Annotated in this window: 37 protein-coding genes and 6 pseudogenes (1 of these 43 running past the window's edge); 14 read left to right on the top strand and 29 right to left on the bottom strand. The window is 60.3% G+C overall.

What is annotated here, in order from left to right; all coding sequences use genetic code 11:
• Window positions 1–1,184 precede the first annotated feature (1,184 nt).
• Both LB553_RS24450 and LB553_RS24445 read left to right on the top strand, forming a co-directional pair.
• Entirely contained in the window at window positions 1,185–1,940 is a 756-nt protein-coding gene (locus LB553_RS24450; RefSeq protein ID WP_224516927.1) for a DUF4142 domain-containing protein, read from the top strand.
• Between the two features lie 25 nt (window positions 1,941–1,965).
• Window positions 1,966–2,571, top strand: coding sequence for a general stress protein (locus LB553_RS24445; RefSeq protein WP_224516911.1), 606 nt, complete (start codon window positions 1,966–1,968; stop codon window positions 2,569–2,571).
• A 136-nt stretch (window positions 2,572–2,707) separates the two neighbouring features.
• Here the strand turns inward: LB553_RS24445 and LB553_RS24440 are convergent, their stop codons facing one another.
• Window positions 2,708–3,583, bottom strand: a complete 876-nt coding sequence (locus LB553_RS24440) for a plasmid partitioning protein RepB C-terminal domain-containing protein (RefSeq protein WP_224516909.1) — start codon at window positions 3,581–3,583, stop codon at window positions 2,708–2,710.
• Window positions 3,580–5,142 carry a recombinase family protein gene (locus LB553_RS24435; RefSeq protein WP_224516907.1) on the bottom strand — a complete coding sequence of 521 codons (1,563 nt, stop codon included), beginning with the start codon at window positions 5,140–5,142 and terminating at the stop codon, window positions 3,580–3,582. Before LB553_RS24435 ends, LB553_RS24440 begins: the two co-directional genes overlap by 4 nt.
• Window positions 5,143–5,207: 65 nt before the next feature.
• Here LB553_RS24435 and LB553_RS24430 point away from each other — a divergent pair.
• From LB553_RS24430 to LB553_RS24410, 5 genes and pseudogenes are all read left to right on the top strand, one after another.
• A pseudogene (locus LB553_RS24430) lies at window positions 5,208–5,459 on the top strand (type II toxin-antitoxin system HicB family antitoxin); the annotation flags it as partial.
• 195 nt (window positions 5,460–5,654) lie between these two features.
• A complete protein-coding gene (locus tag LB553_RS24425) occupies window positions 5,655–5,972 on the top strand; it encodes a YMGG-like glycine zipper-containing protein (protein WP_224516903.1) in 318 nt (105 codons plus the stop codon).
• A 633-nt stretch (window positions 5,973–6,605) separates the two neighbouring features.
• Complete coding sequence (locus LB553_RS24420) at window positions 6,606–7,220, top strand: class I SAM-dependent methyltransferase (protein WP_224516901.1); 615 nt, start codon at window positions 6,606–6,608, stop codon at window positions 7,218–7,220.
• 205 nt (window positions 7,221–7,425) lie between these two features.
• Window positions 7,426–7,680, top strand: coding sequence for a hypothetical protein (locus LB553_RS24415; RefSeq protein ID WP_224516899.1), 255 nt, complete (start codon window positions 7,426–7,428; stop codon window positions 7,678–7,680).
• 558 nt (window positions 7,681–8,238) lie between these two features.
• Window positions 8,239–8,595, top strand: a complete 357-nt coding sequence (locus tag LB553_RS24410) for a DUF6894 family protein (protein ID WP_224516897.1) — start codon at window positions 8,239–8,241, stop codon at window positions 8,593–8,595.
• 437 nt (window positions 8,596–9,032) lie between these two features.
• On the opposite strand, the gene LB553_RS24405 is transcribed toward LB553_RS24410, so the two are convergent.
• From LB553_RS24405 to LB553_RS30725, 6 genes and pseudogenes are all read right to left on the bottom strand, one after another.
• Complete coding sequence (locus tag LB553_RS24405; protein ID WP_224516895.1) at window positions 9,033–9,284, bottom strand: hypothetical protein; 252 nt, start codon at window positions 9,282–9,284, stop codon at window positions 9,033–9,035.
• A 639-nt stretch (window positions 9,285–9,923) separates the two neighbouring features.
• On the bottom strand, window positions 9,924–10,139 hold the full coding sequence (locus LB553_RS24400; protein WP_224516893.1) for a hypothetical protein: 216 nt from the start codon (window positions 10,137–10,139) through the stop codon (window positions 9,924–9,926).
• A 625-nt stretch (window positions 10,140–10,764) separates the two neighbouring features.
• Entirely contained in the window at window positions 10,765–10,980 is a 216-nt protein-coding gene (locus LB553_RS24395; protein ID WP_224516891.1) for a hypothetical protein, read from the bottom strand.
• A gap of 91 nt (window positions 10,981–11,071) precedes the next feature.
• Complete coding sequence (locus LB553_RS30605) at window positions 11,072–11,197, bottom strand: hypothetical protein (protein ID WP_263484210.1); 126 nt, start codon at window positions 11,195–11,197, stop codon at window positions 11,072–11,074.
• A 262-nt stretch (window positions 11,198–11,459) separates the two neighbouring features.
• Window positions 11,460–11,552: pseudogene (locus tag LB553_RS30730) on the bottom strand (hypothetical protein); the annotation flags it as partial.
• A 109-nt stretch (window positions 11,553–11,661) separates the two neighbouring features.
• Window positions 11,662–11,721: pseudogene (locus LB553_RS30725) on the bottom strand (hypothetical protein); the annotation flags it as partial.
• Window positions 11,722–11,921: 200 nt separating this feature from the next.
• Here LB553_RS30725 and LB553_RS24385 point away from each other — a divergent pair.
• The gene (locus LB553_RS24385) at window positions 11,922–12,365 is read left to right on the top strand and encodes a hypothetical protein (RefSeq protein WP_224516889.1); all 444 of its coding nucleotides are present in this window, start codon (window positions 11,922–11,924) and stop codon (window positions 12,363–12,365) included.
• A gap of 14 nt (window positions 12,366–12,379) precedes the next feature.
• On the opposite strand, the gene LB553_RS30845 is transcribed toward LB553_RS24385, so the two are convergent.
• On the bottom strand, window positions 12,380–12,532 hold the full coding sequence (locus LB553_RS30845) for an excalibur calcium-binding domain-containing protein (protein WP_224516926.1): 153 nt from the start codon (window positions 12,530–12,532) through the stop codon (window positions 12,380–12,382).
• An 886-nt stretch (window positions 12,533–13,418) separates the two neighbouring features.
• Between LB553_RS30845 and LB553_RS30840 the strand changes: the two genes are divergently transcribed.
• The gene (locus tag LB553_RS30840; protein WP_412033376.1) at window positions 13,419–13,553 is read left to right on the top strand and encodes a hypothetical protein; all 135 of its coding nucleotides are present in this window, start codon (window positions 13,419–13,421) and stop codon (window positions 13,551–13,553) included.
• 687 nt (window positions 13,554–14,240) lie between these two features.
• On the opposite strand, the gene LB553_RS24370 is transcribed toward LB553_RS30840, so the two are convergent.
• Complete coding sequence (locus LB553_RS24370; RefSeq protein WP_224516885.1) at window positions 14,241–14,612, bottom strand: hypothetical protein; 372 nt, start codon at window positions 14,610–14,612, stop codon at window positions 14,241–14,243.
• Window positions 14,613–14,783: 171 nt separating this feature from the next.
• Here LB553_RS24370 and LB553_RS30835 point away from each other — a divergent pair.
• A pseudogene (locus LB553_RS30835) lies at window positions 14,784–15,249 on the top strand (DnaJ domain-containing protein); the annotation flags it as partial.
• A gap of 462 nt (window positions 15,250–15,711) precedes the next feature.
• Window positions 15,712–16,125 (top strand): response regulator, encoded by a 414-nt coding sequence (locus LB553_RS24365; RefSeq protein ID WP_224516884.1) that lies wholly within the window; start codon window positions 15,712–15,714, stop codon window positions 16,123–16,125.
• 17 nt (window positions 16,126–16,142) lie between these two features.
• On the opposite strand, the gene LB553_RS24360 is transcribed toward LB553_RS24365, so the two are convergent.
• From LB553_RS24360 to LB553_RS24350, 3 genes are all read right to left on the bottom strand, one after another.
• Window positions 16,143–19,301 (bottom strand): CheR family methyltransferase, encoded by a 3,159-nt coding sequence (locus LB553_RS24360; RefSeq protein ID WP_224516882.1) that lies wholly within the window; start codon window positions 19,299–19,301, stop codon window positions 16,143–16,145.
• Between the two features lie 386 nt (window positions 19,302–19,687).
• Window positions 19,688–20,911, bottom strand: coding sequence for a Fic family protein (locus tag LB553_RS24355; protein WP_318011525.1), 1,224 nt, complete (start codon window positions 20,909–20,911; stop codon window positions 19,688–19,690).
• 145 nt (window positions 20,912–21,056) lie between these two features.
• Entirely contained in the window at window positions 21,057–21,359 is a 303-nt protein-coding gene (locus tag LB553_RS24350) for a hypothetical protein (protein WP_224516880.1), read from the bottom strand.
• A 201-nt stretch (window positions 21,360–21,560) separates the two neighbouring features.
• Here LB553_RS24350 and LB553_RS24345 point away from each other — a divergent pair, with 201 nt between their 5' ends.
• Both LB553_RS24345 and LB553_RS24340 read left to right on the top strand, forming a co-directional pair.
• Window positions 21,561–21,728 (top strand): hypothetical protein, encoded by a 168-nt coding sequence (locus tag LB553_RS24345; protein WP_224516879.1) that lies wholly within the window; start codon window positions 21,561–21,563, stop codon window positions 21,726–21,728.
• A gap of 637 nt (window positions 21,729–22,365) precedes the next feature.
• Window positions 22,366–22,539, top strand: a complete 174-nt coding sequence (locus LB553_RS24340) for a hypothetical protein (RefSeq protein ID WP_224516877.1) — start codon at window positions 22,366–22,368, stop codon at window positions 22,537–22,539.
• A 357-nt stretch (window positions 22,540–22,896) separates the two neighbouring features.
• On the opposite strand, the gene LB553_RS24335 is transcribed toward LB553_RS24340, so the two are convergent.
• From LB553_RS24335 to LB553_RS24290, 10 genes and pseudogenes are all read right to left on the bottom strand, one after another.
• Complete coding sequence (locus LB553_RS24335) at window positions 22,897–23,199, bottom strand: hypothetical protein (protein ID WP_224516875.1); 303 nt, start codon at window positions 23,197–23,199, stop codon at window positions 22,897–22,899.
• Between the two features lie 805 nt (window positions 23,200–24,004).
• Complete coding sequence (locus LB553_RS24330) at window positions 24,005–24,301, bottom strand: hypothetical protein (RefSeq protein ID WP_224516872.1); 297 nt, start codon at window positions 24,299–24,301, stop codon at window positions 24,005–24,007.
• Between the two features lie 2,536 nt (window positions 24,302–26,837).
• Window positions 26,838–26,939: pseudogene (locus tag LB553_RS24325) on the bottom strand (DUF2274 domain-containing protein); the annotation flags it as partial.
• A 139-nt stretch (window positions 26,940–27,078) separates the two neighbouring features.
• Window positions 27,079–27,417, bottom strand: coding sequence for a slr1659 superfamily regulator (locus tag LB553_RS24320; RefSeq protein WP_224516870.1), 339 nt, complete (start codon window positions 27,415–27,417; stop codon window positions 27,079–27,081).
• Between the two features lie 17 nt (window positions 27,418–27,434).
• Window positions 27,435–27,995, bottom strand: a complete 561-nt coding sequence (locus LB553_RS24315) for a slr1658 superfamily regulator (RefSeq protein WP_224516868.1) — start codon at window positions 27,993–27,995, stop codon at window positions 27,435–27,437.
• 2 nt (window positions 27,996–27,997) lie between these two features.
• Window positions 27,998–30,364 (bottom strand): SpoIIE family protein phosphatase, encoded by a 2,367-nt coding sequence (locus tag LB553_RS24310; RefSeq protein ID WP_224516866.1) that lies wholly within the window; start codon window positions 30,362–30,364, stop codon window positions 27,998–28,000.
• Window positions 30,361–31,539, bottom strand: a complete 1,179-nt coding sequence (locus LB553_RS24305) for a class I SAM-dependent methyltransferase (RefSeq protein WP_224516864.1) — start codon at window positions 31,537–31,539, stop codon at window positions 30,361–30,363. The genes LB553_RS24310 and LB553_RS24305 overlap by 4 nt, the downstream gene beginning before the upstream one ends.
• 2 nt (window positions 31,540–31,541) lie before the next feature.
• Entirely contained in the window at window positions 31,542–32,057 is a 516-nt protein-coding gene (locus LB553_RS24300) for a ubiquinone biosynthesis methyltransferase UbiE (RefSeq protein ID WP_224516861.1), read from the bottom strand.
• A gap of 170 nt (window positions 32,058–32,227) precedes the next feature.
• A pseudogene (locus LB553_RS24295) lies at window positions 32,228–33,876 on the bottom strand (putative bifunctional diguanylate cyclase/phosphodiesterase).
• A 265-nt stretch (window positions 33,877–34,141) separates the two neighbouring features.
• Window positions 34,142–34,624, bottom strand: a complete 483-nt coding sequence (locus LB553_RS24290) for a hypothetical protein (protein WP_224716339.1) — start codon at window positions 34,622–34,624, stop codon at window positions 34,142–34,144.
• Between LB553_RS24290 and LB553_RS24285 the strand changes: the two genes are divergently transcribed.
• Window positions 34,606–35,100 (top strand): Hpt domain-containing protein, encoded by a 495-nt coding sequence (locus LB553_RS24285; RefSeq protein WP_224516858.1) that lies wholly within the window; start codon window positions 34,606–34,608, stop codon window positions 35,098–35,100. The two genes, LB553_RS24290 and LB553_RS24285, sit on opposite strands and share 19 nt — an antisense overlap.
• A 31-nt stretch (window positions 35,101–35,131) precedes the next feature.
• Here the strand turns inward: LB553_RS24285 and LB553_RS24280 are convergent, their stop codons facing one another.
• From LB553_RS24280 to LB553_RS24255, 6 genes are all read right to left on the bottom strand, one after another.
• Window positions 35,132–36,559 carry a glycosyltransferase family 2 protein gene (locus tag LB553_RS24280; protein ID WP_224516855.1) on the bottom strand — a complete coding sequence of 476 codons (1,428 nt, stop codon included), beginning with the start codon at window positions 36,557–36,559 and terminating at the stop codon, window positions 35,132–35,134.
• Entirely contained in the window at window positions 36,556–37,593 is a 1,038-nt protein-coding gene (locus tag LB553_RS24275) for a HEAT repeat domain-containing protein (protein WP_224516854.1), read from the bottom strand. Before LB553_RS24275 ends, LB553_RS24280 begins: the two co-directional genes overlap by 4 nt.
• A 2-nt stretch (window positions 37,594–37,595) precedes the next feature.
• Window positions 37,596–39,335, bottom strand: coding sequence for a YaiO family outer membrane beta-barrel protein (locus LB553_RS24270; protein ID WP_224516852.1), 1,740 nt, complete (start codon window positions 39,333–39,335; stop codon window positions 37,596–37,598).
• Entirely contained in the window at window positions 39,335–39,727 is a 393-nt protein-coding gene (locus tag LB553_RS24265) for a response regulator transcription factor (RefSeq protein WP_224516850.1), read from the bottom strand. The genes LB553_RS24270 and LB553_RS24265 overlap by 1 nt, the downstream gene beginning before the upstream one ends.
• 236 nt (window positions 39,728–39,963) lie before the next feature.
• A complete protein-coding gene (locus tag LB553_RS24260; RefSeq protein ID WP_224516848.1) occupies window positions 39,964–40,344 on the bottom strand; it encodes a response regulator in 381 nt (126 codons plus the stop codon).
• Between the two features lie 5 nt (window positions 40,345–40,349).
• On the bottom strand, window positions 40,350–41,971 hold the 3' portion of the coding sequence (locus LB553_RS24255) for an ATP-binding protein (protein WP_224516846.1). 820 nt of this gene lie beyond the right edge of the window; 1,622 of the gene's 2,442 nt are visible here — the last part of the coding sequence; the start codon falls outside the window, past its right edge; its stop codon occupies window positions 40,350–40,352.

Genomic DNA, 41,971 nt, shown 5'->3' with positions numbered 1-41,971 from the left:
CCCATCCGAGCAACCCTCGTCTTTTAATCGCACGAAAGGGCGGGCCACCGATCTCCGCCTCGGAACATGACGTCTAGCCCAATATGAGCAACCGGTAACCGTCCACAATAAGACAATGGCTTCCGGCGTTACACGGCGCCAAGCCGCGCTAACTTGCTCGCTCTTACGCTTCGCGCGACTTCTCGGCGCGGTGATACGCCCTTTGGCGCGCCGCAGTTATTGCGCGGCATCCTTTCGATCTGCAACGAGACGAGCTCTGGTTCGAGTGTGCCGTCGACAGTGGCGAATTGGTTGGAATCGTACCGGGCAAATCGCACTTCGCCTGCAGACCATTTCGCTATCACTCCCCGCGGCTTTACGGAAAGTCGCCAGCATCCTGGATTGCTTCCGCGACCTTCGAAGTGCTGTTCACATCCATGCCGGCGTAGGTCGCTGTCGCACTGAAGTTCGTCGCGGTAGCCCTCAGGACCGCCTTGCGTGCTTACGGCGCCACCACCTCGCCGGTTCGCGTTTCCCATGCCGTGATTTGGGCCTCGTAGCTAAATTCTTCCATCAGATCCGCCGCGCCAAAGGCGGGCGCAAGGCATGTAAAAACCAAGCATACAGCTGTCGCGAATCTTGCTCTTGTCATCAGAGTGTCAGGTCGCCGTAGAGAACGCGGCGCACATGACCGACGAAAGTCGCCGATTTGATTTGCGATTTCTATTACGAGATCACCTAGCTTCGGTGCGTGCTTAGCCGCCCCGCAGCACGCGCCAGATATCGGACCAATAGGCCGCGATCAGGGAAGCCAGAGCCGCAGCCGGCAATCGGATCGCCAGCAATCGCGAGCAGTTGCACCGGATCAGCAAGAGCCTGTCGGTTAGCGGCGATAGGATGATGCAGAGCGCGACCGCCCAAGGATGTGCAACTCCATACCGACAGCCGGAGGTGGCTTCATAACAAGCTGTAGCTGATCCACCTCCAAAGCGAAGCGCGCGTGGGCAGCTGAGATTTGGAGCAGCTTCCTCAGACGCGCGGCAGACGGGGCCCGCCCGCGACGAACCTGCCCCGTCCACACAGCCGGTCCGAATGTCGTCGCCGGTGAAAGAGGCGCTCTCGCCACCAACCCGAAATCGTGTGGCGGCCGGAACAAAGGGGTCTGGCGCTTGTTGAGTGACACCCATTCAGCAAGGAACCTATCGATGAAACACCGCCTTCTAATGACAGCGCTGTCCACCTGCGCGGTCCTGACATTTGCCGTGCCTTCCTATGCTGCCGATAAAGCTCAGGACTTCGTCGATAAGGCCGCCGCCGGAGGCATGTTCGAGGTCGAGTCGAGCAAGATCGCACAAGGCAAGGCTCAGGATCAGGCAGTCAAAGACTTCGCGCAGAAGATGATCGACGATCACGGCGCGGCAAACGCCAAGCTGGAGACGATCGCCGGCGAGCAGAAACTGAAGGTGCCTGCCCAGACGGACGCCGCGCACAAGAGCGAACTCGACACCCTGAACACCGGCAAGGACGCACTCGACAAGTCTTACGTGCAGATGCAGCGCGACGCACATGCTGACGCTGTGAAGCTGTTCGAAGGCTACGCCAAGGACGGCGACAATGCTCAGCTCAAGACATTCGCGCAGCAGACGTTGCCGACGCTCAAGATGCATCAGGAAATGATCGAAAAGATCGCATCCGGCACCAGCGACAAGTCTTCCACGACGAGCTCGACGACGCCCGCGGTCTCCACGAGCGACACCAATAATCCGGCCGCGCCCGTGCCTGGCGCCAACAGCTTCACCGAAGCGCAGGCGAAATCGCGGATTCAGGATGCCGGCTTCTCCAATGTCAGCGCGCTGACGAAGGACGACCAAGGCATCTGGCGCGGCACCGCCCAGAAAGACGGAAAGCAGGTGACCGTAGCGCTCGATTTCCAAGGCAACGTGGTTGCCGGCGCTCAATAACCGAACTCAGAAAGGGAGTGAAACAATGACCACTGTCACCGGACTTTTCGATGACTATCAGGACGCCTCCGACGCCGTGAGCGAATTGGAAGCCATTGGCGTACCGCGAGACGACATCAGCATCGTGGCCAACAATTCCGACAATTGGTATCGACAGGACGAGACTTCAGAAACCGGCGAAGATGCCGCCGCTGGTGCCGGCCTGGGAGCGCTGGTCGGCGGCGCGGGCGGCCTGCTCACGGGGCTCGGGATCATGGCGATCCCCGGTGTCGGGCCCGTTGTGGCCGCAGGCTGGCTCGCTGCTACGGCTGTCGGCGCGGTTGGCGGCGCTGTGGTGGGCGGAGCCGCAGGCGGCATAGTAGGGGCGCTGACTGAATCTGGCGTTTCGGAACGTGATGCACATGTCTACGCCGAGGGCGTGCGCCGCGGAGGCAGTCTGGTGACTGCCAGAGTGGATGATCGGCTTGCCGGCGAGGCTGAACGGATCCTGCGAGGAGAGCGTTCCGTCAATATCGACGAGAGGCGTAGCGCTTACGAGGCCGGCGGCTGGACAGGGTTCGACGCCACCGCAGAGCCCTATGATGCCATCGAAGCGGAACGCGATCGCGTTCGCCGAACGACACCGCTGTAATCAATGAGGCCCCGTGGAACTCTCCACGGGGCCTTTGTGTAACCCGGCTGTAGCAATCTCATGCAACGTCACGCAGGCCCAGCGGCTAATTGCGCCGCTTCACCCAATGGGCGGCAATTTGCTCTAATGCGACCTCTCAAAAGACAAGGTGCTTACGCTTTCGTTCGGGCTTTTTCGGCTGGCGCGCCAGAATTCCCCGACCCATTGGAATATCCAGGATCGTTTGCAGCTTTGCGAGCTGCTCCGGAAAATTCTGCGCAAGGTATCTAACCACCCGCGCGTTCTCCATCAGCCGATCGAGATAGGACCTTGCCGCCGTTAGCTCAAGCGCCCAGATGCCGCCAAAGCTGGCGCAGTACAGGAATTCATCATTCAGCGCGTCAAACTCGATTTCCATGGCAGCTAGCTGCTCGGCTGTAACGCCAACAAACTTCCTTCTTGGCCTGGACGAATCCGCCAACTGCGAAGCCGGCGTTAGTGTGCTGAGAAGCTGCGCATAGTGGAAGTTCGCCCGTTTCAGAGCGATCATCAACTTTGCCGCCTTGAGCTGCCTTTCGGGCACCATCTTGCGCAATGATGCGAAGACCTGGGGCGGCACATACCAATCCTGCAGGAGATCGAGGACCTCAGGAGAAATTCCGCAGATCGCTGACTTCGCTTCAACAGGTGGACTCGGGGTCGGCGCAGGTTGCTGGCCAATGACCCGTTCAGCCAATGGCTTTGGCAGGACCGCGAGGCCTTCGGCCGATAGCAGGCGACGGAACGGATCCTGCTGCAACGGAACTCGCAACGCTCCAGCCATTATCTCCAGCCGATGCCGAGGGACTCTCGCCTCGACCATCATGCTGCGCGTTCTTTCGCATTCAGCCGTATAGGTCCTGCGCAGCCAGGTACCGGTGAACACCCGGCCGGGCTCGTGCATTTTCTCCAACAGTGCGGCGTGCCTGGTGCGGCTGTTTTGCAGAACGCGGTAGGCGGCTTGCTGGCTCAAAGTGACGCGCCGTACCGTCATGAGGCGCTCCCCACGAATGTCCGGCCAGCTAGTGCAACAAGCGGGTTCAACGATGGGAAAAGAAACGCGTCGAGCTTCATGCCATTGTTGACATGGAAATTCCCCTTGATCCCGGCGACTTCATGCGTTGGGACGATCAGGTAATCACGAATGGCCAAATCGCCCGGATGCATTCGGATCAGAACGAAGATATCCGCCGTGGCCTCTCTCGCGGCCTTTGAAGACCAGCGCGGATAGGCGCTGTGAGAAACGCGACAACGGGCTATCGCGATCGCCACGGTGAACTCGTCATTGATCCGGATGAGCTCCCTTCCTGGGTCACAGGAGGCTTGCCCGCCTACCTCTTTGATCGCGACCAACAGGTCTTCTATCACGCGACAGCGGATAGCTTCGAGGCGCTTGCCGATTTCCATGAAATGACACTTTCTGGGCGGCCGGCAGCCGACCAGTCTATATGCGGCAAGCAGGCCTCCGAAACGCGATCTATAGCGCCAGCTCGATGGGCATCCGGGCGCTGCGTTGATGATCGCATCAGAAAGCTTCCCATGGCATTTGTAGAGACTTTGCAGGGCCGCCAGCATCTCGTCATCGCTCATGCGCGGGTACAGCAATTCAATTTTTCGCTGCGCCTTCTCAAACTGTTTGCGGTTTACGATCGGTTCAAAAACGTTTTCGGCCCTGACCCATTGGTCCGGGGGGTTCCACACCATCTTGCTTTTGAGTTTCATGCAGCGGCGATTCCAAACGTTGTTGCCGATATATTTCTCGTTGGTAAGGACACGGCGAACCCCTTCGCGCTTCCATGGCCGGCCGAAGTCATTCACAATTTCCCGGGCATTCAGGTATCTTGCGATCTCAGCTTCATTTTTCCGCGACCCGACAAACAGGCGAAAGATCAGCTGCACTGTCGCTATCTCCTCCGGCGGCCCGGGGACGATGATCACGCGGTCAGATTGAAGGTTCTTGTGCTCGTTGCGGCCGAGCAGCAGCTTCGGGTGTCCAAACTGGTCGACCATCAGACGCCTTAGTCCGAGCCCCTGCATGCCGCCGACGTGGAACCCCATCCCGGCCACCCTCAGCTGGCCCATGAAGACCTTCTGCGACAGCATCCGGCTATACTCTGCCGCCATGCTGCGCTTTATGGCCTTGAGTATGTCCGATCCTACGGTGCCGTCGTTGCCGAATTGCTCGGCGCAAAATTCGATCCGAACGCCGGCCATCTGACATCGATATTCATAGGAGGCGCTTTCATCGATGTTTTGGAATCGGCCCCATCGGCTCACGTCGTAGACGACGACCGTCTCGAAATCGGCGAGCCCGTGTTCAACGTCGAACAGCAGCTTCTTGAGGCCGGGCCGGCTTTCCATATGCAGTCCGCTTCGGCCGGGGTCTTCGTATGTGGCAACGATGTCGTACCCCATGACCTCGGCATAACCGCGGATTGCATCCCTCTGGTTGTCGAGTGAGTAGGTCTGCTGGTCGGTGGACATTCGGAGGTATTGCGCGGCACGAACGCCCCTCCTCCGAAGGGGGTCGCCTGCCGCCGCAAACTTGTCCATGGCCTTGCACCGTCGTGCCGGCACTTTAAATTAGCGGTCGATGGCCGCACGGCAAGAGGACTCGAATGCAGCAATATATCGGGCTGATTCATAAAGAAGAGGCGAGCGACTACGGCGTGTCCTTCCCCGACTTTCCCGGCGTCGTCACGGCTGGCGCAACGTTTGAAGAAGCGCGTCACCTTGCCGAGGAGGCCCTCGCCTTGCATGTCGAGGGTCTGATCGAAGACGGCGAGGCCGTTCCAAAACCCAACCCGATCGAGCAGATCATGGCATGCCTGGATCATCGCGGACTTGCTGCAATCATGGTGCCGTTGAAGGTCGGTTGAACACGGCAGCTGTCACTGTCCCCGGAGACGATCTTTCCCGTTTGGCAACCAAGGCGCTCAACCGCCGGGAAACCTTGATTCATTTCGTGAGCAGGCTCCGCCGCCGTTCCGCCGCAATGCAGCCCCACTCGGGAATTTGTTCGCCCCATCCTGTCAGTCCCCAGGGGCTTCAGAGGAGTTCGTAAGATGTTTATCAAGAAGGCCATTCTCGCGGTGGTGATGACGGCGGCGCTCGCCGGCTGCGAGACGCAAACCGAAGGCCAGCAGCGGGCCACCACCGGTGCATTGCTCGGAGGCGCCGGCGGCGCGCTGGTTGGCCAGGCAATCGGCGGCAACACGAAAAGCACGGTGATCGGCGCGGCGAGCGGCGCACTGCTCGGCGCCGTGGTCGGCTCGGCCACCACGCCTCAGCGCCGCGGCGATCAGCTCTGCCGCTATCAGGACCGCTATGGCCGCATCTACACCGCGCCCTGCGACGACCGCTACTACAACGGCAATTACTGATCGAAGTCTGATTGGCTGGAGACCGGCGCCTTGAGCGCCGGCTCCTTGCCTAAAACAGCAATGACAAGGAATGCATAAAGCGCGCTTGCTCGTGGCGGTCCACACGCCAGCAGGAAGGAACATTTCGATATTCATGAAGTTTGGCGAACCCTGTTGGGGAGCCAAATCCATGCACAGTCGAAAATCCGTGAAAGCGGCGCTGGTCAATCAGATCGACGCTGTTCAGCTCACAATCTCGCGGCTGCAGGCGGAGCTAGTCACCGGCTGCAAATCGAACAGAAACTCTCGGCGTTGTGGCTATGAACTCAACGCTCAGAAAGCACGCCTAGTTCGGCTGCAGGCGGTTCTAGCAAACTATCCCTCAGGACCGATTTCGGGAGACGGGCAGCCGCAGGCTGGGAGCGATAGCACGCACACTTGGTCGAGCGGGCGCTCGCATCCCCGATCGGAACCTCAGCGTTGCGTATAGAGCGTCTCAGGCCGCCGGAGACGCTCCTTTAAGCAAGCCCCGCCAGTTGATGGTCGACATGCGATCGAGACCGGCGCATTTAGCGCCGGCTCCTTCTCGTTGTCATTCTTTTGCACGGTTTCTACGGTACGGAGATTTTGCGGGCGGGCAGGAGGAGGTCGAGAATGACAAGCCTTGCCGGCGCACTGAAAAATCGCGGCAAACATGCGATCAAGCGGCTGCTTCGCTACGATGACCGCAACTGGCTGCGGATCCGCCAGATCGAAGCTTTCACAACGTTCCTCGAAGCAGCCAACCGCAAGTCGCGCGACGTGATCGAGATCTCGCCGGGCTGGAACCGCTATTGGCGCGCGCTCTGCCCCAACTATCGCTCGGTCGATTTCCCAGATTTCGACATCTGCAAGGACTGCACCGAGGAGCAATATTCGATCGTCATCGCCGACCAGGTGCTGGAGCATGTGCAGCGCCCGGTGGCGGCTGCCGCCAACATCCACGCCATGACGAAGCCCGGCGGCTGGGCGATGGTGGCCACCCCTTTCCTGTTCCGCGTGCATGCTCGCCCGCACGACTACAATCGTTGGACGCCCCCGGGCCTTAAGCAGCTCATGGTCGAGGGCGGCTTTGCCGAGGACGACGTGCAGGCCTTCGGCTGGGGCAACAAGGCCTGCGCCAGGGCGCATATCGGTGGCCCGGTGCGGGCGTATGGGGTGTGGCGGGACTTGAGCAACGACGAGGAATACCCGCTTATGGTATGGGCTTTCGCGAAGAAGCACGGTTAATCCCTGCTCCGAGCAGGACTTTCGAACGGCCGATCCGAGCCAAGACGGGACCTGTCCAACTGAGAAAGGAGTCCGCCCGTGCCGTGCGCAGCAGAACGCGTTCGGCTTCTTCTTTGAACTCGCTCCCAGAGAGAAGTTTTCGACCTGCCTTCGGCGGAACCGACCAGCGAAATTGCCGTTCTCTCATGCCGATCAGGAGCGCTCAATGTTCAACCCATGGGTCGATCTCTCTCTTTCCATTCTGGAGGCGCAGCAAGTGATCTGGCTTCGAAGTATGCGAATTGCCAGCGGCGGCAAAGCGGCTGAACGCGAAGCTAACTTGATGATCAGTGAAAAAATCGAGGCTGCCGGCCGCGCAACTGTGATGCTCGCTATGGGCGCATCAGCAGACAAGCTCGCAAGTTACTACGGCGGGAAGATTAGGGCGAACAGAAAGCGGCTTTCACGGTCGTCTGCGTGACCTAGCAGCTTGCGATCCGCCACCACGCAGTTGATTTGCCATCTGACGCGCGGCTTGTTCAGCCAAAGCGGCGTAGGTTTTCGCGCGACGGGGCTTCCATGGTCTCCATGAGGTCAAACTCATTCACCATCCCGCTCTGGAAGAGATAGACCAGTTTGGCGGCGACGTTCTGCGCATCGTCCGAGTCCAGTCGATGCCCCTCCTGCTTTTATAGGTGGTGCAGAATGCGCGTGAGCATTTCGAGGTCGGCCGATTCGAGGATTTGGGTGTGCATCTCAGCGCCTCACGATTGGACGAGAGTGCTATTCGCTCTCCCATCGTCCGTGCGCCATGACAAACCGGACGACGCACGGTCTTTAGGCGTTCCAGGAGTGGTTCGCATTCACATTTGAGGTTGTTCGCAAGCAGCGGCCTTCTAGAGCGCGCGCGGGAACGTTTATTTGGGTGAGAAGTTGGGCTGGGAGACCTGGAGAACATCTCAGAGTGTCCGTGTATGCCGTTGTTCTTTTTCGATATTTACGATGGAAGCGAGTTGATGAGAGACGACTCGGGTGTTGAATGTTCCTCCTTGGCAGAGGTGAGCAGCAGGCGGTCGACGTATTGCCGGACATCGCCCGTGAGGAACTGCCCAATGGCACTGCGCGGACGTTGTTTGTAAAGGTGCGCGACGATGCCGGGCGCTACATCTTCAGAGCATCCCTCAAGCTCGCCTCGGCCTGGATGGTCGAAGATGTGGGCGGCGAGCGCCAGCCCGGTGAGGACCGCTGGGAGGCAGCACTCTCCCGCACCAAAACCCAACTTGGTGAGCTACGCCGAGAGTTTTCAGAGGACGGGTTTGCGTTGGAAATGGACGGGCTCGACAGTCTCTTTTCGGTGGCTGAGGGCGAAGTCGAACGGCTTCGCCGCAACAAGTAAATATGCGCTCCGCGCTATGTGCAGCGCGCAGGGCTCCCTGAACGATCCAGCGCCTAATGAGGGAAAGCTCTAGGTCCTGCTGGTACTTCCCTCGCATTTTTTATGAGTTGGTTGATTTGTTTCCGAAGGGACATCCCCTCCAATTGCCGTATCTCGTACCCTTCGCTCTTAAGCTTTGTACGCACATCTCCGAAACTTGCGTATTCCCCGGACCTGGCCAGGTCAAATGCGCGCTCAATGGTCGTTTTTCTGTGATCCATAGGGCCACGCATATAGGCTCGAGGACGCCCGCGACAACGGTTTTTGGGCGCCAAATTTGAGGCCCAATCCTAGCCCCACGTCTTGTGCAGACGAAGTGGAAATTCTTGCAGCGTCAAATCCGACCTCTATGTCCAGCATCAGCGCAAACCGGCCGTAGCTAACGCTAAATCCAGGGTTCAGGAAGCTATCGCCATTTCCATTTCAAGCGCTGGAACGATCCCGTTGGCGTAGAGGATGACAGCATCCTCGAACTCGCCGCTTGCAGGATCGCCAGTGCGGCTGAATGCGACGACGCCGGCCGAACATCCCGCCAGTTTTTCTGCCAGTCGCAAGGCATGCTCGACATCCTGTACTTCCACCGCCTCTCCGGCGGTGATCGCTCCCTTGGGCGTAAAATTGAAACTCTGAACAACGAAATACGTCAGCAACACCGCCTCCTTTGCCGCGACAGTGTGACTCACCCAGCGATTATATATTTAACAGACCCAAGGCGAATTAGTCCTTGGCTTCAGGTATGGGTTGAACCTGATTAAGCAAGGTTGATAAGGCGGTAATGACCTGAGCCATCACGAACGGCTTGGTTATCATGATGCTGTTCGGAACGCCTTCGGACGGCCAGCGGACTGCGCTGTCCCCGCTTACATAGATCACCGGGAGAACAGGGGTCACGTCGCGGACGTGGCGGGCGATATCCCATCCGTTTTGCCTTCACCAAGCCGAATGTCCGTAAGCAATACTCTGATCTTTTCGGAGCCGGCGTCAAAGGTCGCCAACGCCTCCGTTGCATTGCTGGCCGACACAACGTCAACCCCGCCTCCGCAGCGCCGTCTCTAGGTCCAGCAGTATCAAGGGCTCGTCTTCAACGACGAGAACCGACATGTCGCCCAAGGGGAGACCCCACGTGCCGGCCGCTAACGCGAACCCGCCCCCAACCAGCGGATGAACTCTGCATCCTTCCCGGTGATTTCCTTCACCGCCTTCAAGATCACCCATGGCGCGGTAGCGGGCGCATTGCGTCGATATCAGGGGACTAACGATACTCTTATCTGCATGAGTGTTGTTGCTCGTCAGTGCGCGGTTGTTGGTGGGGCGATCTTCAGCAGGCGACGCTTGGCCGCCTTCGCGCGCGCTTGCCCGTTTCGGATGCGGCAGCACAGCGCAATGCTCACAGCGATACCATGGTTACCGTCGAGCATAGCCGTCGCTTGCTTCAGCGACTGGTCAGCGCGCTTTGCGTGCTGCCGGGCAGCCGCCATTTCGAGAACTACAAGTTCGACCGTCATCCCGTTTCCTCCGTCAAAAACCAATCGGCGCCAGGGCGTTTTGTTCCTGCGACGGTCGGGCGCAGCCGTGGTCACAGCAGCCCCACCGGGGGAAGGTGTTTGGCTGCAGCCCTTGGGCACCGACACCGCTCCGGGCAAAAAATGGTCGCAAAACCACATTGATCGTTTGGATCGCTCAGTGTGGTCATGGCTCGCGGCAACTAATTCTGCGCTCGAGAGCCATGCGGGTTCCGCTCCATCGTTGCATAGGGGCAACCTGCCCCGTGTCGGAGCACGCCGGCTGATGGTGGCGGTATTTGGTCCGATCATCGCCCGCCGACTGGGCGATCGCCTGGTCCAGTGCGCGCAAGCTGCGATATATCCGCACTGGCAGAGGGCTGCGACCTTCGGCGACGGTCGTACGATCGGATCGGGACAGGCGCATTCGCGAGCTCCGAATGGACCATAGCAGGTAGGATAATGGGACCTCAGTCCTCATTGCAGCACGAGCGATTATCGAACAACTTTTACTTACCGCCGAGTTCGAAACCACTTCCCCCCGGAATAGGTGTAGGCGGCTAGGCCCGGCTCGCATAATCCTGTGTCACCCTCGATCTGCGAGCCGGGCTTGCGCCGAAGCAGTTCATCATTTGACAAAATCCTTTGGCGGCTCCTCTGCAATGCTGAAGTCGTGGACGATGCCTTCGTATTCGTCGACAACGCGAACCCAGTGCTCTTGCAAGGCCTTGGTGGAGATCGCCTTTCCCGTCAGGGTCTCTGCGGCGCTGAGCGCATCAGGTGCTACAGATGTCGTTGCAACGATGCGTTCGCCATAGATCTCGTCGATTTGAAAGCGCGCCATCGAAAACCTCCTGAATCCAATGGCAACGCTCCCCGAAAGAGAAGGTTCAAGGTCCAACTAAGATCAGCGGAACCTAATATGCGGCTCCCACTTATGAAAAAATGAGCACACGCGGCGCCACTGCCAGACGGGCGGTGATCTCCGCCTTCTGCCTCTCCAGGTCTTCCATTCTCGCTTTCATCGAAGGTTGGTACAGGCCATCCGCGATCGCGGCCATGATGTTTGTCGCAAATGCCGCGGCGCCGGTGGTTGAGACAGGCATAGCGGTCGCGTGTGAACAGTCCGTAGCGCCCGCCGCTGCAGCCGCAGGTAAGCAACCCCGAAAGCAGGGAGACCGGCCGCTTCATTGTGTGCAGCCTCCTCGCCCGGGCCTTGCGCGTTGCGATCGCCACCGCCTCGAACTGGCTGGCAATGGATTTCTGCCTCTCCTTCACGGCCTGCCACAAATCGTCCTCGACGATCCTGAGATGCGGCACCTCGGCGCGGATCCATTTGGCTGGCGGATTGGCCCGCGACACGCGCTTGCCCGTCGCAGGATCCTTGACGTAGTGCAGGCGGTTCCAAATCAGCACGCCGGCGTAGAGCTCGTTGTTGATGACGCCGGTTCCCCGGATCACATGCCCGCACAATGGTGTCGCCCCAGTGTCGGCCGAGCGGACCAGGAATGTCCTCCTTGTTGAGGTCGACGGCGATTGCCTTCGGGCTCTTGCCGGCGGCGAATTCGCGGAAGATGCGGCGCACGATGGCCGCTTCCTCCGGCACGATCGCGCGGTCGCCGCGAACGGGCTCGCCTGCGGCATCCCAGTTTCTTCTCCACCCGGTAGCCGTAGCACAGCCCGCCCCCGACCTTGCCCTTCTCCACCCTACCCCGCAGGCCGCGATGGGTCTTAAGGGGCAAGGTCCTTGAGGAACAAGGCGTTCATCGTGCCCTTGAGGCCGACATGCAGCTCGCTGATCTCACCCTCGGCCAGGGTGACGATGGCAACGCCAGCGAATTTGAGATGCTTGAAGAGGGTGGCGACGCCGAGGCTAACAACTGCGACTGGTTTCTAAAGGACTACGTCTTGGATGCGGCATCTACTGCTATGTACTACGCCACCAAACAGCACTTGAAATTCGAGCGGGAAGGCCCTTTTCTCATCGGCTGGTCGCCCGCTTCCTCGCGCGGCAAGCCCGATAAGTTGGTTCTGGTCATAGATATGAGTGCATCAAACGACCAGGCTGCGATCGATCACGACTTCGATTTCTGGAAAGACCAGATCGTCCAGGATCCGGCTAGCTGGCGGTCCGGCTTTTCGCTTGAGGCCATTCGACAGAAAGTCAAAGACTTCGTCGACCACTACGGGGTTGACTTCGTTAAAGATGTCAAAATGGCCGGTCTGTAAGTGGACTGCGAAATTTAGCACAGCGTCTCGCAGACCTTACCGTCACCGTCCCGATCCAGCCTCTGGCCCCACGAACAGTTGTGCAGATACCATTGGGCTTCTTCGCACGACCCGATCTGCGCGCAGTATCGCCGCGGTTCACATGAATAGCCGCTTTGCGCGACCAGCTTGTGGCTGATAATGCCGAGCGGCTGGCTGGCCGGAGCCGCACCGTCGGCGTGCGACGCGCGCCGTGGTCACAGCAGCCCCACCGGGGGGAGGTGTTTCGCTGCAGCCCTTGGGCGCCGACACCGCTCCGGGCAAAAACGTTCGCAAAACCATTGGCTGTTTGAATGCTCAATGTGGTCATGGCTGGCGGCAACTAATTCTGCGCTCGAGAGCCATGCGGGTTCCGCCCCATCGTTGCATAGGGACAACCTGCCCCGTGTCAGAGCACGCCGGCTGATGGTGGCGATATTTGGTCCGATCATCGCCCGCCGACTGCGCGATCGCCTGGTCGAGCGCGCGCAAGCCGGGGATATATCCGCACTGGCAGACATGTTGGCTGCGACGTCACGCGACCTGTCGGCGGCGGTCGTACGATCGTATCGGGACACGCGCATTCGCGAGCTCGGCCTATCGCTTCAGCAGGCCATGCCATCAGCCACCGTGCACAAGGTCGCCAGCATTCATGCCGCGGCCGGCCGGAGCGCGCGGCGTCCGTTGCTTCATATATCGGATGGCAAGAGGGGCGGGGCGGAGGTCCCATAGACGCGGCGTTTCGCTCCGGAAGGTTTAGTCGCAAGCTGCGTCTGACGAAGAGCCCTTTCGCACCCCTGACAAGAGGTCTGCGTTGCTGATCTTTGGCCCAGTCATCCACGCCGGTGCTGTGGGCACGTCCTCGATCACGCCAATCTTGCGGGCCCAAGTCATAAAAGCCTTGTGTGCGGCCTCGACTGGTTTGCGACCGTCATGATATCGGCGGGGCGAGCGCTACTCGCCGTGGCTCAAAGCGACCTTGCGGCGGCGGCCTCAATTTCGGTGGCCACCCTTCGCAGGATGGAAGCGAGCCAAATGGAACCTGCCGCAGGCCTGACAAACAATGTCGCAGCGGTGTGCCAGACATTGGAGATCGCCGGCGTCGAGTTCATCCCCGAGAATGGCGGCGGCGCCGGGGTGAGGTTGAAGCAGACGCGGCGCGGCGGTTAACCACCTTCGCATATTCGATCGAACTAAATAGGATTGCCGGCCGTTTTGAGGCCATGGAAGATCGCCAACCTAGATTTCGCTGTCATCCCGAGCCGTCTGGCACATGGACTGTCTGGGACGACGTTACCGATGAGCCCGCGACCTTGGGAGGATGCAAACTCGTCGGCCGCACATGGGAGCGCGCCAAGACTGCCCGCGACTTGCTAAGGCGGATTTACAGCAATCGGCTCGACGCTCGATCAGTTCGACCACACGCACCGATCAGTTCAGTGGGTCGCGTCGATGATCCCATTTCGTCAATTCGGAAGCGACAAGATTTAGAATAGCGCCGGTTGCGTCAGGCTGCGGAAAGGTGGGCAGGATGGTGGCGGCTAGGGTGCTCCATTCTACCTGTAGCTGGTCAAATGCGGCGCGAGGGCCTGCTATAATTCTGTATGGCAGCCCGAATGGTGATTGTTCTGGCGCTTCTCTTCGCCTTCGCCTAAGGATTCGCGAAACTTGTGGAACGTTATGGCGGCGTGGGCGACAGACCCTTCCGTGTGAATCGTCAAACCCTGCTTGTTCAGACGCGAACGCCCTGCCTGCAAAGGGTGGCAAGATGCCGATCGAGGAGATCACGCCGAAGCCGAACAAGCATTGATCGATTCCGGCCAGCCCCTCCAGCGCGCGTTTCCCGCCGCCGCTGTCTTACACCGCCGAAGCGTCCGGCGCGCTCTGGCGCTTCCCTGTGGCCTGAATTTGGGCAAGCATCCGCTGCCGGGAGGAAACACGGCGCCGATCGAGGAATTCCTGGGCCTCACGCTCCCGCTCGAGCCTGTAGACATCGGGCAAAGGTTGCCAGTCGGCCGGCTTGTTCTTCATGCACCACTTCTCGCCGCGGAATGACCAGTGCTCGATCGCGACGAGCTCGCTGCCATCGAACCAGGCGGACGAGTTGAGCTTCAAGAAATCAGACGCCTGGCCGCCCACCAGATTTTGTCGATGTCGAGATCGCCGCGGCCGCGCTGCCAGGGCGTCCAACCCTTGCCGGGCCGCTCGATTTAAATTTTCGTCGCGCATGCAGCGAATGATGCATAAGTATCAGCTTATAGATAAGGCGGCCGATTGACCTATTCGGTGGAATACAGCGCCAGCCAACTTGCTTGTGCTGTGAATATGCATGTTTTAATAGCGGGGGTGGTGGCTTGGGGAAGCGCCACGATATCCGCATTTGTCGATTATTACGATCTGATGGAAATGAGCCCGAGGGCGACGCCAGAAACGATTGAGCGGATATTCCGCTACTACGCAAACGCTATCACCCAGACAACCAGGAGACTGGCGACGAGCGGCGTTTTAGCACCTGATCGAAGCGCACAACACGCTCAAAGATCCTGCCGCTCGCGCGCAGTATGATGTTCTACATAGGGAATATCTGACCCATAACCGTGAGATGGCTCAGGAATCCAGCGATCCCCTCGTTGTCGAGAAGGATGCGATCGTCCAGGCCAGAGTACTCCCACTGCTCTGCGAGAGGCGCCGGCAAGACGTCAACAATCCCGGCATCGGAGACCAACAGTTAGAACGCTTATCCAGTTGCCAACGCGAGCACCTCGAGTTCCACCTTGGGTATCTCAAGGCAAAAGGGTTCATCGCCAGGACTGAGAACGGGACATTTGCCATTACCATAAACGGCATTGATCGCGCCTATTCAGAGCGGCACGACAGCAGGCCTATCGCTACGAGATGCTGGAGAGCCTCGGGGCCAAGTAATCTGGTCACGGGCAAGGCGTCCAGCCCTTGCGCTGCTCTGGCGTCATCGCAAGATTCGTGAACTGCAGATATGGCCCATTTGAGTTCTCCTCGGCCTTGATTGGCCGAAGGAGAAACGGTGCGGGTCACCGCTCTGGGGCCGGCTCCAGACGGTCTCGTCTTAGCGGCGGTGTAGAGAAAGCGGACCTGGCTTATTGCCTAGCTCCAAGCTTGCGGGTTCTCAGGCGAAGGAGCCGGAACCGGGGTCCAACGTTCTCCGGCTGAAGCCATCGAACCTGCTGAATCATCTACCTCGAAAGCTATGTGCAGACCAAATTGGCCCTAGACTGCTGCCGGTCGGTTTTCGATGTCGCCAGCAGCAGTTCTCGGAAGCGACGGCTGGCCACAGGAAATTCGGAACTTTCTCGTGGCGAAGCGGTTAGTGTTCTTTGAGGACAACGGGGACGTGGGTTCAATTGAAAACCGAAAGCCACGAATCCTCGTGATCGAGGACGACGTCTTCATCGCAATGGATGTCGAGTACATGGTCGGCGAGTGCGGCTGCGTGCCTGTCGGGCCAGTCTCCAATGTCGAGGCAGGGCTGTTGGCGGTGCGGCAGAACGATCTCGACGGCGCGGTCCTCGACGTGAACCTCGGCGGTGAGCGCGTCTGGCCGGTCGCCGATCTGCTTCACGAGCATGGCGTTCCCTTCGTCCTCGCGACCGGTTATTCGATGGTGGAAGTGCCCGAGCGCTTCAAAGAGTGCCAGGTTCTGCACAAGCCGCTGACGGAGGGCGCTCTCTTTGCTGCACTCGACGCGCTCGGTCTCATGCGGCGATGAGACGGCCTCAGCGATTTTCATTGATCCATCAAGATGGCCTTCGCAGGCGCGACTATGACGCCGTGGTAGCCAGCCGGGGGAAACTCATGCTTGCAGGTGCCACGAAGTTCGTGCTGGGTGGACCGGGAGATAAAATTGAGGCCGAAACCCTTGCTCTCGGGCGGCGCAACGGGCGGGCCGCCGCTTTCCGCCCATTCCATGCTCAGTTCGTCGCCGTCGGTCGTGACCCGAGTCCAGTTCAACGAAACCCGTCCCGTCCCGGTGGACCACGCGCCGTACTTCGACGCGTTCGTGGCGAGCTCGTGCAGGATCAGCCCGAGCCCGACCACGACCTGCGGCTTCAGGTGGACCTCGGGTCCTTGGATGCTCAGCCCGTCGAGCCCCTCGCCGACGAAGGGGGACAAGATGGCGCCGACGAGGTCACGCAGCCTGGCGCCCTTCCAGTCGCCGCGCGAGAGGATGTCGTGCGACGCGGCCGTTGCGTGTAGCTGGCCCGTGAGCACCTTGAGTAGCTCGTCCTTCGTCTCTGTCTGTTTGGCCGCCTGACGGATCATGGACTGCACACTGGCCAAGTTGTTCTTCACCCGATGGTTCAGCTCGGACACCATGTCGGAAAGCCGCTCTTCAGACCGCTTGCGCTCGGTGATGTCGATGAATGTGAGAACGGCACCCTGAACCACGTCGTTCTCGTCGCGATAGGGCAGCATGCGCATGATCAGCGTCTGGGGCTCACCGCTTCGCGCCTCGACCTCCTTCTCGATCTGCTCCCCGCTGCGGATGACTTCGGCCACTTGCTGCTTCAGGGATCCTAAGTCGACGTGGCCGGCGAGTTCGTCCAGCGGTCGCCCCATGTCGTGGTCGCGCAGCCGGAAGAGCGGCTTGGCCGGTGGCGTGAAATTGCGGATGCGGAACTCGGCATCGAGAAAGAGCATCGCTATGCGGGTGTTGGAGAAAAGGTTCTTCAGGTCGCTGTTGGCGCGGCTCAGCTCCTCGACCCGCGTCGAAAGCTCATTGTTGACCGTGCGAAGCTCCTCGTTGATCGACTGCAGTTCCTCCTTCGAGGTTTCCAGTTCCTCGTTGGAGGACTGCAGTTCTTCGTTTACCGACGAGAGTTCCTCGTTCGAGGCGCGAAGTTCCTCGTTCGAGGTCTCCAACTCCTCCAGCGTGCTTTGCAGCCGTTCCTTCGTCGTCTGAAGCTCCAGCTCCAGCGCGCGTACGAGTTCCTCGTCGCCGCCTCGCTGCCTTGCCCGCTCGGTGTTCTCCGCCATCGCGGCGGCTCCTACCTGAAAGACGACGAGACAACGGCATTCGCTCGCGTCGGCCCCGGTCAGGGGCTCCACGATCAGGGTAAGGTAGCGGCGCTCTTCGTCATGGCCCACGATCAGATCGTCGCGCACGAGCCGCTCGCCCGTGGTCAGCACCTTCGCGACGGCCGCCTTGATGTCCACGGCCAGTTCGGTGCGCGCCATCGCGGCGAGATTTGCCTTCGGCCGGCCGCGCGGCAGTTCGAGGAAGGCCCCGGTGCCCGTCGAAGCATCGAGGATATCGAAGTCGCAATCGACGATGACATAGGCCGGCGTGTAGCGCTCAAGTAGTTTTTGCGCAGTACGGAATGCCGGATCGGTGACGTCAGGTTTCGTGGCGGCGTCCTGCCGTTGCATCTGCTGACGGTTCTTGCCGTCGCCGCCGGCGATAGGAAACTCGGGCAGCCGCGCGGTCTCGCCCAGCCGGCGGAAGATACGGTGCTTCCGGTCGAACTCACCGAAGAGCTTGTCGTGCCCCGCGTTCTCGGCGGGGCCGAGGAACAGGAAGCCACCGGGCCGGAGCGCGTAATGGAACACCGGCATCAGCCGCTTCTGCAGTCCCGGGTTCATGTAGATCAGCACATTCCGGCACGAGAGCAGGTCAATGCGCGAGAACGGTGGGTCGCGCAGCAGGTTGTGCTGGGCGAACAGGCACATCTCGCGCAGTTGCGGACGGATCGTGTAGCGGCCATCCTCCTTTTCGAAGAACCGCTCCAGCCGCTCCCCGTTGACATCGGCGGCGATGCTGTGCGGATAGCGGCCGATACGGGCGAAATGCAGGGCCGCCTCGTCGATATCGGTGCCGAAGATTTTCACCTCCGGCGGGCCCTCCATTCGCGCCCGGGCCTCCTGAAACAGGATCGCCAAGCTGTAGGCCTCCTCGCCAGTGGCGCAACCCGGAACCCAGACGCGCACCTCGTCGTCCTCGGTCTTTTCCTCCATCATCGGGCCGAGTACCTTCGCGGCCAGCGCCGCGAACCAGTCGGTATCGCGGAAGAATTGGGTGACGCCGATCAGCAGATCGCGGAACAGGCGCTCGGGCTCCCGCCGGTCGTCGCGCATCAGGTCGACATACGCGGACAGCGCGTCGATGCCCTGCATCTGCATTCGCCGGCGGATGCGCCGGTCGATCGTGCTCGACTTGTAGTCGGTGAAATCGTGACCGGTGGCGCGGCGAAGCACATCACAGATCTCGCGCCTCTCGCCATCTTCGACCTCCACATCGCGCGTGATGGGCTTCCGCCGTACGAGAAAGTCGGTGAAGAGCCCGGGCATGTCGGCGACGTCGGCCTCGCGGTCGACGAGGCCTGTGCGCGTGGCGCTCAGCAGCATGCTGTCGTATTCGGCCGTGTGAAGCGTCTGGGTCAGCGTCAGCCCGCCCGCCCCCTTGACCGCCTTGAGGCCGAGAGTCCCGTCAGTGCCCGCCCCTGACAGAAGCGCGCAGCCGCTATGCTCCCCCTGATCCTCAGCGAGCGAGACAAGGAAGGCGTCGATGCTGGTGCGCCGCGCGAGCGGGTCGCCGTCCTGCGCGGGGCGCAGCACGCCCCCACGGATCGTCATCACTTGCCCCGGCGCGATCAGATAGATCTTGTTAGCCTCGACGCGCGTGTCGTGCGTAACCTCCTCCACTGGTAACTCTGCCTTGCGCGCAAGAATGCTCGCGAGTTCGCTCGGCCGATCCGGCGCCATGTGCTGGATGAGCACCCAGACGATGCCGCTGTCCGCCGGTATGTTGCTGACAAGCTTCTGCAGAGCGGCCACGCCTCCGGCCGATGACCCGATGCCCACGATGGGCGGCGTGTTGTTCGTCGCTTTCGCTTCAGCGTTATCGTCGGCAGGTCTATCGCCGTCGTTGGGGGGTGGCCCTGCCATGTTCTTGGCGTCCTTGGTGGCGTCGTTTCCACCCTATAGAAGTTTCCGTTCGGCCGCGACCCCCCCGGCCCCACAGCGGCTGTCGGCCAGCACCTCGCGCGCGGCCGGGGTTTCCGCAGCGAGGTTCTCTCCGGGACCGGGAAACAGGCGCCCCGCGGGCGGGCTGGGCAAAGGACGATGTGACGTGGAGGCGGGGCTCACGAACGGCAGGTTTCGGAAATGCTAAACGTTTAGCGACCCACATGAAGGCGGGAAGCGGACATCCTCTGATCAGGGTGGCGCAAACGTCCGCTTCTGGCGCATCGAAGTAATTGATGGTTGCCGCAATGCAAGCTGCAAAGTTACGCAATGTGAGCTCCAATGTCGCCAGTCCTGATCCGTTCGTGTCATTTGCGATCAGGCAAATCCGTCCCTATCCGCAGACGCTCCATATAGGCTCGGTAGGCAAAGCTGCGGTCACGCTTCTTACCGGTCGTTTCGACGAGAATGCCAGCTTCAGCCAGCGCTTCGATCGCGCGGGTTGCCGTTGGCTTACTGGCATCAATCATCTTCATGGCGGACACGACCGTCACGATCGGATGTCGGGGAAGTTGCTCGAATAGCCTTAATGCCGAGACGGAAGCGGAGTCTGCACTCAACAGCCGGGCTCGGTCCGTGCTGACAAGATTGAACAACTCGCGCGCCGAGGCGACTGCTTCATCGGCAATCGTAGCAACCCCATCCAGAAAGAAGTCTGTCCAGCCCTCCCAATCCCCTTCCAGCCGCACACGGTTGAGCCGCCGATAATATTCCTCGCGGTGAAGCTTGAAGAATAGGCTGAGATAGAGAAGCGGAGCTTTCAGCAGTTTCCAATGCTCCAGCAGAAGCGCAATCAACAATCGTCCGATGCGACCGTTGCCGTCGAGATATGGATGGATCGTTTCGAATTGCACATGCAACAGCCCCGCACGCACCAGCGCCGGCAATTTGTCATCGACGTGAATGTATTTCTCAAGCTCGCTGAGCAACCGAGGAAGTTGGTCCGGCACCGGCGGCACATAGGTCCCGTTCCCCGGCCGACTTCCTCCGATCCAATTTTGGCTGCGGCGAACCTCCCCTGGCTGCTTGTTCGAGCCCCGCACGCCATGCATCAGCCGCTTGTGAGCCTCGTTCAGTAGCCGCATCGAAAGTGGAAGGCCACGCTTCGCTGCCAGTTGGCCACGCGCATAGGCCAGAGCGTCGAGATAGTTCGTGACCTCCTCGATGTCCGCATTGGCTGCAGGATGTTCCTCGGCCTCGAAGGCGAGGAGGTCGACCAGCGATGCCTGGGTGCCTTCGATCTGTGAGGAAATCACCGCTTCCTTGCGAACGAAGGCATAGATGAACCAATCGAGTGAGGGCACCATCTCGCCTGCGAGATCGAGCCGAACGAGCGCCTGCTCGGCTTCGCCAAGACGATGTTCGAGCTTGTCGTCGATGACCAGCGCCGGTCGCGCGGGCGGCAGGTCGAAGGGAACAAAGGCATCGACCTTCTCCCCGCCGACAATTACGCTTTCATATCGACCCGTCTTACGCGTTGGCATCACGTAACCTACATGAAGAAACGATCCGACCGCGCAAGGCACGGCCATGTTCCTTGCCTAATCCGCTAGATACAATCTCTTTACTAACAATGACCGTTAGTCAAGAAATCGTTCTTAGCGAGAGCCGCTGGAAACGGCTTCGTCCACAGGACGTTGCCTGGCAAATTTTGGCGACTCAAACCGGAAGAATCGGCTATTGGCCGCCCCGCGTCTCTCCCAATGCTGCTATGAGTGCCTGAAATTTCGGTATGAAACTGCTTTCCCATAAGATATCCGATTTCCGTCGGCTCGGCGCCGGCGGCTTCGGCACGCCGTCAAATGAGAGCCGCTCGACCGTAGCGACAATCGCTACCGACAATGCCTCAGCTTCGTCGAGCAGCGATGGCCCATAGCGCCCGTTCACCTGCTCTTCGCTCATCAGCACGCCGGGTGGGCAATGCTCCTCGATCGTCGCCCGGATCAGGCGCAGCGCAGCGCGGCACTCGGTGATGTCCATCGTCTCCATGATGAACAAACATTCACTTTAGCTAAAATGTTCCCTGCAAGTCCGGAACCGTTTTGAAATCGGCGAGTTTGCACGGTTGAGCGGCTCATTCGTCCCTCCGGGCCGCTCGCCCTTAAGTCCCTCCAAGTAGCCCGCCGCTTTGGTCGATTAGCGGCGGGCTTTCTGTTCCTATTTCTTGCGCTTCGGCGCCGCGTGACTGGTGACGAGCCGCACGGCACTGCGCTTGACCGTGATGCCGAGATCCTTGCCGCCGACTGTCACAGTGTCATCATCGACGCGCAGGACTTCGCCGGTAAGCTCGATCTTCTGCCGCTGCTGATGTTCGGCGATGTGTCTACGATCGAATGCGGCTGGTGTTAGGAAGGGATCAGCACGCTAACCCGGTCCTCTGTGACGCGCTTGCGGATCGTTGCTGTGATCGCAACCATGTCGCCGACTTGATGCTGTCCTTCGTCATAGGGATGAGTCTGGCGCTGCAACCGGCCTCGTCAAGCGACTGCTAATGTTCGCCGATAGCCCGTCGCTGGTGTGCCCCCACACCTAGCGACGGGCTAAGGGTGGCCGGCGCCTCTGGGGAGATTGCCTGAGCGTGCGCCGGCCTGGCGAACCGTGGTCCGCCGCACATGCAGCTTAGCTAAAACATCTGCGGTCGACATGGTGTGATCGCGTAAGGCAAGCGCGCCGGGGGCTCTTATTCGCACCTCGGATGGGGCGACCTCTTTGGAGATCGCCATCGGCAAAGAATTCCCGTTTCTTGAAAACCCTGCATGCACTCGGGTTTGATCCTCTATTGCAGTGAGTGGCGAGCCGCCGGCCGGGAGGACCGGAACCTCTAGTTCACATGCGTTGAACAGCGTAAGGGCTTGGCGCGGTAGCGGCCCGTCAGCTCCGCGTTGGGGCGCGTTGGGTTGAACCGGCGGGCCTAGCCGACTCAGTAGGGGGGCGAGTCGGCTGAAGCAGAGGCTAACGCAGCGCCCCTGCATGGATATAACTTTTGATGGTTTCCCCGGTTTCATCGATAGCAGAAGGCGCCAAGGACGAGACGACGTTTGACATGCCGCAGTACCTCAACGGCAAGGTGGCTCAAGGGCATATCTCAGGGCCTGAGGCTATGACGGCGATCAACGCTTTTACTCCGCCGGCCCTGCCGGCAGATAACAGCACGGCCTAGAAAGACAGCCCGCTTCGGCGGGCTTTTTGCAGGCTGACGCCCAAGGAAGCCAAAGCTGCCATCCGCGCTGTTGAGGCTGGTGCGGCTAGGCGCCCGGAAGAATCGGGCCAAGCAAGATTTCCCTACCCTAGCCGCATTTATCGGCTGGACGCGTTAGTTGCACCCGCTGTCAGCAAACCAAATGATGACATGACCGGGGTGAAGGCAGTTACCGCCCGAAGTAACGCGATGGAAACTCATGGGGCTGGGTGCCCCTCGGGGGTAACTGGAATGGCGGCTGCGGCTCTGGCCTCGCTGATCACGGCTATTGGTCTGATATCTGGCGCGTGCTGCGGGGCGGCTACGCACGCACCGAACCTAGGTGATCTCGTAATAGAAATCGCAAATCAAATCGGCGACTTTCGCCGCTTCGAAGTCGGTCATGTGCGCCGCGTTCACTACGGCGACCTTCTCCAAATCATCCTGATCGGTCGCCAAAATGTCCAGCAACTTTGCAAATTTGATCTTGAGTTCGGGGTCGCCGTTGAATTCGTCAATCGTAACATTCAGGATGTTTGCGCTCGCTTCAATCAGCCTCGCCTGAATGCTGTCTGCGGAGGCTGCTAGCTCGCGGATTGCACCGAAGAAGTGTTCACGAGCATTGGTATATTTGCCGTCCATTTTTGGGTACCTTTGTTGGTGAAAAGCGCGCCCTGGACGCGGGGAGCGAACCGCGACGTACGCTTTGCCCGGAGCCCGAGTCAACCAAACTCGGCCATCCGTGGCACCGTCGATATCCAGGACATGAAGCGAGAGATCGACGAAGTGCGCCGTAGGCAGCCCGTGCCGCAACATATGTTAGAGCGTCGCCTCGTGTCATGTGGCATGTGATCAAGTTCTCGGTCCTGGCGGGTCCGAGACCAACCACCTTCGCCCGCTGGCTCCGGCCGGCGGGCTTTTTGCATCATCGGTTTGCTGTGCTCGCTATCAGATGCTTGTGCTTCTCGAAGAGGTGCAGCTTCTCGGGTATCCAAGCCGCAGCGCCGCGTTGCACAACGGACATTTGAATGAGGATATGGTCTTAACGATGTGCCTTTTCGAACGATCGGGCGTTCGCACCGTGGGCACTCAAAAGTGATGTATCCGTCGTTAAGCTGTTGAGGAATCGGCAATCCGGCACCTTTGGCGATGGATGCCCACCATCATCGCAGGCAATGGTGGGCATCCATAAACTGGCGACGAAGGCACTATGCTCGCCAGCACTCCCCAGTGGCCGTCTCCAGAAAAGGTTGCGTACTGAAGGACTTATGAGTTGACGGATACGACGTTCGTCTCACGCGCATTGCAACTGACGGGCCGGATATAGCTATCGGAGGAACAAACCGTGGCTTTCCGCTGTTCCCGAAGTAGCCTGCCGCGCTCGTTGCCAGTTTGCGCACACTAAGCTACTCCAATCACTGCCCGTCGGCTTCGGTCGGCGGCCTTTTTATCGTTTTGAGAGTGCCGTCTTGATCTCGTCCAGCGACTCGATGCCGTTCTCAAACAGCGTCATGATCTGCGCCGCCAGCATCTCCCGTTCGGGACTGGCCAGCGGCAGATCGGCTCCAAGCTCTTTGAGCGCGGCTGCAAGTATCGCAAGCTGTTCCGGGGTGGCAGAACCGTTGTGTCGCATCTTCATCGCCCTGAGCCCCTCGTTAACCGTTCGCCGCATCGGTTCTTCTAGCCAGGAACAATTGGCATTGACATCTGTTAAATGCGGCATGGACCATGCGGATTCATCCATTCCTGTGACAATTTTGCGCGCTGTGATCAGGTACAGGTGGCCCTCAATCGGCGAGCATGCAAGCCCTCAGGGCGTCGTGAGGCAAACGGCACCAGAGGCCTAACGCACCGCGCTGTTATCGCTGTATCGAGCCAGAACAGCCTGAAGCGCTTCGAGCGCTTCATCCGGCACCTCGCCATCCGGCACCACGAAGAATTCGTGCTCTGCCGGCCTACGTAGTCGGGCACGACTTGGAACGGGTAGGCGGGCAGAGCTGCCGAAGATCCTCGGTCAGATCTTCAACAAGCTTGGGCGTGACCGCGCACATCCGCGGTGGCACAACAACCATTCCTGTAGCTGGCTTAGACGTCATCGCACTGATCGCTTCGAAAACGACTGCGACCGACGCATATGTGGATTCGGGTCCGCACATCAAAACATCGGCCGCCAGTTTTGGGCGGGGACGCGTCTCAAACGACGCACGGAGAAATTAGATGCGTTGGGGCCAGCTTCAATTAGGATGCCTCGACATGGTGAACAGGCGGCTATTATCCACGGGTCTATTTGACCGCGTAGCTATATACCGCGCGGTTGCTTTCCTCGGTGACGCGCACCCATAGCCGTTCATCTCTGCGCGCCTGAACCTCTTTCTTGGTTCCGATCGTCGCTGCTTCCCACGGCGTGTTGGCTATAAGCGCGACCGGCTGTCCGCGGTTACGGCCGTGGTCGTCCTCTCGATCGTCAACGGCTCGGCGGTCCGCTAGAGGCTGTCACTGAAACCCGCTGTGGTTTTTCCACAGCGGGTTTTTGTGCCTGCACTCTTGCCGATCAGTCGGTGCAGAGGAATATATTCCGATGGTGCGGCGACCCCGGTCACGAGGATCGCCAACGTCGAACAAATACCCGTTCGTTGAAGATACGCTTGGCAAGAAGTTGGCGGCCGGCACCGGCCTGTCGGTCTATTGCCTCACATGCAGGCGGACTGCGCTGCTCGACGTCGCCGAACTGGTCAAACGGCTTGGCCCGGATCACTCCTGCATGCACTGGGGCTTGATCAAAGAGATCTACTGCCACGATGCCGAGCCGCCGGCCGGGAGGACCGGAACGTCCAGTTCACTAATCACGCTCTAACGCCGGAGCAGCGCAAGAGCTGGACGCCTTCCGAATAGAGCGGCCCGACAGTTCCGCGTTGGGGTTTGCGTTGGGTTGAACCGCCGGGCCTAGCCGACTCGGTGCGGTGAGTCGGCAAACAGGAAGCTAAATTAGCATTCATGAATTTATACAAGTTTCTATGCCTTTCCACCTGTTTCGCTAAAACTCGCCGGGCGAGGCCCCCAACTACAGCCTCAAGCCCGACGAGCTGCCGGGGACCAAACCGGCAATCTCTGCTGTGCAAGGCCGATGCCAGCGTTCCCGTCCTACAACGGTAGAGCCTTCCAAGCCGCGACTTAGCGAACTGATAATAGTAAAGCAGCCGCGGCCAGTGCGGCCATCATCCAGCGCCGATCGCGACGATGTAGGTTGGGATGGGATGATCCAAATCCTTCAAGGTGCGCCCCGCAGAGGTGGTGAAATAGCCGAGGGCTTGCGCCCCCGGCGGTGGGCGAGCAAGCTGTTGCCAGCCAGCGATCCTTTCTGGCGATTGCCCCTGTCGGTCTTTATAGCCTGTTTAATTGACATGGACGCAGCGGCGGTCGCATCCCAGCACTCGACAAAACCGCTTGCGCGCTGGTCCTCGATCCGTTCGCTTGCCACCGCTTCCGAGGCCATCGTGTACGCCAATCCGCTCAGACATGTTGCCCTGATGTTCTCTTTGGCGGACAGACCGCGCTTAAAGGGAAGATCGGGACCAACCTCACATAAACCGTACAGAAAATCTCCTTTCGCCACCGACCAGGACCGGCGGCCGACTGCATGTCTCGGTCAGAGACGGCGATGGCGAGGATGTCTCGATAGGCGGCACCGCTGCAGCGCCACGGCGCTACGTCGAGACATACTGGCGCGAGTCCGCCCTGCGGTCCGAACTGACAGACGCTGGCTGGATGGTCAGCGAGATACGTCGATGTATGGGTAGGCCCGACGATTGGTGGCTGAGCGTCCGGGCGCGCCGTGCATGACGTCCGTTCAGCTCGGGCTGGATCGAGGCGGTGCATCACATCGCAAGTGACGGGAGATCGAACTTCCGGTTAGGCGTCGAGAACTGAAATTCAGCCTGACATACGACCTGGTCGGGCTGGCGCCTGTGTCGAAAGCCGTAGCATATTTCCATGGTAGACGGAAATAGTCGCCCTTCGTTTCCGTTACGTCACCCTTGAGCCCGCTTGGCACAGACACGGCACAGATATGTTCGAATGTTTTTGCTCTGTTCACGTTCATTTGGGGCCGATTTCTCAATGAAATCAGAGAACGCACCGGCATTGACATTGCAGGGCTCAATCCTTGCTGCCCGTCGAGATCCTCAAGCAGTTCTCTCGTCAGATCAATTAACCTTGGATGGCCTCCCGAGGCGCACTCTCGATCCCATCGCATTCGACAGGTCGGGCATAGGAAGCTCGGTTTAAGCCTCCTCCTTCTTTGCCTTCGCAAAGCCGCGGTCCGTTGCGATGAATCGTTCAAGCATCGGCGCGATCAAGCGCGATGGATCGGCAGATGGCCGCCCGGCCACATTCCCGACCGTGCATGCTCTGCTACCTCCAACGCGCCGGATCCTGTCACGAGGTTGTCTGCGACGACGTGGTCTCCGAACTCCGGGCAAAGGCGTGGAGGTTAAGAGTCGGGAGCGGCTTTACCGGATGGTGTCAGTTCATCAAAAGCACCAGAGCGGGATGCAGCTTCTTCAGGTTCGGCAGCGATTTCGATTGCCAGGGTATATCGGGCGTTCCACGCACGACGAGTCGAACGTCGGGGTGCTTGCGCACCTCGATCGTAAATTTAGCCAGCAGGTTGATGCCGGACGAGTTGAGAAAGTGCAGGTCCTTTAGATTGAGTGTAATGGAAGAAGGATTTGAGGCGAGAACACTTTTGGCTAAGGCCATAATCGGTGAGCCGGCCTCGGAACTAGCAAGCCGCATTACGCCGTCGAAAAAAATATCGCTTCCTTCGATCCACACGCGGTAGTCGTCCGTCTTGATTTCCATTGTCTGTTTCGTTTCATCTAGTTATCAGTTTGCGATATCGGAATGGAGGCATACGTCTCCAGGCAAATGCGGTCGCTTTCGTCGGCAGAGCTGAATATCCAGGCAAGGCGTGCGCCGTAGTCGCTCATCAACGTCAGCAATCCGAGCCCGGAGCCTCCCACGTCGGGGTTTGCGGCATTCGATTCAATTCGCTGTATCAGCAGGTCTGCGGGGTCGCCAACCGTGATGTCCGCCAGGAGGCTTTGGAACTGAGCCGCGTTTTCACCGTCGACGTCGTTCGACACTTTGAGCTTGAACGAATCTGAATCCATCGAAGCCTCAATCACGATTTCTCCCGGTGCGCGAAATTTCACGGCATTTTCGGTGAGCTCGTTGACCAGATATCCGATGCTGTGGCGCACCTCCATGTAGTCATTGCGGGACGACTGAAAGCGCGACGCGAAAAGTTCGGCGATGAAATCCGATGTCGTGGCGCAATGACGCCAACTCAAGTCGAGAGGTCCGTCGAACAGCCGCAGGCGACTGACACTCTCTTTCATCCCGATTGCAATGTCAGGGGTACCGAACAGCGTTGTCATTCCTATGTGTGCCTTATGATCACGAGGGTGATGTCGTCGTGGATCTTCTGGATCCCGATATGGGTCATCAGATCCTCAATGATCCCGCTTTTGATTTCCTCTGCGCTCCTGCCGTAACGTTTTTGCGCGCTCTTGCAGAGGCGCTCGAACCCAAACAGTCTGCGGTTCTCGTCTTCCGCCTCGGTTACACCGTCGGTGTGCAATACGATTACGTCGCCGCTCCCGAACTGGATGTCATGCGTCGCAATGAACTGCGAGATATCGTTCTCCAGACCAACCGGGAGGCCCAGATCAATCGTATCGATACGCTCGAGTTCCCCACCCGCCCGGACGACGAGCACGTCCTCATGCTGGCCGGATAGCGTTACGCGCTCATCCTCGAAGTCAAGGAAGGCCAACGAGAGATGCTTGCCGGTGTTCGTCCGCTCGATATTCTTATAGATCGCTCTATTCAGCCGATCCAAAAACCGATGTGGATTCTGTTCATCGGTCTCCTGCAGCGCGCGCGCGACGGATTGGACCATCAGCATCAGCACACCGCTTTCGAGACCATGGCCGGTCACATCGCCAATGCCGATCTTGACCCGTGACCCGTTCTGCAGGACATCGTAATAGTCGCCGCCAACCTCGTCGGCCGGGCGCATATAGGCCGCGATCTCCAGCCCAGGAATCGCTTCGAGTTCCAATGGTTTTGGCAGGACCATCATCTGGATCTGCCTGGCAACCGCGAGCTCCGCGCCGAGCCGGACGTTCTCGTCCCGCAGCTTCTCGTTAAGTGCGGATATCTCCTGATTTGCGTCGCCGAGTTCTCTGGTTCGTTCATCGACGAGTTGCTCGAGGTTTTCCGTGTGAAAGCTGATCTGCTCAGCCATCCGATTGAAGGCGATCCCGGCCGCCCCAACCTCGTCGCGCGTTGGTATGCTCACGCGCACTGAGTAATCTTTGGACTGGAGCCGCTGGGCGGCACTGGCAAGTGCTCTCAGGCCAGCGGTAATCCGCTTGGAGATTCCGAGCACGGCCGCAAAAACAATCAGAAGCGATACGATGATCGCGGCGATCTGAAAGAGCAGGATACGATTGGTTGCGCGAGAAATACTCTTCTGCGCGGCAAATAGGGATGCGTAGATCTCCCGTTCGGGAACGACGATGCCGACTGACATCGTTTCGGCCCTGATCGGTCCCGAACTCCACAAATTGATCGGCTTCAATCTCTTGAGGACAACAATGTAGGGTACGCGTTCGCCATTGTTGTCGAGCATGATGTGCTGAATGACGCCATCATTGTTCCGGTCGAGTGGCAGCGACGCGATGGCCGACTGCGTGCTTGCCCTTAGGGTTCTCTCGAGGCCGGTGACCCCCTGTTTGCCCGCATCATTCGATTTAGTCAGACCGATGATCCTCTCGCCGGACGGATTGATCGCCGCCACGTTCCCGGTTGACATCGTGAGGAAGCCAAAACCGGTTTCAGCGATCTTCACACGCTCGACGACTTCCGCGAGTTGATCGAGAGTGATGTCTGCACCCGCTATTCCGGCGATACCGGTGCGGTCGCGCGTCCATAAGGGGTTGAAAAAGCTGACGATCAGCTTTCCAGTGATAGCGTCGGTGTAGGGCGCCGTCTGAGTGATGTCCTCGGGGGCCGGACGTGACGCTGGGTCTCTCGCCCATTGCTGCCACGACCCGTAGATCCCCGGAAAGAAAAACTCCCAGAACTCAGACTTGTTGTGACCGGGATAAAGCCGGTCGAAGGTCTGTGCCTGGTCCGTATACGGTACCGTCCTGAAGATCGGGCGTTCTTTTGGACCGATATAGTACATTTGAAGTTTAGGCGATCCGCTGGCCATCAGAGCCGGCGCGACGAGGTCGATCACGGTACTGTCTTCTATTTCTTGCTGTACGCTCGGCAGTGGCATGTGGTCGGCGCCCAGCAGGTAGCCCCAGACGCTTACCACGGAAGGCGAACCCGTCAGATTCTGCGCCCAATCACCCTTTGCATCGTAGACGACCTGCACGGAGCCGGGCGCTGCCTGCGCGAGCGTTGCCCCGACCTGTTGCCGCTTTCTCGGCTCGTCGATTTGGGCCTGCATCACGCCGGCGAGCGCGTTGACGTCGCCATGAACCCGATCGAGCAACAGGTTGACGCTCAGCGCCGTCGATTCGGCATAGGAACGAATGTATTCCTGGCTTGCGGTAGTCAGGCCTTCGCCGACTTCCGATGTCGCATCACGCGACAGCTTTTGAACATTCCAAAGCGCCAGACCACCGCTCATCAGGAGGTCGAACAACACCGCGCCGCCGACGACCAGTACGAATTTCGCTCGAAAGGAACGCAGGCCAAAGCGCGGTGCATGCTCATTGTCGGCTTTCATTGCGGTCTTCGCCCCGAGGCAACCCAGATCGGCCAACCGGCGTAACCCTTGGGGTGGAGCGCCGCAAAAATGTGGTCCTGGAAGCCCTGTCGGAATCGCGCAACGAATTCCGGGTCGTCACCGCGTCTGGCCGCCATCTCGCCCGCATAGACATTTGCCCAGGCTGCAATGACATCCGCGAAGTCCTGCGGATCGCCGTCCAGATTTGTGACCATGAAGCTCTCGATTCGTATATCTTCGAACCCTGCTTCGACCAGGTAGCGCCGGCTCTTGGGCCCAAGCTCGACGTCCATCTCGAAATGCCCGAACAACTTCGCCACCTCGTTGTAGGTCCAATTAATGCTTTCGGCGCGCGGCTCGCCAAGGCAATGCGAATTCTTCTCGTTGGTGATGTAGACCCGCCCGCCTGGTTTGCATATGCGATATAATTCCTTGAGGATAAGTTCTGGCCGATTGAAGATTTGAAGGGAATGTCGGCAGGTGACCAAGTCAAACTGCGCTTCATCGAGCAGCATTTCGGACGCGTCGCCATAGGTATATTCGATGCCGCGGATATCGAACTCCCGCATCACGCGTCGAGCATAATCGAGGCTTGACATGGAGTGGTCGAGGGCCACGAGCCGCGATGGCTGGAACTCCTTCTGCACAAGCACGGCGAAATCGCCGATCCCGCAACAGATGTCGGCCATAACGATTCCGGGCCGCATGCCGTGTCGCTGCAAGATAGTGCGCTCGTGGCGCCAAGTCATCTTTGTCTGCGTGCGCAGGATTGGAACGAACCCGCCTTCTTCAAGGAAGCCTTGCCCCGGATAGAATTCGCTGTCGTACTCCTTGACCTCTATGTTCGGTTCGATCCTGCTCAAGCGACCGAATTTTCTTGACGTCCATCCAACGACGCTCGAAGTGACGACGACGAATTTGAGATCGGGTCGAGCGCGGCAGGCGTCAATGATGATCCTCGAAAGGGCGTGAAATGCGGCGTTGTTCATCTGCGTCAGGCGCCTGATATTGATGTAGAGAACACCGCGCACGCCGCCGATCGCATCACGAAGCAAGGCTATGCTGGGTCCAAGCTCATCAATCGCCTGGGGCCGGACTACTCCCGATATGGAAAATTCCTGATTGTTCGCGTCATAGCGCGCCTTGAAACGGGGAAGAAGGTCGTAAGGGCTCAACTCTATTGGCCCTCAAGTGGAAGATCTACGACAAGCTTGATCGCATCGTTGCCGGCTTCTTCTACTCTGATCGTCGCGTTGTAGTCGATGGCCAGTTCCAGGAGCACGATTTCTCGGCTGGGCGCGAGATCCCCCGAAACCGAGTTAAGGTATCTCTCCTTGGCGTCGGATCCTATGACTTGCGCTGCGGCTTCCTCGTAGAACTGGCGCTCCTCCGGCACGCAAGGAAATGTCAGCTCAATCCTATCCGTCGCGCCATGGCGAGACACTCGGCATTCCAGTTCGCCGTCGCCATGACGCGTACGAAAGGCGACTTCCAGCAATTCGTTAAAGGCGGAAGAAAAGAGGTTTGAGTATCGGACCGAATCCGACCTGTTTTGGCTGATCATGCGGGCCATGTAAGTCGAGACATAGTCGCAGTGCCTCCACGCTGAGATAAAAGCCTTCATTTCTATGTCGATCTGGATCATCGGCTCAAAAGTCGGCTCGCCAGCCACGTCGTGATGTGCAGCTCCCATCGGCATCCTCCCTTCTTCCATGCAGGTTGCGCCCTAGTGGGCGATGGCCCAGGGGACGAAGTTTCACTGCGCCCTTGATGAGTCAGTCTCGCACTGACTCGAAGGATTGCCCGGTATCGGCCTCGATCCTTTCCACAAACCGACTTCACGGTAACAAAGGGTGCAAGGCGTTAGCGCGGCCGATTTGATTCCTCCATCGCTCGCGCCACGTTCGGCGGTGACCGCTTGATGAAGTCCCTGGTTGGCTCGGCTCCGAGCGGCAGTCCCAGGAAATTGCCTTGCAGGCAATCGCAATTCTCCTTGATCAGCCACCTTGCCTGCCCTGAGGTCTCTACTCCCTCGGCGGTGACGCTTATTCCTAGGCCTGCGCCAGATTTATGATCGATCGCACAATCGTCTGGCCTTTCAGATCGGTCTCCAGATCGGCGATGAAGTACTGATCTATTTTCAAGGTGTCGAAAGGGAAGTTTTTAAGGTAGCTCAGCGACGAATAGTAGGTTCCAAAATCGTCGAGCGAAATTCGTATGCCCAAGACGTTGAGTGTATTTAAGGTGTCGATATTGTCGATCGTCTTCTCAAGAAGAACCGTTTCGGTTATCTCCAGTTCGAGCCGGTCGGCGCGGATTCCAACCCCGTCAATGATCTGAGCGACTGTGTCCGTGAGCGAACCGCTAAGGAACTGAGCCGGCGACAGGTTAACCGCGACCGTTAGAGAGGGAGGCCACGTCAATGCCTGGCGACAGGCTTCCTCGAGCACCCACCGTCCAATCGCGTCCATCAGGCCGTCGGCTTCGGCGATCGGTATGAACACGCCGGGCGGAATGATCCCGACCTCGGGGTGTCGCCACCGCACGAGCGCCTCGAACCCGACCACCGACGAGGGAGGCCGAATGAGCGGCTGATACTCCAGATAAAGCTCGCCCCGCTCCAGCGCGGTTCGAAGGCTGCGCCTCAGATTCTCGCGCTGTTCGAGCAAGAGCAGCATCGACCGGTTGAACGTTCGAGCGCAACCGCGTCCGTCCGTCTTGGCTGCGTAAAGAGCAATGTCAGCGGCCTTCATCAGTTGCTCGCCGTCGGTTCCGTGCTCCGGCCCGAAAGCAATTCCGATACTGGAGCCGACGAAGACGGGAATGCCGTTGATGACGAACGGCTCCTTGAACGCATCGACCAACGATCCGGCGAGGCGTTCGGCTTCCGCGGGTTGCTCTTTTCCCAATTGGATGACAGCGAACTCATCGCCTGCATACCGATACGCAGATTCGCCGTCCCGCAGCACGTCGCGTATTCGACCTGCCGCTAGTTGAAGAAGCGTGTCGCCCGCTCCATGGCCGAGCGTGTCATTGACCGATTTGAAATCGTCGAGGTCGATTTGCAGCAGGGCCGCTTTCGGCTTTTGTCCACCGATGGTAGCCAGTGCTTGATGGAGCCGGTCGCCGAATTGCCGGCGGTTCTGCAGGCCGGTCAGAACGTCGTGCGTCGCCTGGTGGAGCAGAGTTAAATGCTCCTGATCCTCCGTCGCGCTACGCCCGCCGGGCTCCTTCGATTCGATGATGCCGACACCGTTTGCTGTGCCGAAGACGAAAACGGACCGGGACGCCTCGCCTGACGATCGCGGCAATTCGATGGTTGCCGGCGAGCCGCCCTCAAACACCCGAAGAAAATCGTTGCGACACTTGGCATCCAGGAAGCTTGGGTAGATTTCCCAAATGGCGGCACCCAGCGTTACCGCGCCCCCGTACATGTCCTTGAGCTTGCTTGCGTAGTGCCTCAGGCGGAAGTCGCGGTCATAGAACGACACGAGATCGGAGGTGTTCGACAAGAGGTCACCAAGAAGCGCGTCGTCAGTACGTGGAGCGGAGGACGAAGGCCTCTCCCCCTCCTTGCCGGCGCCCGATGCCTTTGGATGCAAGTGCCACCTCCATAGGCGGTGCCAATATACGTCCCCGAGTCAACAAATAGCATAGCCGTCAAGCTTGGCAAACTTTCGACTTGCATTCTTAACAAGCGCCGTGTGGTGCAGTCGCGAGCCATGCTCCGGTGCGGTCGACGCCAGGTTATTCACGACGATGATCAATCATCGATCGTTAAAAGATCGGAAATTTTCGGATAGTCGGCCCAGCGCCGGCGTTCCCGGCGCTAGAGCGTCGTTGGCCGCCCGGGCGTGATGGCGCACCTAGCAGTCCGAAATTGGCTTTCTCGAATAGTTTGGCCTTCAGCCACGTTTTGGACGGCCCGCTCCGGTAGCGGCTATTGACACGTTTCGAAATCACGCCATTGAGCCCGGTTTTCTCCATGGCGCGAAAGATCGCCCTCGAAATGCTCGCTGTATTGGATCTTCCCGAGGCCAGGTCATCCAGTTGCCGCTGCGCACGCTTGCGCTGCAGCAAAGGTAACAGGCTTAGATTGCGATCGTCGAGATGAAGGATGTCGAACGCGACGAACACCAGCCGGCTCGGCTCGTTCCAGATCGCAACTTCCAATCGAGAGGAATCGAGCGAGCTCCGCTCGGCTGATACAATTACTTCGCCGTGGAGAATGGCGGCCCGGCATGGCAGGTCGACCGCCAAAGCTATGGGTCAATATTTTGTCGTCCAGTCGCGGCCTTGGCATCGTGCGCAAAACGTTCGATAAAGGCGGACATAACCCCCAGCGTGATCAGCGGGATGACTTGTCGTTGCAAGGCTGGACGGTCATAGCAACCCGCTTCAACCCAGGTTGCTTTCTGCTTGAATACTCCAACAGCCGTGGAGCACCGCCTATCCCTGACGATCCATTCGCCCCGTTGCGCGAGCGTTTCCTCGCCCGATGCGCCGATCAGCTTGCGGAACTGAAGGCCGCGCATCAGGCGCCTCCCCTCCCCGGCAACGAGCCGCTAATCCGCGTCGCCCATTCGCTGGCAGGCGCTGCCGGGACGTTCGGCTTCGCGGAAATCAGCAAGCAGGCGTCCATCCTGGAGATGCTGCTCGTCGAGCGGGCGGATGGCGGGAGCGTGCACGCGGCGCTTGCTGCGGTGATCGCGGAGATTGAGCGGACGCTGGAGTGACTTGGCCACGGCCTGAGGCCGCCCGCCGCGCCTACTTCTTCGCGCCGCCGAGGCCGGTCCTGGTCATCTCGCCCCAGCCCTGGTTGCCGCGTAAAAATTGCCAGCAGCCTTTCACGCGCCAGAAATTGTTGAGCTGGCGGTAGCCGAAATTCTCGATCACGGCTGCGGCCGTCAGCACGGCCAGGTTCCTGGCCCGGGGGAAACGCTGAAGCTCGGCCTCTTCGAGGATCAGCGAGGAGACGCTCACGCAGACGCCATAGATGAAGATCAGCGCGGTGAAGGCGAGAAGATATTCGGCCGACAGGATGCCGAGCAGCCAGAAGGCCGGCATCAGAACATAGCCCAGTACCTCGGCAACCGGTCCCAGCACGTCGACAACCAGGATGTGGCCGAAGCCGAGGAAGCCGACGCGGCCGTAGCGCGGGTTGAACAGCATCGAGCGGTAGCGGAAGAAGCATTCGAGCGCGCCGCGCTGCCAGCGCGAGCGCTGGCGGGCGAGCACGCTCAGCGTTTCCGGCGCCTCAGTCCAGCACACCGGTTCGGGAATGAACTGGATGCGGTATTTGCGCTTCCTGTCGCGCATATAGCGGTGCAGCTTGATGACTAGGTCGAGGTCCTCGCCCATCGAGCCCTTGGTGAAGCCCCCCACGGCCACGACTTCGGCGCGGCGGAACATGCCGAAGGCGCCGGACACCAGCATCAGCGTGTTGATGCTGCTCCAAGCCAGCCGCGCCATCAGGAAGGCCCTGAGATATTCGACCACCTGGAACAACGGCAGCAGACGGCTCGGGAGGCGGATCTCGCGCACCCTGCCCGCCTCGATCCTCGAGCCGTTGGCAATGCGGATCGTGCCGCCCACGGCGATGGTGCGCTCGGGGTCGTCGATGAAGGGCTGGGCGGCCCGCATCAGCGCGTCGGGCTCGAGGATGGAATCGCCGTCGATGACGCAAAAGAGCGGCGCGCGGCAGACATTGATGCCGGCGTTCTGGGCATCGGCCTTGCCGCCATTTTCCTTGTCGACCACGAACAGTCGTTCAGTCATTGGCGAGGAATAGACGCCGCGGATCGGCTGGTGCGCCAGCGCCTCCTCGTAGGGACGGTGAAACTTCACCAGCTTGAAAGCGTCGATGAGGCGCTGCAGCGTGTCGTCTTTCGAGCCGTCATTGATCACGACCACCTCGAAATTCGGATACTCGAGCGCCAGCATCGAATGGACGCTCTCGACCACGTTCAGCGCCTCGTTATAAGCGGGCACCAAGAGCGCGATCGGCGGCGCGACGTCGCCGTAGCGCTGCCACAGCAGCGCCGAGCGCGCCACCGGCGGGCGCTGGGACAGCGCGTAGCCGGCGACGACGAGCTGCAAGAGATAGATCGTCGTCTGCGCCAGCCCGGCCCCGATGATGAACCAGGACAGGATGGTGGCGGCAAGAACGACCTCTTGGCTCCAGTCGGCGATCATAGGGCCGGCCCCTCGGCAAGGATAAGCGAAGCGGTGCGCTGGCTGCGCGAAACCTCGGCGGAAGCGATCTCGCGCAGCAGCCGCTCTCCCGACAGGCCGAAAGAGCGCAGCGCGTTGGCGGCGGCATAGCGCACGGTCCAGATCTCGTCGTCCATCAGCGCGGACAGCGGCGCGGTAAGCTCGGGCAGACCGAGACGGCCCGCGGATTCGGCGGCAGCGGCGCGCACGTCCCAATCGTCGTTGGCCATGGCGCGCTTCAGGATGGCCGGCGCCTCGGCGTGACCCGTCAGACCCAGCGCCCGCAGCGCCGCGGCCACAACCTCGGGCGCGGCATCACCGGTCAGGCCCGCGAAGAAATCGGCGAAGCCGAAGCCGCCGGCGCGGGCCAGCGCGTCGATCGTGGCGGCCCTGACGAAGGGCGAGGCATCTACTCGCGATGCGTGGACGGCAAGCTCGTTGAAGCGCGAGCGCGGAAAGCGCCTGAATAGCTCGATCAGGCGCCGCGAGCGCTGCCCCGCCGCGCCGATAAAGTCGAGCGCGGTGCCGAGCAGGGGCAGGCTGCCCAGGTCGCAGAGTGCGATGGCCGCAGCGATCCTGACTTCGCGCGCGCGGTCCTGGGAAAGTGCCGAAAGCAAGCTTGCCGAGGCATCATCCGAACCCAGCGCCGCCAGCATCTCGGCCGCATGGATGCGTTCGGCGACGTTGCCTTTCCGCAGCTGCCTGGCGACACGGGCCGGCAGGCCGCATTCGTTGAAGGCGACAAGCACGTCGTCCCTCTCCTCGCCGCGCAGTAGCGAAATGAACTCAAAGCCGGCGTCGATCGCCACACCGGCCGGCACGCCAAGCACCGCCGCCTTCAAGGCCTCGCGATCGCGGTTTTCGGAGAAGGCGATCAGCGCGGTCAGAATCTGGCGCCGCTGGTCGGCTGTCGCCCGGCCCCGGCGCTCCTGCAGCACGCGGCGCGCGATCAGCAACAGCATGATCACCAGGCACAAGGCGCTGAGCAGTATCGACAGGTCCCAGATGTACCACATGGTCAGAACCGCGCCGTCAGGCCGAGGCCGAATATGTTGCGGTCGAATGTCGGGCGCTCTTCATGCGCGATGCTGGCGCGCAGCGTCAGCGGATCGCTGACGTCGAAGGAAACGCCACCGAAGACGGTGCGCGTCGGCACCAGCGCGCCGCCGTCGATCTCGGGGGCGTCGGCATAGCCGGCGAAGACGTTGAAACGCTCCGTTACCCCAAGGTCGGCGCGAAGCACATAGCCATCGGTGCGCGTGCCGGTATCGTCCTCGGCATGCACCCAGCGGGCCGATAGCCCCAGGCGGCCGTCGAGGACATAACCCTGGATCCAAGGCTGGATGCTGGTGACGCCGGTATCGGCGAAATCGTCGTAGCGGGCGTCGACATTGAGCGAGAGCGGGCCGAACGCCCTTGCCGGCGCCACGACTTGCCAGGACGCGCCGGCGCCGACCGAATAGCGCGCCAGAAAATCGGCATCCGGCGTCGCCGCGGCGAGCATATAAGCGGAGAAGGCCGGCGAGAAGGCCTGGTCGATGCGGCCCTCGAGTTGGACGTCGGTATGGCCGAAGCGGGTCGCCAGCCGGGTGCCGCCGGAAATCGTCGTGCGCGGCGACAGCCGATACGCGAGACCGGCCGAACTGTCGGTCCAGTCGCCCAGCCCATTGGTGAGATCGCTTACCTCGCTGCCGAGGTCGAGCCGCCATTTGCGCGGCGGCGGCACGGCCAGCCTCTGCTTGATACCGGCGGAGGCCGGCTGGAGGGCGAGCGCCTGACGATAGGCCTGCCGCGCCGCCTCGTCGTCGCCCTCGGCGCGGCGCACGTCGCCGATCCCGACCAGCGCCTCGGCACTCTGCGGCTCGAGCGTCAGCGCGCGCTGGAACGACTGTCCGGCCCTCGTGTAATCGGCCTCGAGCAGGGCGATCCTGCCGTCGAGGTCAAGCGCCTCGACATTGTCCGGCGCGGTCGCCAGCACGCCGTCAACCGCCAAGCGGCCGCGCGGCGTGTTACCTTGCCAGATCGCCAGGCGCACCTTGCCCAGCCTAGCATCGAGAAGGCAAGGTTTTATGGCCAGCGCGCGGTCGAAGAGACGGTCGGCTTCGTCGAAGCGTTGGCTGGAACCAACGACAAGGCCAAGCCCGACCAGGATGTCAGTGTCTTTCGGAGCCAGCTTGAGGGCGCGGCGATAGGCCTTTTCCGCTTCGGGCAGCTTTCCGGCTGTCCGGAGGCGCCTGCCCAACTCGATCAGGCCAGGGACAGGATCGGGCTGGCGAAGCTGTTTCGTCGCCTTCGCCGGAGCCGCGGCAGCCGGTTTCGGATTGCCGACCTGCTTCGCCTTGCGGATGTTTCCGACAAGGGCTGCGGCGTCGGCGTTGGCCGGATCGGCCTTGGCGACAGTTTCGGCCAGCGGCAGCGCGGCATCCAGATTACCGGAGCGGAACTCGACCTCGGCCATTCCCAACGAGGCATCCCGATAAGTCGGAGCGAGGGAAAGCACCTTGGAAAAGGCGTCCCGCGCCGCGAGAAGGTCGTTGCGGCCGAGCTCGGCGAAGCCTAGCTGAACCAGCGCATCGGCATTATCGGGCTTGAGCGCAAGCGCACGTTTAAGCAGGTCGGCTGCCTCATCAAAATTCTGCGCTTGCCTCGCCTTCACGGCCGAAGCGTAGAGCTCGTCGGCCGTTTGCGCCAACGCGGGGTCGGCGGCGATCGCCAGGGCCAAGCATGCGGCAAAGCTCAAGCGCCGGCCACGCCGCATCAGCGCTTCCCGCCCTTGCGCGCGATGAGACGCGCGAGCCGGGCCAAAAGCTCTTCGGGAATGAATGGCTTCACCAGATAGTCGTCAGCGCCCTTTTCCAGAGCCGAGACGATGTCCCTTTCGGCCTTGCGGGCGGTGAGCATGACGACCGGTATCTCCGACAGGGCTGGATGGCCCTTGAGGTTTGCCAGCACCTCGATGCCATCGGCCTTTGGCATCATCGCGTCGAGCACGATGATATCGGGGCCATCCTGTTCCGCCTTCGCCAGCGCCTCGGCCCCGTCCACCGCCTTGATGACCTCATATCCTTTTGCCCTCAGCCTGAATTCCATCAGTTCGAGCAATAAAGGGTCGTCATCGCAGATCAGAACTCTTGCCTTCGCTCCATTCACCAGGCCTGCTCCGGTTCCGTCGCCCCCCGGAGTGATCTACGCATGAACCGACATCCGCCAAAGCGGCCCATGCTGGAAATTCCGCCCGCACCGCGATCCTAACAAAGCCGATTCGCGAGGGTTTGATTTCGACACAATCTGTAGATGAATATTGGGCCATGGTATAGGACCGTAAATGGCAAAATGGAGCTTGGCGACAGGCGCCTTGCAGCCGCCTTCGCGACCGGGCGACTGGGCTAGCCGGGACGGCCCCAAAGCAGCGTCCTAACCTCGCCGGCCAGCGCCAGCGGATCGAAGGGCTTGGCTATGACGCCAACCGCTCCCATTGCCAGATAGTGTTCGACCTGATGCGTCTGGGTGCGTGCGGTGATAAACGCCACGGGTATCGATGCCGTCGGCGGTGAGGCGGCCAGGCGCTTCAGCGTCTCCGGTCCGTCCATTTCCGGCATCATCACATCAAGCAGGATCAGATCGGGCTGCCAATCGGCTGCGACCACCAGCGCCTCGGCGCCCGAAGAGCAGGACCGAACCTCGAACTGAGGGTCGAGCTCCAGCGACATCTCGGCAATTTCCCGGATATCATCCTCGTCATCTACATAGAGGATCCTTGCCGGCATAATCGTCACTCCTTGGCACGGGGGGTAGGTCCGGCGCCATCGGGCGATGAGACCAACATGCTTCTAACCAACCTGGCGACATCGATCTCCGATGCCTTGGTCTTGGTCATCATTGCCTGCACCCGGTCGCCGAGATTCTGATCCGGCTCCGCCGCCGAAAACACGATGACTCTGGTCTCCAGCGGCAGATCGATGAGCAGGTCCAGCCCCGATCCGTCGGGAAGCGCAATGTCCAGTATGACCAGGTCGAAGCGATGCTTCGCGACCGCCCTTCGAGCCTCCTGCAGCGTTTTGGCAGAGGCGATCAAAACATCCGGACCCAGCCCCGCTGACATCACCGCAAGCACACCCTCGTCGTCCTCGACGTGGAGGATCCTCGGCCTCCGCTCGACCTTGCTGGCGAGGATCTTGGCAAGGGCCGATTGAAGGCGCGCCGAATCCACTGGCTTCTCCAGCCAGTCGACGATGCCGACGGCGGTTCCGTTCAGCGAGCGCTTGGCCTCATCGGCAACTGCGGAGATGACGATGACCGAAATATCGGAATTTACCGGTGATGCCCGTATATCGTGGAAGAGCTTGATGCCGGACTCCCCCGCCAGCTTGATGTCGAGCGTCAGCGCGACGTAGTCGCGGGAGCGCAGGAGCGCCATGGCAGTGTCGATGTCCGGGGCAACGTCGGTGGAAAAGCCTTCCGCATCGAGAAGTGCCGCGATTACCGTTGCGACGTCGGCCTCGTCCTCACAAATGAGGACACGCAGCCGGCCATCGCGCTTGCGCGCCCGTCGCTCGACCAAAACCGGCTTCTCGGCCGGCCTGTGTGCCTCGGGAAGATCGACGTGAAACGAGGTTCCCTTACCTTCCTCCGTCTCGAAGGAAACGGCGCCGCCCAGCTTTTCCACAATTGTCTTGACGATGCTCAAGCCCAGGCCGGTGCCTCCCTTCTTGCGGGTGCTGGACGCGTCGGCCTGCTCGAACTTGCCGAATATGCGGCTGCGGAACGCTTCCGGAATGCCAGCGCCCTGATCGATGACGGAGATGCGCAGGATGTCTCGGTCGCGACGCTGGAGCTTCACCATCACGGAGCCGCCGAGATCGGAGAACTTGATCGCATTCGACAGCAGGTTCGCCATCACCTGATGCACACGGTCCGGGTCGATATTGGCCTCGGCGCGCGGGGCATCATCGACGAGGACGATGCGGATCCTGTTCTCGGCCATGTAATTGGAACTGGCGGCAATTGCCTGCTCCAGAACTGGGCGCAGAGCCATCTGCTTGATCTTGAAGGTGATCACGCCCGATTCGATCTTTTCCATATCGAGGATATCGTTGATGAGAAGAACCAGCCTTTCGCTGTTGTTGTGGGCGATGTTGACGAGATTGGCCGCCTTCGACGGCAATTCGCCCGCCACGCCCGCCGCAATCAGGCCGAGCGAGCCGCGGATGGATGTCAGCGGCGTGCGCAGCTCGTGGCTCACCGTGGAGATGAAGTCGTTCTTGAGCTGGGCGTTTTTCTTCTGCTCGGTTATGTCGCGATTGTAGGTGATGACGCCGGTGATCTTGCCGGACTCGTCTTGGAAGGGAACTTTCATGGTGTAGAGCCAACCTTGGCTGCCATCCGGGAAAAGCG

The organism is Mesorhizobium sp. CA8 (assembly GCF_020164955.1).
Taxonomy (GTDB): domain Bacteria; phylum Pseudomonadota; class Alphaproteobacteria; order Rhizobiales; family Rhizobiaceae; genus Mesorhizobium.
The sequence above is the reverse complement of the archived record's forward strand: the minus strand, read 5'-3'. Positions and strand labels throughout refer to the sequence as shown.

Excerpts from the sequence above, each read along its gene's own strand:
- LB553_RS24450 (WP_224516927.1), top strand. The coding sequence starts at position 1,185 with ATGAAACACCGCCTTCTAATGACAGCGCTGTCCACCTGCGCGGTCCTG.
- LB553_RS24445 (WP_224516911.1), top strand. The coding sequence starts at position 1,966 with ATGACCACTGTCACCGGACTTTTCGATGACTATCAGGACGCCTCCGAC.
- LB553_RS24440 (WP_224516909.1), bottom strand. The coding sequence starts at position 3,583 with ATGACGGTACGGCGCGTCACTTTGAGCCAGCAAGCCGCCTACCGCGTT.
- LB553_RS24435 (WP_224516907.1), bottom strand. The coding sequence starts at position 5,142 with ATGGACAAGTTTGCGGCGGCAGGCGACCCCCTTCGGAGGAGGGGCGTT.
- LB553_RS24425 (WP_224516903.1), top strand. The coding sequence starts at position 5,655 with ATGTTTATCAAGAAGGCCATTCTCGCGGTGGTGATGACGGCGGCGCTC.
- LB553_RS24420 (WP_224516901.1), top strand. The coding sequence starts at position 6,606 with ATGACAAGCCTTGCCGGCGCACTGAAAAATCGCGGCAAACATGCGATC.
- LB553_RS24415 (WP_224516899.1), top strand. The coding sequence starts at position 7,426 with ATGTTCAACCCATGGGTCGATCTCTCTCTTTCCATTCTGGAGGCGCAG.
- LB553_RS24410 (WP_224516897.1), top strand. The coding sequence starts at position 8,239 with ATGTTCCTCCTTGGCAGAGGTGAGCAGCAGGCGGTCGACGTATTGCCG.
- LB553_RS24400 (WP_224516893.1), bottom strand. The coding sequence starts at position 10,139 with ATGACGGTCGAACTTGTAGTTCTCGAAATGGCGGCTGCCCGGCAGCAC.
- LB553_RS24395 (WP_224516891.1), bottom strand. The coding sequence starts at position 10,980 with ATGGCGCGCTTTCAAATCGACGAGATCTATGGCGAACGCATCGTTGCA.
- LB553_RS30605 (WP_263484210.1), bottom strand. The coding sequence starts at position 11,197 with ATGGCCGCGATCGCGGATGGCCTGTACCAACCTTCGATGAAAGCGAGA.
- LB553_RS24385 (WP_224516889.1), top strand. The coding sequence starts at position 11,922 with ATGCAGCTCGCTGATCTCACCCTCGGCCAGGGTGACGATGGCAACGCC.
- LB553_RS30840 (WP_412033376.1), top strand. The coding sequence starts at position 13,419 with ATGGAACCTGCCGCAGGCCTGACAAACAATGTCGCAGCGGTGTGCCAG.
- LB553_RS24370 (WP_224516885.1), bottom strand. The coding sequence starts at position 14,612 with ATGCGCGACGAAAATTTAAATCGAGCGGCCCGGCAAGGGTTGGACGCC.
- LB553_RS24360 (WP_224516882.1), bottom strand. The coding sequence starts at position 19,301 with ATGGCAGGGCCACCCCCCAACGACGGCGATAGACCTGCCGACGATAAC.
- LB553_RS24355 (WP_318011525.1), bottom strand. The coding sequence starts at position 20,911 with ATGGCCGTGCCTTGCGCGGTCGGATCGTTTCTTCATGTAGGTTACGTG.
- LB553_RS24350 (WP_224516880.1), bottom strand. The coding sequence starts at position 21,359 with ATGGACATCACCGAGTGCCGCGCTGCGCTGCGCCTGATCCGGGCGACG.
- LB553_RS24340 (WP_224516877.1), top strand. The coding sequence starts at position 22,366 with ATGGTTTCCCCGGTTTCATCGATAGCAGAAGGCGCCAAGGACGAGACG.
- LB553_RS24335 (WP_224516875.1), bottom strand. The coding sequence starts at position 23,199 with ATGGACGGCAAATATACCAATGCTCGTGAACACTTCTTCGGTGCAATC.
- LB553_RS24330 (WP_224516872.1), bottom strand. The coding sequence starts at position 24,301 with ATGGATGAATCCGCATGGTCCATGCCGCATTTAACAGATGTCAATGCC.
- LB553_RS24320 (WP_224516870.1), bottom strand. The coding sequence starts at position 27,417 with ATGGAAATCAAGACGGACGACTACCGCGTGTGGATCGAAGGAAGCGAT.
- LB553_RS24315 (WP_224516868.1), bottom strand. The coding sequence starts at position 27,995 with ATGACAACGCTGTTCGGTACCCCTGACATTGCAATCGGGATGAAAGAG.
- LB553_RS24310 (WP_224516866.1), bottom strand. The coding sequence starts at position 30,364 with ATGAAAGCCGACAATGAGCATGCACCGCGCTTTGGCCTGCGTTCCTTT.
- LB553_RS24300 (WP_224516861.1), bottom strand. The coding sequence starts at position 32,057 with ATGGGAGCTGCACATCACGACGTGGCTGGCGAGCCGACTTTTGAGCCG.
- LB553_RS24285 (WP_224516858.1), top strand. The coding sequence starts at position 34,606 with ATGGCAGGTCGACCGCCAAAGCTATGGGTCAATATTTTGTCGTCCAGT.
- LB553_RS24280 (WP_224516855.1), bottom strand. The coding sequence starts at position 36,559 with ATGATCGCCGACTGGAGCCAAGAGGTCGTTCTTGCCGCCACCATCCTG.
- LB553_RS24275 (WP_224516854.1), bottom strand. The coding sequence starts at position 37,593 with ATGTGGTACATCTGGGACCTGTCGATACTGCTCAGCGCCTTGTGCCTG.
- LB553_RS24270 (WP_224516852.1), bottom strand. The coding sequence starts at position 39,335 with ATGCGGCGTGGCCGGCGCTTGAGCTTTGCCGCATGCTTGGCCCTGGCG.
- LB553_RS24260 (WP_224516848.1), bottom strand. The coding sequence starts at position 40,344 with ATGCCGGCAAGGATCCTCTATGTAGATGACGAGGATGATATCCGGGAA.